The sequence below is a fragment of the Limimaricola sp. genome (assembly GCF_016125575.1).
Lineage (GTDB): Bacteria > Pseudomonadota > Alphaproteobacteria > Rhodobacterales > Rhodobacteraceae > WGLM01.
On record NZ_WGLM01000002.1, the window covers coordinates 1 to 57151 of the forward strand.

Annotated in this window: 51 protein-coding genes, 2 tRNA genes and 1 pseudogene (1 of these 54 cut by a window edge); 27 read left to right on the forward strand and 27 right to left on the reverse strand. The window is 66.0% G+C overall.

What is annotated here, in order from left to right; translation table 11 throughout:
• From tuf to rpoC, 12 genes and pseudogenes are all read left to right on the forward strand, one after another.
• Nucleotides 1-140: pseudogene (gene tuf, locus GC146_RS01565) on the forward strand (elongation factor Tu); the annotation flags it as partial.
• An 83-nt stretch (nucleotides 141-223) separates the two neighbouring features.
• Nucleotides 224-1471 carry an MFS transporter gene (locus GC146_RS01570; protein WP_291833434.1) on the forward strand — a complete coding sequence of 416 codons (1248 nt, stop codon included), beginning with the start codon at nucleotides 224-226 and terminating at the stop codon, nucleotides 1469-1471.
• Nucleotides 1472-1486: 15 nt separating this feature from the next.
• Nucleotides 1487-1562, forward strand: a tRNA-Trp gene (locus GC146_RS01575).
• A 116-nt stretch (nucleotides 1563-1678) separates the two neighbouring features.
• Nucleotides 1679-2599 (forward strand): hypothetical protein, encoded by a 921-nt coding sequence (locus tag GC146_RS01580; RefSeq protein WP_291833436.1) that lies wholly within the window; start codon nucleotides 1679-1681, stop codon nucleotides 2597-2599.
• An 82-nt stretch (nucleotides 2600-2681) separates the two neighbouring features.
• The gene (gene secE / locus GC146_RS01585) at nucleotides 2682-2882 is read left to right on the forward strand and encodes a preprotein translocase subunit SecE (RefSeq protein WP_291833439.1); all 201 of its coding nucleotides are present in this window, start codon (nucleotides 2682-2684) and stop codon (nucleotides 2880-2882) included.
• 224 nt (nucleotides 2883-3106) lie between these two features.
• Nucleotides 3107-3640, forward strand: coding sequence for a transcription termination/antitermination protein NusG (gene nusG, locus GC146_RS01590; RefSeq protein WP_291833442.1), 534 nt, complete (start codon nucleotides 3107-3109; stop codon nucleotides 3638-3640).
• A gap of 156 nt (nucleotides 3641-3796) precedes the next feature.
• The gene (rplK, locus tag GC146_RS01595; protein WP_291833444.1) at nucleotides 3797-4222 is read left to right on the forward strand and encodes a 50S ribosomal protein L11; all 426 of its coding nucleotides are present in this window, start codon (nucleotides 3797-3799) and stop codon (nucleotides 4220-4222) included.
• Nucleotides 4222-4920 (forward strand): 50S ribosomal protein L1, encoded by a 699-nt coding sequence (gene rplA / locus GC146_RS01600; RefSeq protein ID WP_291833447.1) that lies wholly within the window; start codon nucleotides 4222-4224, stop codon nucleotides 4918-4920. Before rplK ends, rplA begins: the two co-directional genes overlap by 1 nt.
• A gap of 284 nt (nucleotides 4921-5204) precedes the next feature.
• Nucleotides 5205-5717 carry a 50S ribosomal protein L10 gene (rplJ, locus tag GC146_RS01605; RefSeq protein ID WP_291833449.1) on the forward strand — a complete coding sequence of 171 codons (513 nt, stop codon included), beginning with the start codon at nucleotides 5205-5207 and terminating at the stop codon, nucleotides 5715-5717.
• Between the two features lie 70 nt (nucleotides 5718-5787).
• Entirely contained in the window at nucleotides 5788-6165 is a 378-nt protein-coding gene (gene rplL / locus GC146_RS01610; RefSeq protein ID WP_291833452.1) for a 50S ribosomal protein L7/L12, read from the forward strand.
• Between the two features lie 247 nt (nucleotides 6166-6412).
• Nucleotides 6413-10549 (forward strand): DNA-directed RNA polymerase subunit beta, encoded by a 4137-nt coding sequence (gene rpoB, locus GC146_RS01615; protein WP_291833454.1) that lies wholly within the window; start codon nucleotides 6413-6415, stop codon nucleotides 10547-10549.
• Between the two features lie 48 nt (nucleotides 10550-10597).
• Entirely contained in the window at nucleotides 10598-14839 is a 4242-nt protein-coding gene (gene rpoC / locus GC146_RS01620; RefSeq protein ID WP_291833457.1) for a DNA-directed RNA polymerase subunit beta', read from the forward strand.
• A gap of 63 nt (nucleotides 14840-14902) precedes the next feature.
• Here rpoC and GC146_RS01625 read toward each other — a convergent pair whose 3' ends face one another.
• From GC146_RS01625 to GC146_RS01670, 10 genes are all read right to left on the reverse strand, one after another.
• Entirely contained in the window at nucleotides 14903-15844 is a 942-nt protein-coding gene (locus GC146_RS01625) for a phosphatidate cytidylyltransferase (protein ID WP_291833459.1), read from the reverse strand.
• On the reverse strand, nucleotides 15841-16497 hold the full coding sequence (locus GC146_RS01630) for a lysophospholipid acyltransferase family protein (RefSeq protein ID WP_291833462.1): 657 nt from the start codon (nucleotides 16495-16497) through the stop codon (nucleotides 15841-15843). Before GC146_RS01630 ends, GC146_RS01625 begins: the two co-directional genes overlap by 4 nt.
• Nucleotides 16498-16543: 46 nt before the next feature.
• Nucleotides 16544-17773 (reverse strand): mandelate racemase/muconate lactonizing enzyme family protein, encoded by a 1230-nt coding sequence (locus GC146_RS01635; protein ID WP_291833464.1) that lies wholly within the window; start codon nucleotides 17771-17773, stop codon nucleotides 16544-16546.
• 80 nt (nucleotides 17774-17853) lie between these two features.
• Nucleotides 17854-18939, reverse strand: a complete 1086-nt coding sequence (locus GC146_RS01640; RefSeq protein ID WP_291833467.1) for a Zn-dependent alcohol dehydrogenase — start codon at nucleotides 18937-18939, stop codon at nucleotides 17854-17856.
• 87 nt (nucleotides 18940-19026) lie between these two features.
• Entirely contained in the window at nucleotides 19027-20229 is a 1203-nt protein-coding gene (locus tag GC146_RS01645) for a TCR/Tet family MFS transporter (protein WP_291833469.1), read from the reverse strand.
• A gap of 56 nt (nucleotides 20230-20285) precedes the next feature.
• Nucleotides 20286-20987, reverse strand: a complete 702-nt coding sequence (locus GC146_RS01650; RefSeq protein ID WP_291833472.1) for an alpha/beta fold hydrolase — start codon at nucleotides 20985-20987, stop codon at nucleotides 20286-20288.
• Entirely contained in the window at nucleotides 20980-21780 is an 801-nt protein-coding gene (pcaD, locus tag GC146_RS01655) for a 3-oxoadipate enol-lactonase (RefSeq protein WP_291833475.1), read from the reverse strand. The genes GC146_RS01650 and pcaD overlap by 8 nt, the downstream gene beginning before the upstream one ends.
• Before the next feature lie 6 nt (nucleotides 21781-21786).
• Complete coding sequence (locus GC146_RS01660) at nucleotides 21787-22752, reverse strand: threonine/serine dehydratase (RefSeq protein ID WP_291833477.1); 966 nt, start codon at nucleotides 22750-22752, stop codon at nucleotides 21787-21789.
• Nucleotides 22749-23570 (reverse strand): alpha/beta hydrolase, encoded by an 822-nt coding sequence (locus GC146_RS01665; RefSeq protein WP_291833480.1) that lies wholly within the window; start codon nucleotides 23568-23570, stop codon nucleotides 22749-22751. Before GC146_RS01665 ends, GC146_RS01660 begins: the two co-directional genes overlap by 4 nt.
• Nucleotides 23570-24247 (reverse strand): haloacid dehalogenase type II, encoded by a 678-nt coding sequence (locus GC146_RS01670; protein ID WP_291833482.1) that lies wholly within the window; start codon nucleotides 24245-24247, stop codon nucleotides 23570-23572. The genes GC146_RS01665 and GC146_RS01670 overlap by 1 nt, the downstream gene beginning before the upstream one ends.
• A 172-nt stretch (nucleotides 24248-24419) precedes the next feature.
• On the opposite strand from GC146_RS01670, the gene GC146_RS01675 reads away from it, so the two are divergent.
• Nucleotides 24420-24854 carry a peptidylprolyl isomerase gene (locus GC146_RS01675; RefSeq protein WP_291833485.1) on the forward strand — a complete coding sequence of 145 codons (435 nt, stop codon included), beginning with the start codon at nucleotides 24420-24422 and terminating at the stop codon, nucleotides 24852-24854.
• Here GC146_RS01675 and GC146_RS01680 read toward each other — a convergent pair.
• The 5 genes from GC146_RS01680 to fabA form a co-directional block, all read right to left on the reverse strand.
• Nucleotides 24851-25267 (reverse strand): VOC family protein, encoded by a 417-nt coding sequence (locus tag GC146_RS01680; RefSeq protein ID WP_291835691.1) that lies wholly within the window; start codon nucleotides 25265-25267, stop codon nucleotides 24851-24853. The genes GC146_RS01675 and GC146_RS01680 overlap by 4 nt on opposite strands.
• A gap of 89 nt (nucleotides 25268-25356) precedes the next feature.
• Nucleotides 25357-26268, reverse strand: coding sequence for a LysR substrate-binding domain-containing protein (locus GC146_RS01685; RefSeq protein WP_291833487.1), 912 nt, complete (start codon nucleotides 26266-26268; stop codon nucleotides 25357-25359).
• Nucleotides 26269-26495: 227 nt separating this feature from the next.
• A complete protein-coding gene (locus GC146_RS01690; protein WP_291833490.1) occupies nucleotides 26496-27287 on the reverse strand; it encodes an enoyl-ACP reductase in 792 nt (263 codons plus the stop codon).
• A gap of 4 nt (nucleotides 27288-27291) precedes the next feature.
• A complete protein-coding gene (gene fabB, locus GC146_RS01695) occupies nucleotides 27292-28521 on the reverse strand; it encodes a beta-ketoacyl-ACP synthase I (protein ID WP_291833492.1) in 1230 nt (409 codons plus the stop codon).
• Between the two features lie 20 nt (nucleotides 28522-28541).
• Nucleotides 28542-29051 (reverse strand): bifunctional 3-hydroxydecanoyl-ACP dehydratase/trans-2-decenoyl-ACP isomerase, encoded by a 510-nt coding sequence (fabA, locus tag GC146_RS01700; RefSeq protein WP_291833495.1) that lies wholly within the window; start codon nucleotides 29049-29051, stop codon nucleotides 28542-28544.
• A gap of 165 nt (nucleotides 29052-29216) precedes the next feature.
• Here fabA and irrA point away from each other — a divergent pair, with 165 nt between their 5' ends.
• Entirely contained in the window at nucleotides 29217-29654 is a 438-nt protein-coding gene (gene irrA / locus GC146_RS01705) for an iron response transcriptional regulator IrrA (protein ID WP_291833497.1), read from the forward strand.
• Here irrA and GC146_RS01710 read toward each other — a convergent pair.
• Nucleotides 29651-31336 (reverse strand): SulP family inorganic anion transporter, encoded by a 1686-nt coding sequence (locus GC146_RS01710; RefSeq protein ID WP_291833499.1) that lies wholly within the window; start codon nucleotides 31334-31336, stop codon nucleotides 29651-29653. The genes irrA and GC146_RS01710 overlap by 4 nt on opposite strands.
• Before the next feature lie 155 nt (nucleotides 31337-31491).
• Between GC146_RS01710 and GC146_RS01715 the strand changes: the two genes are divergently transcribed.
• Nucleotides 31492-32916, forward strand: coding sequence for an aldehyde dehydrogenase family protein (locus tag GC146_RS01715; protein WP_291833502.1), 1425 nt, complete (start codon nucleotides 31492-31494; stop codon nucleotides 32914-32916).
• Nucleotides 32917-33034: 118 nt separating this feature from the next.
• Nucleotides 33035-33688 (forward strand): GntR family transcriptional regulator, encoded by a 654-nt coding sequence (locus GC146_RS01720; RefSeq protein WP_291833505.1) that lies wholly within the window; start codon nucleotides 33035-33037, stop codon nucleotides 33686-33688.
• A gap of 38 nt (nucleotides 33689-33726) precedes the next feature.
• Here GC146_RS01720 and GC146_RS01725 read toward each other — a convergent pair whose 3' ends face one another.
• Both GC146_RS01725 and GC146_RS01730 read right to left on the reverse strand, forming a co-directional pair.
• Nucleotides 33727-35034 (reverse strand): FAD-binding oxidoreductase, encoded by a 1308-nt coding sequence (locus GC146_RS01725; protein WP_291833508.1) that lies wholly within the window; start codon nucleotides 35032-35034, stop codon nucleotides 33727-33729.
• A gap of 4 nt (nucleotides 35035-35038) precedes the next feature.
• Nucleotides 35039-36436 carry an aspartate aminotransferase family protein gene (locus GC146_RS01730; protein WP_291833512.1) on the reverse strand — a complete coding sequence of 466 codons (1398 nt, stop codon included), beginning with the start codon at nucleotides 36434-36436 and terminating at the stop codon, nucleotides 35039-35041.
• Between the two features lie 497 nt (nucleotides 36437-36933).
• Between GC146_RS01730 and GC146_RS01735 the strand changes: the two genes are divergently transcribed.
• The 7 genes from GC146_RS01735 to GC146_RS01765 all read left to right on the forward strand — a co-directional run bounded on the left by GC146_RS01735 (nucleotide 36934) and on the right by GC146_RS01765 (nucleotide 45059).
• Nucleotides 36934-38004 (forward strand): polyamine ABC transporter substrate-binding protein, encoded by a 1071-nt coding sequence (locus tag GC146_RS01735; RefSeq protein ID WP_291835695.1) that lies wholly within the window; start codon nucleotides 36934-36936, stop codon nucleotides 38002-38004.
• Nucleotides 38005-38070: 66 nt separating this feature from the next.
• Complete coding sequence (locus GC146_RS01740) at nucleotides 38071-39210, forward strand: ABC transporter ATP-binding protein (RefSeq protein WP_291833515.1); 1140 nt, start codon at nucleotides 38071-38073, stop codon at nucleotides 39208-39210.
• A 17-nt stretch (nucleotides 39211-39227) separates the two neighbouring features.
• Nucleotides 39228-40118, forward strand: a complete 891-nt coding sequence (locus GC146_RS01745; protein ID WP_291835697.1) for an ABC transporter permease subunit — start codon at nucleotides 39228-39230, stop codon at nucleotides 40116-40118.
• Nucleotides 40115-40930 (forward strand): ABC transporter permease subunit, encoded by an 816-nt coding sequence (locus tag GC146_RS01750; protein ID WP_291833518.1) that lies wholly within the window; start codon nucleotides 40115-40117, stop codon nucleotides 40928-40930. The genes GC146_RS01745 and GC146_RS01750 overlap by 4 nt, the downstream gene beginning before the upstream one ends.
• Complete coding sequence (locus tag GC146_RS01755) at nucleotides 40927-42267, forward strand: glutamine synthetase family protein (protein WP_291833522.1); 1341 nt, start codon at nucleotides 40927-40929, stop codon at nucleotides 42265-42267. The genes GC146_RS01750 and GC146_RS01755 overlap by 4 nt, the downstream gene beginning before the upstream one ends.
• 8 nt (nucleotides 42268-42275) lie before the next feature.
• Nucleotides 42276-43655 carry an aspartate aminotransferase family protein gene (locus tag GC146_RS01760; protein ID WP_291833525.1) on the forward strand — a complete coding sequence of 460 codons (1380 nt, stop codon included), beginning with the start codon at nucleotides 42276-42278 and terminating at the stop codon, nucleotides 43653-43655.
• 12 nt (nucleotides 43656-43667) lie between these two features.
• Nucleotides 43668-45059 carry a glutamine synthetase family protein gene (locus GC146_RS01765; RefSeq protein ID WP_291833528.1) on the forward strand — a complete coding sequence of 464 codons (1392 nt, stop codon included), beginning with the start codon at nucleotides 43668-43670 and terminating at the stop codon, nucleotides 45057-45059.
• A gap of 50 nt (nucleotides 45060-45109) precedes the next feature.
• On the opposite strand, the gene GC146_RS01770 is transcribed toward GC146_RS01765, so the two are convergent.
• From GC146_RS01770 to GC146_RS01780, 3 genes are read right to left on the reverse strand one after another with little or no spacing between them, the layout of a single operon-like run.
• The gene (locus tag GC146_RS01770) at nucleotides 45110-46318 is read right to left on the reverse strand and encodes an ABC transporter permease (protein ID WP_291833531.1); all 1209 of its coding nucleotides are present in this window, start codon (nucleotides 46316-46318) and stop codon (nucleotides 45110-45112) included.
• A 1-nt stretch (nucleotide 46319) separates the two neighbouring features.
• Complete coding sequence (locus GC146_RS01775) at nucleotides 46320-47027, reverse strand: ABC transporter ATP-binding protein (RefSeq protein WP_291833534.1); 708 nt, start codon at nucleotides 47025-47027, stop codon at nucleotides 46320-46322.
• Complete coding sequence (locus GC146_RS01780) at nucleotides 47024-48283, reverse strand: efflux RND transporter periplasmic adaptor subunit (protein WP_291833537.1); 1260 nt, start codon at nucleotides 48281-48283, stop codon at nucleotides 47024-47026. The genes GC146_RS01775 and GC146_RS01780 overlap by 4 nt, the downstream gene beginning before the upstream one ends.
• Nucleotides 48284-48522: 239 nt before the next feature.
• Between GC146_RS01780 and GC146_RS01785 the strand changes: the two genes are divergently transcribed.
• Entirely contained in the window at nucleotides 48523-49692 is a 1170-nt protein-coding gene (locus GC146_RS01785) for an alpha-D-ribose 1-methylphosphonate 5-triphosphate diphosphatase (protein WP_291833539.1), read from the forward strand.
• On the opposite strand, the gene GC146_RS01790 is transcribed toward GC146_RS01785, so the two are convergent.
• The 6 genes from GC146_RS01790 to GC146_RS01815 all read right to left on the reverse strand — a co-directional run bounded on the left by GC146_RS01790 (nucleotide 49693) and on the right by GC146_RS01815 (nucleotide 54641).
• Nucleotides 49693-50301, reverse strand: coding sequence for a chloramphenicol acetyltransferase (locus GC146_RS01790; RefSeq protein ID WP_291833542.1), 609 nt, complete (start codon nucleotides 50299-50301; stop codon nucleotides 49693-49695).
• Nucleotide 50302: 1 nt separating this feature from the next.
• Complete coding sequence (gene phnE, locus GC146_RS01795) at nucleotides 50303-51631, reverse strand: phosphonate ABC transporter, permease protein PhnE (RefSeq protein WP_291833544.1); 1329 nt, start codon at nucleotides 51629-51631, stop codon at nucleotides 50303-50305.
• Nucleotides 51628-52500, reverse strand: coding sequence for a phosphonate ABC transporter, permease protein PhnE (gene phnE / locus GC146_RS01800; protein ID WP_291833546.1), 873 nt, complete (start codon nucleotides 52498-52500; stop codon nucleotides 51628-51630). Before phnE (GC146_RS01800) ends, phnE (GC146_RS01795) begins: the two co-directional genes overlap by 4 nt.
• Before the next feature lie 63 nt (nucleotides 52501-52563).
• A complete protein-coding gene (gene phnD / locus GC146_RS01805; protein WP_291835700.1) occupies nucleotides 52564-53472 on the reverse strand; it encodes a phosphonate ABC transporter substrate-binding protein in 909 nt (302 codons plus the stop codon).
• Nucleotides 53473-53529: 57 nt separating this feature from the next.
• Entirely contained in the window at nucleotides 53530-54351 is an 822-nt protein-coding gene (gene phnC, locus GC146_RS01810) for a phosphonate ABC transporter ATP-binding protein (protein ID WP_291833549.1), read from the reverse strand.
• Nucleotides 54352-54567: 216 nt separating this feature from the next.
• Nucleotides 54568-54641, reverse strand: a tRNA-Cys gene (locus tag GC146_RS01815).
• 224 nt (nucleotides 54642-54865) lie between these two features.
• On the opposite strand from GC146_RS01815, the gene GC146_RS01820 reads away from it, so the two are divergent.
• From GC146_RS01820 to GC146_RS01830, 3 genes are all read left to right on the forward strand, one after another.
• Entirely contained in the window at nucleotides 54866-55519 is a 654-nt protein-coding gene (locus GC146_RS01820) for a protein-L-isoaspartate O-methyltransferase (RefSeq protein ID WP_291833552.1), read from the forward strand.
• Between the two features lie 51 nt (nucleotides 55520-55570).
• Entirely contained in the window at nucleotides 55571-56929 is a 1359-nt protein-coding gene (locus tag GC146_RS01825) for a TolC family outer membrane protein (protein WP_363240895.1), read from the forward strand.
• 111 nt (nucleotides 56930-57040) lie between these two features.
• On the forward strand, nucleotides 57041-57151 hold the 5' end (the start) of the coding sequence (locus GC146_RS01830) for a hypothetical protein (protein WP_291833557.1). 852 nt of this gene lie beyond the right edge of the window; 111 of the gene's 963 nt are visible here — the first part of the coding sequence; it begins with the start codon at nucleotides 57041-57043; its stop codon lies off the right edge, out of view.

The following is a 57151-nucleotide window of genomic DNA, read 5'->3' on the forward strand; positions in this document are numbered from 1 at the left end:
AGATGGTGATGCCGGGCGACAACCTGAAGTTCAACGTCGAGCTGATCGCCCCGATCGCGATGGAAGACGGCCTGCGCTTCGCCATCCGTGAAGGCGGCCGTACCGTCGGCGCCGGCGTCGTCTCGAAAATCATCGAGTGATTTTCGCGCGAAATTGACGAAGGATCGATGGGGCGGCTTGGGCCGCCCCTTTCTTTTGCCAGTTTGCCACGGAACGCCCGTCGATGACGACCGCACCCAGCCTTTGGCGCCACCGCGATTTCCTGCGGCTTTGGGCGGCGCAAGCCGGCAGTGCCGTCGGCGCGCGGATCAGCCGCACGGTGCTGCCGATGCTGGCCCTGCTGACGCTGGACGCCAGCGCGTCCGAAGTCTCGGCGCTGGCCGCGCTCAGTGTCGCGCCGGGGCTGGTGGTGGGGCTTTGGGCCGGGCGAATTGTTGATGCGCGGGCGCGGCGTCCGCTGATGATCGGGGCCGATCTTGCCCGCGCCGCGCTGATCCTGACCGTGCCCGTTGCCGCGCATCTGGGCGCGCTGGCCATGCCGCAGATCTATCTTGTCGCCGCCGCCGTTGGCGCGGCCAGCGCGCTCTTTTCCATTGCCGAGATGGCTTATGTTCCGGCGCTGGTCGGTCCCGCCCGGATCGTCGATGCGAATGCCCGTCTGGAGGCGACCGATTCGGTGGCCGAAGGCGTGGGGCCATGGCTGGGCGGCGTGCTGGTGCAGATCGTCGGCGGACCACTGGCACTGGCGGTGGACGCGGCAAGCTACCTGTGGTCGGCAGCCTTGCTTGGCCGGATCGCCATGCCCGAGGCTCGGCCCGTACCAACATCTGCCGCGCGCACCCACCCGCTCGCCGATCTGGCAACCGGTTTGAAGGTATGCCGCGACCATCCCCCGCTGATGCGTCTGCTGGCTGTCGAGGCCGTGACGACGTTGGCGGGTGGTGTCCTTTTCGCGCTTTACACCGTTGTCGCACTGGGCACGCTCGGCCTTTCGCCGGCCGTGCTGGGCCTGCTGATCGGTGCGGGCGGTATCGGCAGCCTTGCCGGCGCGCTGATGGTGGGCCCGCTGTTGAGGTCGGTTCGCGAAGACACGGCGCTGCGGTTGACGCTTGCGGCGGGCCTCGTGCTGAACCTCACCGTGCCGATGGCGCTGCTGCTGCCGGGGCTGGCGCTGCCGCTTCTGGCACTGGGGCAGGTGGCGGGCGATGCGTTTCTCACCGCCTTCGGCATCCTGGCGCTCAGCCTGCGCCAACGGGTCGTGGCCGACGCGGTGATGGGGCGGGTCGCGGCCACCTTCCGCGTGACAAGCGATGGCTGCCTTCTGGCGGGGGCCGCACTGGCCGGGCTGCTGACGCTGTTCCTGCCCTTGGCGGCGGTCATCTGGGCGGGAACACTGGCCGGGCTGACCGCCATTGCGGTGCTTGGGCGCGGGGGCATGTCGGCCCTTGATTCCCCCCCCGAGGTGCCGTAATCCCGCCTTGGCCATAGGGGTATAGCTCAGCCGGTAGAGCGACGGTCTCCAAAACCGTAGGTCGCGGGTTCGAACCCTGCTGCCCCTGCCACGCCCTCCCACCTTCGGACTCCGCGAAGATCAACGGCACGCCGCCCTTGGCAAGGCCGCGCCGCGCGGGCTACAACGCCCGTCAACGAATGCGGCAAGGGGCGGGACACGGGGCCGGTGAGCGATCTGATCCAGACCCATTTGCATCTGGGGGCGCACAAGACGGCCACCACGCATCTGCAAAAGCTGATGCACGCCAACCGCGCGGCGCTGGTCGAGGCGGGCGTGCGCTATTACGGGCCGGAATTCCTGCGTCGTCCCCGCCGTTCGATCGGGACAAGTTTCGGGATCAACCCGGACGCCGTACATCGCAATGGCAGATCGCCGCTGGAACAGCTTGATTTTCTGGCCAAGGGCGATCGGCTGGTGGTGCTGTCGGACGAGAATTTTGCAGGCCCTCTGCATGACGGCGCCGGCAATGTGATGGTCCCGCTTTATGAAGGCGCGGCGGCGCGGGTGGCGGCGTTGGCCGCGGCACTGGCGCCCAACCCGCTGCACCTTTTCCTTGCGATCCGGCAACCGACGACGTTTCTGACCTCGGCCTATTCGCAAAGCCTGTTTGGCGGCGTGGCGATTGGCGCGGGCGGGTTTCGCGACCTCAATCCGCCCGACCGGCTGGACTGGGCCGATCTGGTCGCGCGGCTGGCGGCGGTGCCCGGCCTCGCGGGGCTGACGGTCTGGCGATACGAGGATTACCGGGCGGGCCTGCCGTCCATCCTAGAGGCGCTGCTGGGTCCTGCGGCGGCGGTGTTGCCCGCCCCCGCGGCACAGCCGGCCAATCAGGGCCTGTCGGTGCGGGCGCAGAAGGCGGTGATGGAGTGGGCGGTGCACGGGGTGGAGGGGCCGCTGGCGCAACGCGCGCGCCGCCGCTTCCCGGTGACCGAGGACAATCCCGCCTTCGACCTCTTTGAGGCCGACGGCCACGAGGCCGCCGCACGCGCCTATGCCGACCAGGTGGACCGGATTCGCGCTCTTCCCGGGGTGCGTCTGCTGGAGCCGGCGACAGAGGACACGGCGATGGCGGCGCGGCAGGCTTGAAAACCGGTCCGTGCCCGCGTATGTGGCCCGACAACGGCGCGCTGCCCGGTGCGGTGCGCGATGTGACAAGGGAACGACGCAGATGGCCCGACCCAGCCCGATGCAATTCATACAGCAGACCCGGTCCGAGATCGGCAAGGTGGCCTGGCCCAGCCGGCGCGAGGTTTTGCTGACCACCGCGATGGTGGTGGCCCTGACGGCGCTCATCTCGACCTATTTCTCGGTCACGGACCTGTTGATCCGGCAGGGCCTGCACCTGGTTCTGGGCATGTTCGGCTCCTGAGCTGGCGTGTTTGCGGGCCGCGATGCGGTCCGGCGTCCACGGAAAATTGCGCGCCAGCCCTTGCACTTGGACGGCTCCGGAGGTAATAGCCACGGACTTCGGAACAAGGGCGTGCGGCGATTCGTGTTGCACGCCGATTTTGTTTTTCCGAAAGGCAGGTTAACTGCCTGAAGCGACATGAACTTTTCCGGTCCACGGGCCGGCGCGGCGAGGGTACGAAAAGAATGGCGAAGCGGTGGTACTCGGTCAGCGTGCTCTCGAACTTCGAGAAGAAGATTGCCGAACAGATCCGCACCAAGGTCGCCGAGCAGGGGATTGAGGAGCAGATCGACGAGGTTCTGGTGCCGACCGAAGAGGTCATCGAGGTGCGCCGGAACAAGAAGGTGACGACCGAGCGTCGTTTCATGCCCGGCTACGTGCTGGTGCACATGGAGATGTCGGACGAGGGTTATCACCTGATCAACTCGATCAACCGCGTCACCGGGTTTCTTGGGCCGCAGGGCCGCCCGATGCCGATGCGTGATGCCGAGGTGCAGGCGATCCTTGGCCGGGTGCAGGAGGTCGAGGAAAGCCCGCGCACCCTGATTCATTTCGAGATCGGCGAGAAGGTGAAGGTCACCGACGGGCCGTTCGAGGATTTCGACGGGATGGTTGAGGAAGTGGACGAGGATCACCAGCGCCTGAAGGTGTCGGTGTCGATCTTCGGTCGGGCCACCCCGGTAGAGCTGGAATTCACGCAGGTCTCCAAGCAGGGCTGACGTGACGGCCCTCGCCCCGGATTTTGAGGGGGGTGGGTCCGTGGGAGGCGAGGGCGCCGCGGCGCTCGGACCGGACCACGCAACGAGAGGCCAAGGGGCGCGCCCCGCGGCTGTTGGAATGGCGGGGCGACCCGCCGCAGAACAAGGAGAGGCCTCATGGCCAAGAAGGTAATGGGCAAGCTGAAGCTGCAGGTGAAAGCCGGGCAAGCGAACCCCTCCCCGCCGGTCGGTCCCGCACTGGGCCAGCGCGGCATCAACATCATGGAATTCTGCAAGGCGTTCAACGCCAAGACTGCAGACATGGAACCCGGCGCGCCGACCCCGGTCGTGATCACCTACTACCAGGACAAGTCCTTCACGATGGACATCAAGACGTCGCCGGCGTCCTACTTCATCAAGAAGGCTGCCAAGCTGCAATCCGGCTCGAAGACGCCGGGCAAGTCCACCGCCGGCTCGGTCAGCGTGGCGCAAGTCCGCGAAATCGCCGAGGCGAAGATGCGCGACCTCAACGCCACCAGCGTCGAGGCGGCGATGAAGATCATCGTGGGCTCGGCCCGCTCCATGGGCATCGAGGTGAAGTGATGGCAAAGCTGGGAAAACGTGCGAAGGCCGCCAATGCCGCCTTCGAAGGCAAGCAGAACCTGTCGGTCGCGGATGCGGTCGCGCTGGTCAAGGCCAATGCCGCAGCCAAATTCGATGAGACGATCGAGATCGCGATGAACCTTGGCGTTGATCCGCGTCACGCCGACCAGATGGTCCGCGGCACGGTCAACCTGCCCAACGGCACCGGCAAGTCGGTGCGCGTGGCGGTCTTCGCGCGCGGCGTGAAGGCGGACGAGGCAAAGGCCGCGGGTGCCGACATCGTCGGCGCCGAGGACCTGATGGAAACCATCCAGTCCGGCAAGATCGAGTTTGATCGCTGCATTGCCACCCCCGACCTGATGCCCGTCGTCGGTCGTCTGGGCAAGATCCTCGGCCCGCGCAACCTGATGCCCAACCCCAAGGTTGGCACGGTGACGATGGACGTGACCGAGGCCGTGACCGCCGCCAAAGGTGGCCAGGTGCAGTTCAAGGCCGAGAAGGCGGGCGTTGTCCATGCCGGCATCGGCAAGGCCAGCTTTGACGCGGCCAAGCTGGAAGAGAACCTGCGCGCCTTCGTCGAGGCTGTTGGCCGGGCGAAACCCGCCGGGGCCAAGGGCACCTATATGAAGAAGGTCGCCATCAGCTCCACCATGGGCCCCGGTGTCAGCATCGACATCGCGTCGGCCACCGGGAACTGAGCAAGAGATTCCCGCCCCCTCGGGGGTGGTGAATGGCGGGGCCAGACGATCGGCCCCGTCCTGTCCGAGACGGAGGGCAGGGGCCCGGATCTGATCCAGCCCCGCTAAGTCCTTCCCGAGATGGGAAACGAGACAAGATTTCCGTTCGAAGGCCGCTGGCCTTCCTTCGGGCGATCAAGGCCTCGGGACCCTGTCACTGGACCCGAACGGTCCCCGCGCCTGCGTGGGGATCAACTAGAGCCGGGGTGAGTCATGCGACAAGCCCCACCACTTGGAGTGAAACTGTGGATAGAGCCCAGAAAGAGAAAGTGGTCGAGGAACTCGGCCAGATCTTCGAAAGCTCTGGCGTCGTGGTGGTTGCCCACTACGAAGGCATGACGGTTGCACAAATGCAGGACCTGCGCGCGAAAATGCGTGATGCGGGCGGGTCCGTGCGCGTTGCCAAGAACAGGCTCGCCAAGATCGCCCTTGAGGGAAAGCCCTGCGAAAGCATCGCTGACTACCTCACTGGCATGACCGTGTTGTCCTACTCGGAAGACCCCGTCGCCGCGGCGAAGGTGGTTGATGCCTACGCGAAGACGAACGACAAGTTCGTCATTCTCGGCGGCGCCATGGGCAACGCGGCTCTGGACCCCGATGGCGTGAAGGCCGTCGCTCAGATGCCGTCGCGTGAAGAGCTTATTGCTTCGATCGTGTCGTGCATCGGCGCGCCTGCCAGCAACATCGCCGGGGCCATTGGCGCACCTGCTTCGAACATCGCGGGCATTCTTTCGACGATCGAAGAGAAGGCTGCATAAGCGATCTGAACTGTCTGCGGGGTTGATACCCCGTCGTTGGAACACACCTTAACCGAACGGAAAGCATAAAATGGCTGATCTGAACAAACTCGCCGAAGAGATCGTGGGTCTGACCCTTCTCCAGGCACAAGAGCTGAAAACCATCCTCAAAGACCAATACGGCATCGAGCCGGCCGCCGGTGGCGCCGTCATGATGGCCGGTCCGGCCGCTGGCGCCCCTGCCGAAGCCGCTGAGGAAAAGACCGAGTTCGACGTCGTCCTGAAAGACGCCGGCGCGCAGAAGATCAACGTGATCAAGGAAGTCCGCGCGATCACCGGTCTTGGCCTGAAAGAAGCCAAGGATCTGGTCGAAGCCGGTGGCAAGATCAAGGAAGGCGCTGCCAAGGCCGAAGCCGAAGAGATCAAGGCGAAGCTGGAAGCTGCCGGCGCCAAGGTCGAACTGGCCTGATTTCGGCAATGAGGGCGCCGCACGCGTCCTGAACTAAAGGCTGGGTCCGCGGATTCGCGGGTCCAGCCGAACCTGTCTTGGCGGAGGGCGATGCAAGCGCCCCCCTCTTGGGCAGGTTCCCAAGGTCGGGAGGCGCCCGGTGGGACGGGCGCCACGAATAGACCGGGAACCCCCGTTCTCGATTGGGCGACATGGCGCGGGCCCCGCGCGTCATGACCCCGCAGAGATTTGAAAGGTGACGACACCCATGGCTCAGTCCTTCCTCGGCCAGAAACGCCTGCGTAAGTATTACGGCAAAATCCGCGAAGTCCTCGAGATGCCGAACCTCATCGAGGTTCAGAAGGCATCCTACGACCTGTTCCTGAACTCTGGCGACGGCGAGATGCCGGCCGACGGTGAAGGCATCAAGGGCGTGTTCCAGTCGGTCTTTCCGATCAAGGACTTCAACGAGACCAGCGTGCTGGAATTCGTGAAATACGAGCTGGAAAAGCCGAAATACGACGTCGAGGAATGCCAGCAGCGCGACATGACCTACAGCGCGCCGCTGAAGGTGACGCTGCGCCTGATCGTATTTGATGTCGACGAGGATACCGGCGCCAAGTCGGTCAAGGACATCAAGGAACAGGACGTGTTCATGGGCGATATGCCCCTGATGACGCAGAACGGCACCTTCATCGTCAACGGCACCGAGCGGGTCATCGTATCCCAGATGCACCGCAGCCCCGGCGTGTTCTTCGACCATGACAAGGGCAAGACCCATTCCTCGGGCAAGCTGCTGTTCACCTGCCGCATCATTCCCTATCGCGGCTCGTGGCTGGACTTCGAGTTCGATGCCAAGGACCTCGTCTATGCGCGCATCGACCGTCGCCGCAAACTGCCGGTGACGACCCTGCTCTATGCCCTTGGCATGGATCAGGAAGGCATCATGAATGCCTATTACGACACCGTCGACTACGCGCTGGACAAGAAGGGCAAGAACTGGGTCACCAAGTTCTTCCCCGAGCGGGTGCGGGGCACCCGTCCGGCGCATGATCTGGTTGATGCCGATACTGGCGAGGTGATCTGCAAGGCCGGCGAGAAGATTACGCCGCGTACCGTCCAGACCCTGATCAAGGAAGGCAAGGTCAAGAACCTGCTGGTCCCGTTCAACTCGATCGTGGGCAAGTTCGCCGCGCGCGACATCATCAACGAGGAAAACGGCGCGATCTATGTCGAGGCCGGCGACGAACTGACGCTGGAGATGGACAAGAACGGCGAGGTGATCGGCGGCACGGTGAAAGAGCTTGTCGATGCCGGCATCACGTCGATCCCCGTGCTCGACATCGATAACATCAATGTCGGCCCCTACATTCGCAACACGATGCAGGCCGACAAGAACATGAACCGGGAAACCGCGCTCATGGACATTTACCGGGTCATGCGCCCGGGCGAGCCGCCGACGGTTGATGCCGCCAGTGCCCTGTTTGACACGCTGTTCTTCGATTCCGAGCGTTATGACCTGTCGGCCGTGGGCCGGGTCAAGATGAACATGCGCCTCAACCTCGATGCGGCCGATACCATGCGCACCCTCAGCCGCGAGGATATCGTGGCCTGTGTCAAGGCGCTGGTCGAGCTGCGTGACGGCAAGGGCGACATCGACGACATCGACCACCTCGGCAACCGCCGGGTCCGTTCGGTCGGCGAGTTGATGGAGAACCAGTACCGCGTCGGCCTTCTGCGGATGGAGCGCGCGATCAAGGAACGCATGTCGTCGGTCGAGATCGACACGGTGATGCCGCAGGACCTGATCAACGCCAAGCCGGCCGCGGCCGCGGTGCGCGAGTTCTTCGGCTCCAGCCAGCTGTCGCAGTTCATGGACCAGACCAACCCGCTGTCCGAAGTGACGCACAAGCGGCGTCTGTCGGCGCTTGGGCCGGGCGGTCTGACGCGCGAACGCGCGGGCTTCGAGGTGCGCGACGTGCACCCGACCCATTACGGCCGGATGTGCCCGATCGAAACGCCGGAAGGCCCGAACATCGGCCTGATCAACAGCCTCGCAACCTTCGCGCGGGTGAACAAGTACGGCTTCATCGAGACCCCGTATCGCAAGGTCGAGAACGGCAAGGTGACCGACGAGGTTCACTACATGTCGGCCACCGAAGAGATGCGTCATACGGTTGCGCAGGCGAACGCCACGCTCGACGAAGAGGGCAACTTCATCAACGAGCTGGTCTCGACCCGGCAGTCGGGTGAATACACCCTTGCGCCGCGCGAACAGGTGGACCTGATCGACGTCTCGCCGAAACAGCTGGTTTCGGTTGCCGCGTCGCTGATCCCGTTCCTTGAGAACGACGACGCCAACCGCGCGCTGATGGGCTCGAACATGCAACGGCAGGCCGTGCCGCTTCTGCAGGCCGAGGCGCCGCTGGTCGGCACCGGGATCGAGGGCGTCGTTGCCCGCGACTCGGGCGCGGCCATCATGGCGCGCCGTGCCGGCATCATCGACCAGGTCGATGCGGCCCGTATCGTTGTGCGCGCCACTTCCGACCTCGAACCGGGCGATCCGGGCGTCGACATCTACCGGATGCGCAAGTTCCAGCGGTCCAACCAGAACACCTGCATCAACCAGCGTCCGCTGGTGAAGGTGGGCGACACCGTGATGAAGGGCGAGGTCATTGCCGATGGCCCCTCGACCGACATGGGTGAACTGGCGCTGGGCAAGAACGTGATCGTCGCGTTCATGCCGTGGAACGGCTACAACTACGAGGACTCGATCCTGATCTCCGAACGGATCGTGAGCGATGACGTGTTCACCTCGATCCACATCGAGGAATTCGAAGTGGCCGCGCGCGACACCAAGCTGGGGCCGGAAGAGATCACTCGCGACATCCCCAACGTGGGCGAAGAGGCGCTGCGCAACCTCGACGAGGCCGGCATCGTCTATATCGGCGCCGAAGTGGGGCCGGGCGACATCCTTGTGGGCAAGATCACCCCCAAGGGCGAAAGCCCGATGACCCCGGAAGAGAAACTGCTGCGCGCGATCTTCGGCGAAAAGGCCAGCGACGTGCGCGACACCTCGCTGCGTCTGCCGCCGGGCGATTTCGGCACGGTCGTCGAGGTGCGGGTATTCAACCGGCACGGCGTCGAGAAAGACGAGCGTGCGCTGCAGATCGAGCGGGAAGAGGTCGAACGCCTTGCCCGTGACCGCGACGACGAGATGGCGATCCTCGATCGCAACATCTACGCGCGTCTGAAGTCGATGATCCTTGGCAAGGTCGCCGTGAAAGGTCCGCGTGGCTTCAAGGCCGGGTCGGAAATCACCGAAGAGGCGCTGTCGGAACTCAGCCGCGGCCAGTGGTGGCAGTTGGCCCTCAAGGACGAGGCCGACGCGCAGATCGTCGAGGCGCTCAACGAGCAGTACGAGGTGCAAAAGCGCTCGCTCGATGCCCGCTTCGAAGACAAGGTCGAGAAGGTCCGCCGTGGCGACGATCTGCCCCCGGGCGTGATGAAGATGGTCAAGGTCTTCGTCGCGGTGAAGCGCAAGCTGCAGCCGGGCGACAAGATGGCCGGCCGTCACGGCAACAAGGGCGTGATCTCGAAGGTGGTGCCGCAGGAAGACATGCCGTTCCTCGCCGACGGGACGCCGGTGGACTTCGTTCTGAACCCGCTGGGCGTGCCCAGCCGGATGAACGTGGGCCAGATCCTTGAAACCCACATGGGTTGGGCCGCGCGTGGCCTTGGGATCCAGATCGACGAGGCCGTCAAGGAATACCGCCGGTCGGGCGATCTGACCCCGGTGCGCGATGCCATGAAGATTGGCTATGGCGACGATGTCTATGACGAGGGCATCGCCGAGATGGACGAGGACCGGCTGGTCGAGGCGGCGTCCAACGTTCGCCGCGGTGTGCCGATCGCAACGCCCGTCTTCGACGGCGCCAAGGAGGCCGATGTCAACGACGCGCTGCGCCGTGCGGGCTTCGATACCTCGGGCCAGTCGGACCTGTTCGACGGGCGCACCGGCGAGAAGTTCAGCCGCAAGGTGACGGTGGGGATGAAGTACCTGCTGAAACTGCACCACCTTGTCGATGACAAGATCCACGCGCGTTCGACCGGGCCCTACAGCCTCGTCACCCAGCAGCCGCTGGGCGGCAAGGCCCAGTTCGGAGGCCAGCGTTTCGGCGAGATGGAGGTCTGGGCGCTGGAAGCCTACGGCGCCGCCTACACCCTGCAGGAAATGCTGACGGTGAAGTCGGACGACGTGGCGGGCCGGACCAAGGTCTACGAATCGATCGTCAAGGGCGAGGACAACTTCGAGGCCGGCGTGCCGGAATCGTTCAACGTGCTCGTCAAGGAGGTCCGCGGTCTGGGCCTCAACATGGAACTCCTGGATGCGGAGGAGGAATAGGGCGTTCGCGCCCCGTTCAACCCATCCCCTGTTATGTAAGGACGCAAGATGAACCAGGAACTGACGAATAACCCGTTCAACCCGCTGACGCCCGCCAAGGCATTCGACGAGATCAAGGTCTCGCTCGCCTCGCCCGAGCGCATCCTGTCGTGGTCGTTCGGGGAGATCAAGAAACCCGAGACGATCAACTACCGGACCTTCAAGCCCGAGCGCGACGGCCTGTTCTGCGCCCGCATCTTCGGGCCGATCAAGGACTACGAGTGCCTGTGCGGCAAGTACAAGCGGATGAAGTATCGCGGCGTCGTCTGCGAGAAATGCGGCGTGGAAGTCACGCTGCAGAAGGTCCGGCGGGAGCGGATGGGCCATATCGAGCTGGCCTCGCCCGTCGCCCATATCTGGTTCCTGAAATCGCTGCCCAGCCGCATCGGCCTGATGCTGGACATGACGCTGCGTGATCTGGAACGCATCCTCTACTTCGAGAACTACGTGGTGATCGAGCCCGGCCTGACGGACCTGTCCTATGGCCAGCTGATGACGGAAGAAGAGTTCCTCGACGCGCAGGACGCCTACGGCATCGACGCCTTCACCGCCAATATCGGCGCCGAGGCCATCCGCGAGATGCTGGCCGCCATCGACCTCGACGCCGAGGCCGAGAAACTGCGCGCCGACCTCAAGGAAGCGACCGGCGAACTCAAGCCCAAGAAGATCATCAAGCGGCTGAAGATCGTTGAAAGCTTCATCGAGTCGGGCAACCGGCCCGAATGGATGGTGATGACTGTGATCCCGGTCATCCCGCCGGAACTGCGTCCGCTGGTCCCGCTGGACGGGGGCCGTTTCGCGACCTCCGACCTGAACGATCTTTACCGTCGTGTCATCAACCGCAACAACCGCCTCAAGCGGCTGATCGAGCTGCGCGCGCCCGACATCATCGTGCGCAACGAAAAGCGGATGCTGCAGGAATCGGTCGATGCGCTGTTTGACAACGGTCGTCGTGGCCGCGTGATCACTGGCGCCAACAAGCGTCCGCTGAAATCGCTCAGCGACATGCTGAAAGGCAAGCAGGGCCGGTTCCGCCAGAACCTTCTGGGCAAGCGGGTGGACTTCTCGGGCCGTTCGGTCATCGTGACCGGCCCCGAACTGAAGCTGCACCAGTGCGGTCTGCCCAAGAAAATGGCGCTCGAACTCTTCAAGCCGTTCATCTACTCGCGGCTCGAGGCCAAGGGCCTCAGCAGCACGGTGAAACAGGCCAAGAAGCTGGTCGAAAAGGAACGCCCCGAGGTCTGGGACATCCTTGACGAGGTCATCCGTGAACACCCGGTTCTGCTGAACCGCGCGCCCACGCTGCACCGTCTTGGCATCCAGGCGTTCGAGCCGATCCTGATCGAGGGCAAGGCGATCCAGCTGCACCCGCTGGTCTGCTCGGCCTTCAACGCCGACTTCGACGGCGACCAGATGGCCGTGCACGTTCCGCTGAGCCTCGAGGCCCAGCTGGAAGCGCGCGTGCTGATGATGTCGACAAACAACGTGCTGTCGCCTGCCAACGGCGCGCCGATCATCGTGCCGTCTCAGGACATGATCCTGGGTCTCTACTACACCACGATCGAGCGTGAGGGCATGAAGGGCGAGGGCATGTCCTTCTCGACCATCGAGGAGGTCGAACATGCGCTGGCCGCGGGCGAGGTGCACCTGCACGCCCGCATCACCGCGCGCATCAAGCAGATCGACGAGGAAGGCAACGAGGTCATCAAGCGTTACGAGACTACGCCGGGCCGCCTGCGGCTGGGTGGCTTGCTGCCGCTCAATGCCAAGGCGCCGTTCGACCTCGTCAACCGCCTGCTGCGCAAGCGCGAAGTCCAGCAGATCATCGATACCGTCTACCGCTACTGCGGCCAGAAGGAATCGGTCATCTTCTGCGACCAGATCATGGGCCTCGGCTTCCGCGAGGCGTTCCGTGCCGGCATCAGCTTCGGCAAGGACGACATGGTCGTGCCCGACAAGAAATGGGCGCTGGTCGAGGATACCCGCGATCAGGTCAAGGACTTCGAACAGCAGTACATGGATGGCCAGATCACCCAGCTGGAGAAGTACAACAAGGTCGTCGATGCCTGGTCGAAGTGTAACGACAAGGTCACCGACGCTATGATGTCGACGATCTCGGCCAAGCAAAAGGACGACAACGGCGCCGAGAAAGAGCCGAACAGCGTCTACATGATGGCCCACTCCGGTGCCCGGGGTTCGGTCACGCAGATGAAGCAGCTGGGCGGGATGCGCGGCCTTATGGCTAAGCCAAGCGGCGAGATTATCGAGACGCCGATCATCTCGAACTTCAAGGAAGGTCTGACCGTTCTTGAATACTTCAACTCGACCCACGGCGCCCGGAAGGGTCTGTCGGACACCGCGTTGAAGACCGCCAACTCGGGCTACCTGACCCGTCGTCTTGTCGACGTGGCGCAGGATTGCATCGTGCGCGAAAAGGACTGCGGCACTGACCGCGCCATCACCGCCGAAGCGGCCGTGAACGCGGGCGAAGTCGTCTCGTCACTGGCCGAGCGTGTGCTTGGCCGGGTGTCGGCCGATGACGTGCTCAAGCCCGGCACCGACGAGGTGATCGTGCAGGCTGGCGAGCTTATCGACGAACGCCGCGCCGACCTGATAGAGGTGGCCGGTGTCACCAAGATGCGTATCCGCAGCCCGCTGACTTGCGAGGCCGAAGACGGCGTTTGCCAGGCCTGCTATGGCCGCGACCTTGCGCGCGGCACGATGGTCAACATCGGCGAGGCGGTGGGGATCATCGCCGCGCAGTCGATCGGCGAACCCGGCACCCAGCTGACGATGCGGACCTTCCACATCGGCGGCGTCGCGCAGGGCGGACAGGCCTCTTTCCTTGAGGCCTCGCAACCCGGCAAGGTCGAGTTCCGCAATGCAGTTCTGCTGGAAAACGCCGTGGGCGAGCAGATTGTCATGGGCCGTAACATGGTTCTGGCGATCGTCAGCGAGGACGGCGAGGAACGTGCGCAGCACAAGATCGGCTACGGCACCAAGATCCTTGTCAAGGAAGGCGCGGACGTGGCGCGGGGCACCAAGCTCTTCGAATGGGACCCCTACACCCTGCCGATCATCGCCGAGCGGGCCGGGACGGTGCGTTACCTCGACCTTGTCAGCGGTATCTCGGTCCGCGAGGAAACCGACGATGCCACCGGCATGACCCAGAAGGTCGTGGCCGACTGGCGTTCGGTGCCCAAGGGCGGCGATCTGAAGCCCGAGATCCTGATCGTCGGCGCTGATGGCGAACCGGTCCGCAACGATGCGGGCAACCCGGTCAGCTACCAGATGTCGGTCGACGCGGTTCTGTCGGTTGAGGACGGTCAAGAGATCCGGGCCGGTGACGTGGTTGCGCGGATCCCGCGCGAAGGTGCCAAGACCAAGGACATCACCGGGGGTCTTCCCCGCGTGGCCGAATTGTTCGAGGCCCGTCGTCCCAAGGACCACGCCATCATCGCCGAGATCGACGGCTACGTGCGCTTTGGCAAGGACTACAAGAACAAGCGCCGCATCGCGATCGAGGCCGCCGAAGGTGATGGCCGCGTCGAATACATGGTGCCCAAGGGCAAGCACATTCCGGTTCAGGAAGGCGACTATGTCCAGAAGGGTGACTACATCATGGACGGCAACCCCGCACCGCATGACATCCTTGCCATCATGGGTGTCGAAGCGCTGGCCGACTACATGATCGACGAGGTGCAGGACGTCTACCGTCTGCAGGGCGTGAAGATCAACGACAAGCACATCGAGGTCATCGTCCGGCAAATGCTGCAGAAGTGGGAGATTGCCGAAAGCGGTGACACGGTCCTGTTGAAAGGCGAGACGGTGGACAAGGCCGAGTTCGACGAGGCCAATGCCAAGGCGGTCGCTCGTGGCGGTCGTCCGGCGTCGGGCGAGCCGATCCTGCTGGGTATCACCAAGGCGTCGCTGCAAACCCGCAGCTTCATCTCGGCGGCGTCGTTCCAGGAAACCACGCGTCTGCTCACCGAAGCTTCGGTGCAGGGCAAGCGGGACAAACTGGTTGGCCTCAAAGAGAACGTCATTGTCGGCCGGCTGATCCCGGCGGGCACCGGCGGGGCCACCAGCCGCGTCCGGCGCATCGCCACCGAGCGGGACAACGTGGTGATCGAGGCGCGCCGGGAAGAGGCCGCCGCGGCTGCAGCGCTGGCCGCCCCCGTGGCCGAGGAGACCGCAAGCGACGACTTCGAGACGCTGATCGTCGAGACGCCCGAAAGCCGCGACGAATAAGCGTAACGCATTGTAAGACATGCAGAACCCCCGGAGAAATCCGGGGGGTTTCGCGTTTTTCGCCTAGCCCCAGAAGGTTCGGGCGAGGTGGTAAAAGACCGGCGCCGCAAAGACCACGCTGTCGAATTGGTCCAGCACGCCGCCCTGTCCGGGGATCATGTGCGACCAGTCCTTGATGCCCCGGTCCCGCTTGATCGCCGCCATCACGAGGCTGCCGAACTGCCCGGCGGCCGAAGCTGCGGCCGCCATCGCTGCGGCGCCCCACGGCCCGAAAGGCGTGATCCAGCTGAGCGCCGCGCCGATCGCCGCGGCACAGGCTACGCCGCTGGCCATCCCCTCCCACGTCTTGGGCGCCAGCCCCGGCGCGATCCGCCGCCGCCCGATGCGCCGCCCGATGAAATATTCCAGCAGGTCGCCCAGCTGCACCACGATGACGAGAAACGCGATCAGCAGGATCGCGCGGTCGCCGTGATCGGGCAGGTCCAGCATCATCAGCGCGGGCACGTAGCTGACGCAGAAAACGGCGATCATCAGCCCCCATTGCGTTTCCGCCACGCGGATCAGAAAGCGCTGCGGATTGCCGCGCAGCGCCGACAGGATCGGCAGGCCAAGGAAGGCATAGATCGGAATGAAAGTGGCACTGGCCCCCTCCCAGCGCAGCCCGACGAAGACGAACTGCAGCGGCAGGATCACGAAGAAGGCCAGCGCCAGCGCGATATGATCGGCCTGCGCCTTTGCCGTCAGCGTCAGGAACTCGCGCAGCGCCGCGAAAGAGGCAAAGCCGAACAGCACCACCACCCCGGCCCGCCCCAACAGCAGCGCCAGCGCCAGCAGGATCACCATCGCCCACCACGACTGCACCCGCATCAGGTAGCTTTCCAGCGCGGGTGAGGGGCGGTCGGGGTCGCCCCGCCGCCGCATCGCCTCGCCGAAAAGGCCAAGGGCGATCAGCAGCACGCAGATCCACAGCGTCAGCGTCAGAAGGTCTGCGGTGGTGGCACTCACGGCCGGGCCTCGGGTGCCAGCGTCCGCAATGCTTCGGATGCGCGGGCGAGGAAAGCTTCCTTGCTTTCTCCCGGTTTGACGTGGAGCGGCGTGCCGAACGTAACGGTACAAATCAGCGGCAGCGGAATGATCTCGCCCTTTGGCATGATCGAATTGAGGTTGGCGATCCACGTCGGCACAAGGTCCACCTGCGGCCGCTGCACCCCGATGTTGTAAAGCCCGGCCTTGAACGGCAGCAGGGGCTCCGGCCCCATATTGCGCCCACCCTCGGGGAAAAGGATCAACGACGACCCCTCGTCCAGTGCAGCCACCATCGCCGCGACCGGGTCGCTCGTGCGATGCTCGGGCCGCCGGTCGATCAGCACGGCGCGGAACACGTCACGCCCGGCGAAGGCCCGCAGCGGTGTCTTCAGCCAGTAATCGGCGGCCGCAACGGGGCGCGTCCGGCGCCGCAGCGCGGGCGGCAGCACGGACCAGACCATCGGCATGTCGCCGTTTGAGGTGTGGTTGGCGAAGTAGACGCGCAGGCCCGGCTCCGGCGCAATCCCGCGCCAGTCCGCCCTGACGGCAGTGATGAACCGCGCGAACAGTCGAATGCCGTTGCCGGCCATATCGGCCAGGAAGCGGCGAAAGATCTGGCGCAATCGGTCCATGGCCGCAGTCTGGCGAAGGCCCGCGCGCTTGGGAAGGCCCGCCGCTTCAGACCTTGACCGGCGCACCCCCGGCAAAGACGTTCACGCCGTGATAGCCGATCGGGCCTTCCTGCATTTGAAGGTGCAGCCCGTCGCCAGAATAGGGATGCGCGCGTGCCAGCGCCTCGTCCACCTCGATGCCAAGGCCGGGCGCATCCGGCACCGGGATATAGCCGCCCTCGACCCGGATCGTGCCCTTGATCAGCGCGTCATGAAACGGCGTCTCGATCGTTTCGGCCATCAGGATGTTGGGAATGCTCGCGGCCAGCTGGATGTTGGCGGCCCATTCCACCGGCCCTGCATAAAGGTGCGGCGCCATCTGCGCGTTGTAGACTTCGGCGATTGCGGCGATCTTCTTGGTCTCCCAGATGCCGCCTGACCGGCCCAGCGCCGGCTGCAGGATCGTCGCCGCCCCGGCCTTCAGCACGGCAGCGAACTCGGCCTTTGTCGTCAGCCGCTCGCCGGTCGCGACCGGAATGCGCACGGCTGCCGCGACCTTGGCCATTTCGTCGATGTTGTCGGGCGGGATCGGCTCCTCGTACCAGAGCGGATCAAAATCTTCGAGGGCGCGGCCCAGCCGGATCGCACCACCGGTGCTGAACTGCCCATGCGTGCCAAACAGCAGGTCCGCATCGTCGCCCACCGCCTCGCGGATCGCACGGCAAAAGGCGACCGAAAGAGAAATGTCATGGCGCGACGGCATGTGCCCGCCGCGGATCGTGTAGGGACCCGCCGGGTCGAACTTCACCGCCGTATAGCCCTTTGCCACCATTGCTTCAGCGGCCTCCGCGGCCTGTTCGGCCGAGGCCCAGAAATCGGGCAGGGTATGGCCCTTCTGCGGGTAAAGGTAGGTATAGGCGCGGATGCGGTCGTTCATCCGCCCGCCGATCAGCGCGTGAACCGGCCGGTCGCGATCCTTGCCCAGAATGTCCCAGCAGGCCATCTCCAGCCCCGCCCACGCGCCCATCACCGTCAGGTCCGGCCGCTGGGTGAAGCCCGCCGAATAGGCGCGGCGGAACATCAGCTCGATGTTCTCGGGGTTCTCCCCCGCCATGTGGCGGCCAAAGACATCGCGGATCACCGCCTCCATCGCGGTCGGGCCCACCGACGAGGCATAGCATTCGCCCCAGCCGGTGATCCCGCTGTCGCTCGTCACCTTCACAAGGATCCAGTAACGCCCGCCCCAGCCCGGCGCTGGCGGCGCGGTGACGATGATGTCCAGATCGGTCAGCTTCATCGGCTCTCTCCTTCTTCTGGCCCCAAATACTCCGGGGGGGAGGCCCGGCACGGGCCGGGGGGCAGCGCCCCCTTGCGCCGTCACCCGAAGACGATGACGTTCCTCTTTGCCGAACCCGAGCGCGTGTCCGCGATCGCCTCGTTCACCTGCTCCAGCGTCCATCGCCCGGAAATCAGCTCGTCCAGCTTCAGCCGCCCCTGGCCGTAAAGGTCCACCATCCAGGGGATGTCGCGCTTGATTACCGTGTTGCCCATCTTCGAGCCGACCATCCCCTGGCTCCAGGCCGCGAGGTTGCCCAGCTCATAGCTCGACGCCTGCCCGGAATGGGGCATGCCCACCAGCACGATGTTGCCACCCTTGCCGATGTAGTTGATCGCCTGGTCATAGGCGCGGGCCGAGCCCACGGTGACGAAGACCGCATCGGCCCCGCGCCCCAACAGCGCCTTGGCCTCTTTCCATGGTGCGTCCGCCGAGGCGAGTACACCGTCCGTCGCGCCGAACTCCTTGGCGATGGCCAGCTTGGCCTCGGACATGTCAACTGCCACGATCCGCCGCGCGCCCGCGATGCGCGCGCCCTGGATTGCGTTCAGGCCAACGCCGCCCGCGCCGATGACCACGCAGTCCTGCCCTGCGCGCAGCCCTGCTGCGTTCACCACCGCGCCGATGCCGGTGATCACCCCGCAGGCCAGTAGCGAGGCCGCCTCCATCGAGACACCCTCGGGCAGCACCACGATCTGGCTCTGGTCCACCACCACCTTCTCGGCGAAGGCGCCGCAGGCCATCGCCTGATGCAGCTTGCCACCGTCGGGCATGCTCAACGGCCCGTTATCGCCGTCATAGGGCGTGTCGCACATGTAGGGTTTTCCGGCGGCACAATGGGCGCAGGTGCCACAGGCGCGGATCAGTGTCACGACGACCGGGTCGCCCACCTTGAGCCCGCGCACACCAAGGCCCACGCCGCTGACATGGCCCGCGGCCTCGTGGCCATAGACCGCAGGCAGCGAGCCGCCCCAGCCGCCATCGGCATAGGTGATGTCGGAATGGCAGATCGCGCAGGCGGCGAGGGTCACCTCGACCTCGCCCATCTCGGGCGCGCGCAGCGCCACATCCTCGATCGTGAGGGGTTCGCCGAAAGCATGGCAGACGGCGGCTTTGATCAACGTCATGGGTCACCTTTGAGGGTCCGGTTTCGGGGCGAGACTGGCCCTCCCGCCGGCCCCCTGCAAGGCACAAACCGACCGTGCCTGTCGCGTTCAGGCCGGTACGCGCGGCCGCATCGCGAAAAGGCCGATACTGCCCACGGTCAGCAGCCCGGCCAGCAGGAACGGGGCCCCCGGAAGGTAGGGGCCGCCCCCGGTGGTGAAGTACCAGAAGGTCTGTGTCATCAAGAGCGGCGCGACGATGACGGCCACCGCATTTATCGCGCTCAGCGTGCCTTGCAACTCGCCCTGCTGGTCGTCGGCGGCGGCCTTGGACATGATTGCCTGCAGCGCCGGCCCGGCAATGGCGCCGAAGGCCGCGACCACGGTGAAGGCGAGGCAGGCCCAGCCGTTGGTGACAAAGCCGAGGAAAATGAAAGAGGCAACCTCGACCCAAAGTCCCACCACGACCGCGCGCGACTCGCCCAGTCGGCGCAGGATCGGGCGCATCAGTACGCCCTGCACTATCGCAATAGAAATGCCATAGACGCCCAGCGACAGCCCGATCATGCCGGGCCCCCAGCCGAACCGCTCTTCCCCGAAATAGGCCCAGACCGCGGGGTAGACGAAGAAGGCCAGCCCATAGACGAAGATCATCGCCAGAAGCGGGCGCAGCCCCGGCAGCGCGCCGATGGCGCGGAAGGCGCCCAGCGGGTTGGCCCGGCGCCAGTTAAACGGGCGGCGGATGCGGTCGGTCACCGTTTCGGGCATCACGAACCAGCCGAAGGTGAAATTGGCCAGCGCCAGCGCCATCGCCGCGTAGAACGGCGCGCGCGTGCCGTAGATCGCCAGCAGGCCGCCCATCAGGGGCCCCACCACGAAGCCCACGCCGAAGGCCGCACCGATCAGGCCAAAATTGGCGGCCTTCTCCTCGGGTTTCGAGATGTCGGCCATGTAGGCGCTGGCCGTCGATTGCGTGGCCGAGGTGATGCCGCCGATGATCCGGCCCACCAGCAGCAGCCAGATCGTGGGCGCGACGGCCATGATCAGGTAATCGACCGCCATCACCGCCAGCGAGATCAGCAGCACCGGCCGCCGACCGAACGCGTCCGAAAGGCTGCCCAGTGTCGGGCCGCACAGGAACTGCATCACCGCGAAGGCGGTGGCAAGGATCCCGCCCCAGACCGCGGCATTGCCCAGGTCGCCGCCATGCACATCGCGGATCAGATCGGGCATGACCGGCAGGATCAGCCCGATGCCGATGGCGTCGATTGCGATGGTGATGATGATGAAGGTCAGGGGCAGGCGGTTGGGCATCGAACGCTCCGGCAGACGGATGTCTCACCCTTAGCTCGCCCGGCGGCGCGCGCAAGTCACGCCGTGGCGAAACCGTCCAACGCCGTGGCCAACCCGTCCGGGTCGGCAAGGAACGGCGAATGCGAGGTGGGCAGTGTCACCACGCTGTGCGACGGCCAGCCCGCCGTCATCTCGCGCTGGGCCTCCGGGGGGATCGCGCGGTCGGCGCTGCAGATGACGTAGGCGCGCGGCACCTCCGGCAGGGGGCCAAAGGGGGTTTCCTGCGGGCCGATTGGTTCGGGCCCAAGCTGCCCCACCGCCCAGCGGGCAGTCGTTGGGACGACATCGTGATAAAACCGGTCGATCGCCAGGTCCGTGTCGAAGCTGTAGGTCACGCGGCGCGGGTCCACCACGATGGCATCCCGCAGCGGCTGGCGCTGCGCGGCCCGGCGGAGGTCGGCCACCGACAGGCCCGGTTGCGGGACGTAGGCGCAGACATAGACGATCAGCGCGATCTTTTCGGGCGCCAGCCGCGCGGCCAGCGTCGCGGGGTAGCCGGCCGCCGAATGGGCGACCAGCACCGCGCGCCCGTCGATGGCCGAGACGATGGCCGCGGCATAGCTGTCCAGCGTCACATCGCCGGGCGGCGTAGTGTCGGCGCCATGGGCGGGCAGGTCCAGCGGGCGCGCCACATGGCCGCGCCGTTCCAGCGCAGGCACCACGTCGCGCCAGGCCCAGGCGCCGTGGCACGACCCCGCGACCAGCACGAACTCAGCCATGCCCGATCTCGGTCAGGAACCCGGTGAGCGCGGCGGCATAGGCTTCGGGCGCATCGACGCAGGGCAGGTGGCCCGACCGGCGCATCAGGTGAAAGCGCGCGCCGGGGATCAGGTCCACCGTTTCGCGCACGAGGTCGGGCGGGGTCGAGCCGTCCTCGGACCCTGCAATGCCCAGCGTCGGCAGGCGCAGGCCGCTGGTGGGCGTGTAGAAGTCGGTGCCGGCAATCGCTGCGGCCCCGCCGCACCAGCCCTCGACCGGGCAGGCGCGTAGCCGCGCATCCCAGTCGCGCGCGGCGGGGCTTTCGCGAAAATCGCGGTGGAACCAGCGCGCCACGGTGGCGTCTGCCACGGCCTCGACCCCGCCCGCGCGCACGGCGGCTATCCGGTCTTCCCAGATCTGCGGCGTGGCGATGCGGGCGGCGGTGTTGGACAGGACCAGCCCGCGCACGAGGTCCAGCCGCTTGACGGCCAGCCCCTGCGCGATCATCCCGCCGATCGACAGGCCGACGAAGACCGCCTGCTTTACGTCCAGCGCGGCACAGACTGCCTCGACATCGGAAATCAGCGCGCCCATCGTGTAGGGCGCGGGCGGCACGTCGGACTTGCCATGTCCACGCATGTCGACCGCGATAAGCCGCAGCGTGTCAGGCAGAAGCGGCAGGACGTCGTCCCACAGGCGGTGATCGGTGCCCAGCGCGTGCAGGAACACGACCGGCGCGGCGATCCGGTGCGCGACACCGCTTTCGCGCACGAACAGGCGCACGCCGTCGCGGGTGATGAAGTGATCGGGCATCGGCGCCTAGTCCCGGATCGCACGCATGAACATCGCGGGGTCCACGTTGCCGCCCGTCGCCACCGCGATCACGGCATCCCCATCGACTGTCTCGGGATGAAACAGCGCCGCTGCCAGCGCCGCCGCCCCGCCCGGCTCCAGCACGATGCGCAGGTGGGCGAAGGCCGCCCGCATTGCGGCAAGGCATTCGGAATCGGTGACATCCAGCCCCGGCCCGCACAGCCGCAGCATAATCGGAAAGGTCAGCTGCCCCGGCGCGGGCGTGATGATCGCATCGCAGATCGAACCGGCAAGGCGCGGGTTGCGGTGGATCGACCCGCTGGCAAGAGAGCGCGCCACGTCGTCGAACCCCGCCGGTTCCACCGGCCGGGCGCGCAGGCCCGGCGCCTCGGCCTCGAGCGCCAGCGCGATGCCCGCGGTCAGGCCGCCGCCGCCGCAGCAGACCAGCACGTCGGCCTGCGCGATGCCCAGCGCGGCCGCGTCTTCGGCAATCTCCAGCCCGGTCGTGCCCTGCCCGGCGATCACCTGCGGATCGTCGAAGGGCTTGACCAGCGTCAGCCCGCGCTCGGCCGAGATGCGCGCGCCGATCTCGTCACGGTCCTCCGTCAGCCGGTCGTAGAACACGATCTCGGCCCCAAGGGCGCGGGTATTGGCCGCCTTCACCGCCGGCGCGTCCGAGGGCATGATGATGACGCAGGGCGCGCCGTGCGCCCGCGCCGCCAGCGCCACGCCCTGCGCATGGTTGCCCGAGGAAAACGCGATCACGCCCGCCGCGCGCTGGGCGTCGTCAAGGGCCGAAACCGCGGCCCAGCCCCCGCGCGCCTTGAACGATCCGGTCAGTTGCAGGCACTCGGCCTTGACGTAGACGCGCCGCCCCGCGATCGCGTCCAGCCCCGGCGACCATAGCATCGGCGTGCGCCGGACGTTGCCCTGCGCACGGGCCGCCGCGGCACGGATCATCTCGATGTTCATGTCAGCAGCCCCTTCCAGCGGTTCAGCGCCTCCAGCGCCTGAGGTTCGTCAAGAAACGGCACGTGGCCGCGCCCCGGCACCTCGGCCAATATCATGTCCGGGCGGCGCCGGGCCATTTCCGCGACCGTCGCCGCGCTCAGAAGGTTCGAGTTCATACCGTGGATCAAGGCCAGCGGCAGCCCGGCCAGCGCATCGAACAGCGGCCAGAGGTCGGGCTGGGGCTGCGCCAGCCCTGCCAGCATCGCCTCGCGCAGCGCCGGATCGTAGCGGTTGACCAGCCCGTCGGGGGTTTCCTCGAACAGCGCCTGTGCCTCGGCCAGCCAGCGTTCGGGCGGCACGCCGTCAAAGCCCGGCAGGCCGCGGGCCCGCGCGGCGGCGACCTCGGCCAGGGTCTTCTGCGGCGGGTTGCGGCCGATATAGCCCGCGATATAGGCCAGCCCCTCGGGCGCGATCTCGGGGCCGATGTCGTTGAGGGCGACGGCGCTCAGCCGGTCCCTGGCGGTGGCCGCCAGCGCCATCGCGATCAGCCCCCCGCGCGAGGTGCCAAGGATCGCCGCGCGCGCCAGCCCGAGGTGATCCATCAGCGCCAGCACGTCGGCGGCCTCCTGCGGCACGGTATAGGTGGCCGGATCGGCCCGGTCCGACCTGCCACGCCCCCGGTAATCCAGCCGGACCAGCCGCAGGTCGGCCAGGTGCGGCGCGGCGAAATCGAAATCGGCGCCGTTGCGGGTCAGGCCGGGCAGGCACAGCACCGCCGGGCCCTGCCCGTGATCGGCGTAGAAAAGCCGGGTGCCGTCTGTCGCGCGGAACGTCGGCATCAGACGAGGTCCGGGATGCGGGTGAGATCGGGCACGACATGGCTGGGCTGCGCCCAAACACGGTCAACCGGTGCGTCCGCGCGATTGACCCAAGCCGTGCAAAAGCCATAGCCCGCCGCGCCGCCAGCGTCCCAGCCGTTGGACGACACGAACAACACTTCGTCACGGGCGCAACCAAAGCGCGCCTCGACCATCGCATAGACCCGCGCGTCGGGCTTGAACACGCCCACGCTTTCGACCGAAAGCACATCGTCAAGATGCCCGCCGATTCCGGCCGAACGCACCGCGTCGGCCAGCATGCCGGGCGAGCCGTTAGACAAGATCGCGCAGGTCAGCCCGCGCGCCTTCAGCGCGGCAAGAACGGCGGGCACCTCGGGAAAGGCTGCCAGTTCGCGGTAAAGCGCCAAAAGCCGCGCGCGCAGGTCGTCATCGGCCAGTCCGGCCGCCTCCATCGCCCAGTCGAGGCCATCCTGCGTGACCTGCCAGAAATCCACATGCTGTGCCGCGATGGCGCGCAGCCAGCTGTATTCCAGCTGCTTGGCGCGCCAGTCGCGGGCCAGTTGCGGCCAGACCTCGGCCAGCCGTTCCCGGCCGGGTTCGGCAGCGGCCAGACGTGCCGCCGCGTTCACGTCAAGCAAGGTTCCATAGGCATCGAAGATGCAGGTCGTGATGGTCATGCCATGGGGCTCCGTCGGGTTCGGCGTCAGACTGTCATGCGTGCGCGCCGGGGAAAAGGGCCAAACCGGTTTGCATCGGCGGCCCGGGTTGCCTACCTTGGGGGCGGTATCATCGGAGCACCCGCACTAGCCGGCCTCCTTCATTCACCCCCCAGACATCGAGGAATATCACATGACCCAGGTCAAACCGGGCGACGTCGTCCGCATTCATTACACCGGCACGCTTGACAGCGGCGAGACTTTTGACAGCTCGCAGGGCCGCGATCCGCTGGAATTCACCGTGGGCTCGGGCCAGATCATCCCCGGCCTCGACAAGGCCATTCCGGGCATGGAAGTGGGCCAGCAGAAGACCGTCGAAGTGCCCTGCGAAGAAGGCTATGGCGCGGTTGACCCCAACGCGCGCCAGTCGGTGCCGCGCGCGCAAGTGCCCGACAATATCCCCGTCGATCCCGGGACCCAGTTGCAGATGAAGACGCCGTCGGGCCAGACGATGCCCGTGACCGTGGTCTCGTCGGACGAGAACGAGGTCGTGCTGGACGCCAATCACCCGCTGGCGGGCAAGACGCTGACCTTCGCGATCGAACTGGTCGAGATTAAGGCCGCCTAGGCACCGTGTTCAGGCGGCCCATTGGCCGCGGCGGCGGGGTCCATCCAAAGCGGGCCCCATGCATGTCCGTCGGGGTCGGTGAAGCCGATGCTGTACATAAAGCCGAGATCCTCGGCGCCATGCACCTCGGTGCCGCCGTGCGCAACCGCGCGGCGGCCCAATTCGTCCACCTCTTCGCGGCTTTCGCACGAGATCGCCAGAAGGTGCTGCGACTGTTCGCGCGGGTTGCCCACCGGCAGGTTGGCGAACCCGGCATAGCGGTCATGGGTCTGGATCATCACGAAGATCTGGTCCGAGACCACCACGCAGGCCGTGGTATCATCGGAAAAATTCTCGTTCACCGAAAAGCCGAGGCCCTCGTAGAACCGGCGCGAGACGGCGAGGTCCTGCACTGGCAGGCTGATGAAGATCATGCGGGACAAGGGGGTGCTCCTTCGGCAGTTGTCGAGGCACCTTAGGACCGGGCCCCGGCCGCTGGCAAGCGGCTGCGCACGGGGGCGGCTCAGCCGGCCGCCTCGTCCTCGATCTGCGCCAGCAGCCACTGGTGAAACCGGGCAAGCGGGCTGCCGGGGCGCAGTTTGCCAGCGGTGACCAAGTGATATTGCAGGTCTGACGTGGCCGTCTCGACAAAGCAGCGCACAAGGTCTCCGGCCGCAAGCGCATCGCTGACCAGAGATCGGCGGACCAGCGCAAACCCCTCGCCCCGCTGGCAGGCCGCGATCATCTCGGCAAAGCTGTCGAACTCCGGCCCTCCGTCAAAGTCGAAGAACTTCGCCGCGTCCTGCATCGGATAGAGTTGCGCCAGCCATCGTCTCCAGTCCAGCAACGTGTGGCGCGCGCCCGTGTAGCGCAGCAGGGGCGCCGTGGTCAGCGCCATCTGCGGCGGCAGCGTCCGGGCCAGTTCAGGCGCGCAGACGGCAAATTCCTCGTCCAGCCCCAGCGGCGTTGCCTGCAGATCGGGGCTGCCCGGGCCAAGCCAGATCGCGGCATCCACCTCGCCCCCCAGGACATCCGCCCGCCGGTATTCCATCACCAGGTTGACGCCGATGCCCGGGTGCGCCTCGAAGAAATCGGCCAGCCGGGGCGCCAGCCAGCGGCTGCCGAATTCGGGGATGGTCGAGACGGTGATCTTGCGCTCGGACCGGGTGCGCCGGGCGGCGTGAAGCGTGTCGTGCAGCTGGGCAAGGGCGGTCTGGATCGCTGGCCGGATCTGCGTGCCCAGCGGCGTCAGCGCCACGCCCGGCCGTTGCCGCACGAAGACCGGGGCGCCAAGGAAGGTTTCCAGCTGCGCAATCTGGTGGCTGACTGCCGTCTGGGTCAGGCCAAGTGTCTCGGCCGCCCGGGTAAAATTCTCATGCTCTGCGACCGCCAGAAAGGCCCGAAGGCAGGACAGCGGGGGAAGCGGGCCTGTCATCATGAAAATCCATCATGGTTGGCATGGCGAGGTTTCGTTTCCAGACTCCATGGATATTGAGCGAGATGGCGCATGTCTACGCGCATCTGGATTGGAAATGTCATGAAGATTATTGGTCGTCTATTCGCCCGCAGGGCCGCAGCGCCCCCGCCGCCGCACACAAACGCACTGCGCCGCGACCTTGGATTGGTCGAGGAACCCCGGCGCGCGCCGGACTGGTGGCAGCTTTAAACGAGGTTCTCGGGCTGCGGCATGCCGATGACGTGGAAGCCGCCATCGACGCGCACCACCTCGCCGGTGGTGAAGGCGCCGCCGTCCGAGGCCAGCCACACCGCCGTGCCGCCCACCGCCTCCAGCGTGGCATTGGCGCGCAGGGGCGCGTTCTGTTCGGTATGGCGGAAGGTGCGCCGGGCGCCGGCAATGGCCGAGCCTGCCAGCGTCTTCATCGGGCCGGGGCTGATCGCGTTGACGCGGATCTTCTGCGGGCCAAGATCGTTGGCAAGGTAGCGCACGGCCGATTCCAGCGCCGCCTTGGCCACGCCCATGACGTTGTAGAACGGCGTTACCCGGTTCGCGCCCTGATAGGTCAGTGTGATGATCGTGCCGCCGTCGGGCATCATCTCGGCCGCGCGGCGGGCGACGTCGATCAACGAATAGCAGCTTATCGTCAGCGAATTCTGGAAATTCGCCTTGGAGGTGTCGATGAAACGGCCTGACAGTTCGGCCTTGTCGGAATAGGCGATGGCGTGAACCACGAAATCCAGCGTGCTCCATTCCGCTTTCAGCGTGGCGAAGGCCCCATCCATCGACGCCTCATCGGTCACGTCACAGTCCAGCATGATCTTGCCGTCCACCTCGGCCGCAAGCGGGGCTAGGCGTTTGCCAAAGGCCTCGCCCTGGTAGGTAAAGGCCAGTTCGGCGCCCGCGGCATGCATTTCGCGCGCGATGCCCCATGCGATCGAGTGGTCGTTGGCGACCCCCATGATCAACCCGCGCTTGCCGGTCAGCGACAATGTCATGGTGTCAGTCCCTGAATTTGGACAAAAGCATCGAGCCGTTCGTTCCGCCAAAGCCGAAGCTGTTGGTCATCACCGTGTCGAGGCCCGCGGCATCGACCCGCGTTGTCGCAATCTCTGCCGGATGAAGCGCGGGGTCCAGCGTTTCAACGTTGATCGACGGGGCGATGTAGTCGCCCTTCAGCATCAGCAGGCAGTAGATGGCCTCTTGCGCGCCCGTCGCGCCCTGGCTGTGGCCGGTCATCGACTTGGTCGAGCTGATCGGCGGCGTCGTCCCCTCGCCGAAGACGCGGCGCACCGCCTTCACCTCGCCAACGTCACCCACGGGTGTCGAGGTGCCGTGCGCGTTGATGTAGCTGACCTTGCGGTCTTCGGGCAGCGTTTGCAGCGCCAGCCGCATCGCCCGCTCGCCGCCCTCGCCCGAGGGGGCGACCATGTCATGCCCGTCGCTGGTCGCGGCAAAGCCCGTGACCTCGGCATAGATCTTCGCACCGCGGGCCTGTGCATGTTCAAGCGATTCCAGCACGACGATCCCGCCGCCGCCCGCGATGACGAAACCGTCGCGCCCTGCGTCGAAGGCGCGCGAGGCCTTCTGGGGCGTGTCGTTGTATTTCGCCGACATCGCGCCCATCGCGTCGAAGAGGCACGACAGCGTCCAGTCGAGTTCCTCGCCGCCGCCCGCGAACATCACGTCCTGCTTGCCCATCATGATCTGTTCGGCCGCGGCCCCGATGCAATGCAGGCTGGTCGAGCAGGCCGATGTGATGGAATAGTTGATGCCCTTGATATGGAAGGCGGTCGACAGGTTCGCCGAAATGGTCGAGCCCATGCACTTGGGCACCGCGAAGGGGCCAATCCGCTTGGTGGCATTGGTCGCCAGCACCGACTGGTGCGCGGTGAACATGGCGCTGGTCGACGGCCCGCCAGAGCCCGCGATCAGCCCGGTGCGCGGGTTGACGATGTCGGCCTCTTCCAGCCCGGCATCGGCGATCGCCTGGGTCATCGCGATATGGGCATAGGCCGCACCCGGCCCCATGAACCGCAGCGCGCGCTTGTCCACATGCTCGGCCAGGTCAATTTTCAGCGTGCCGGCGATCTGGCTGCGAAAGTTGCGTTCGGCCATCTCGGGGCTTGCCTCGATACCCGAACGGCCAGCACGCAGGGCAGCATCCACCTCGGCGGCGGTATTGCCGATGGGCGAGACGATTCCCAGCCCGGTGACGACGACGCGGCGCATGGGCGCACTCCTTGCTTGGGTCAGTTGGCCGACAACGCGACCTTCATGTCCTTGACGATGTAGATGACCTCGCCGTCGGCTTCGACCACGCCATCGGCCACACCCATCGTCAGACGGCGGGTCTGGATCGCCTTGGTGAAATCGATCTTGTAGGTCAGCATCTTGCGGTCGGGGCGGACCATGCCGGTCAGCTTCACCTCGCCCACGCCCAGCGCATAGCCGCGCCCCTGCCAGCCGCGCCAGCCAAGGTTGAAGCCGGTCAGCTGCCACAGCCCGTCAAGGCCAAGGCAGCCGGGCATGATCGGGTTGCCGGGGAAGTGGCAGGCGAAGAACCACAGGTCGGGCGTGATGTCGAACTCGGCCAGCACGTGGCCCTTGCCATGCACCCCGCCATCCTCCGAGATCTCGGTGATCCGGTCCATCATCAGCATCGGCGGCTCGGGCAGCTGGGCGTTGCCGGGTCCGAACAACTCGCCGCGGGCACAGGCCAACAGGTCATCCTTGCCGAAACTGGTGGGGTAGATCGCCATGCAGTGCCCGTCCATTGCTGCCCTTGCCGTTCTCGCCCCTCTAGCATCCGGGGGTGAAGAAGGGCAAGTGTGCAGGGCCGGGCGCGCCCGCCCGGCGCGGCCTGCGCCCCTTGCCGGACGCTGTTTTGCATTGAAACTCGGCTGCGAAGGGCCATATTCGGCGGCATGGAAACGAAATTCGCATCCCCAGTGTCCGAGGCCGCGCGCCGCGGTGCCGAATGGCTGGCACAGGCGGCGCTGCGCCCGACGCGGCAGCGCGTTGCGCTGGCGGCGCTTCTGGTGGGCGATGGCCGGTCGCGTCACGTGACCGCAGAGGGCCTGTTCGACGCTGCTTCTGCCGCGGGTGAGGGTGTGTCGCTGGCCACCGTCTACAACACGCTGCGGGCCTTCTGCGCGGCTGGGCTGATGCGCGAGATCGTCGTCGACGGCTCGAAATGCTACTTCGACACCAACATGTCGGATCATCCGCATTTCTACTGGGAAGAGACCGGCCAGCTGACCGACGCGCCCGCCGACCAGCTGGATATCCGCCACCTGCCGCGCGCACCCGAAGGTGCCGAGGTGGCCGCGGTCGACGTGGTGATCCGCCTGCGCCGCCGCTAGGCCAGCGCGCCCGCCTTCCACGCCCTGACGGCATCTTCCACCGAATGATGCACCGCGCCCGGCCCGAAGGCCGCGATCAGCCCGGTGCGCCGCGCCGCGCCCGTAGCCGTCTGCGATTCCAGCCGCGCCAGCGCCACCGCGAACCCGCCCGCGCGCCATCCCGCGACCCGGTCGCGCAGCAGGTCCGCGCCGGTGAAGTCGATGCTGGCCACCGCCGCCGCCTCGATCACCAGCAGGCGGGCGGGCCGCGTGGCCAGCGCCGTGTCGATCTGCGCCAGCATCCCGCGGGTATTGATGAAGTTCACCGGCGCGCCCAGCGCCATCACCAGCACGCCGTCTTCGCGCTGGCCGGGCCGTTCGGGCGTGTCGGCCCACCAGATCGTGGTGCCGGGCAGGCGCAGCAACTCGCGGCATTGGGGCCGGGCGATGGTGTAAAGGCTGTGGACCAGCGACAGCACGATCGCGAGGCCCACGCCTACGCCGATCGGCAGGAATACGACCAGCGCCGCGCTTGCCACCAACAATAACGCTTCTTGCGGGCTTTGCCGGGCGATGCGCAGCGCCAGCCGCGCCCGCACGATCCGGGTTGCGATGAAGATCAGCGTACCAGCCAGCGCGGCCTGCGGCACCAGCGCCAGCAGCCCGCCCCCCGCCAGCACCACCACCGCACAGACGGCCACCGCCAGCACCCCCGCCAGTTGCGACCTCCCGCCCGAGTTGGCGACGATGGCGCTGCGCGGCGGGCTGGCGTTGACCGGAAAGGCACCCAATGCCGCTGCGGCGATGTTGGCCGCACCCAAGGCAGCGAAAGTCCGGCCGATTGCGTCCTCACTTTCGGGCAGGGCGCCGTCATCCAACGCCTGCAGAACCGCCGCGGTCTGGATCATCACGAGGACCGCCACGACAAGCGCCAGCGGCAACAGCGCGGCGATGGTTGGCCAGCCGGGCAGGGTCAGGTGCGGCACCTGAAGCTGCAGTGTCACATCGCCCAGCACCTCCAGCCCGCCTGTCCCCCGCCCAAGGGCAAGAACGAGGCCAAGACTGGCAGCGAGGCCCAGCAGCGGGCCGGGCAGACGCGGGTTCAGCCATTCGGCTGCCAAGGCTATGGCCAACATGCCCCCGCCCACCGCCAACGGCAGCGCATGCGTGCCTTGCAGTGTGGCCATCACGTCCCACAGACGTGCCGCCCCGGTGCCGGGCGGCGTGGGCAGGCCCAGCAGGACGGGCAGTTGCCCGATGACGATATGCACCGCGATCCCGATCAGGAACCCGGTCGTCACCGGCTGCGACATCAGGTCGGCCGCCCAGCCAAGCCGCATCACCCATGCGCCCAGCAACAACAGGCCCACCATCAGGGCCAGCACTACCGCCAGTCCGGCCACCTGCCCACCGCCTGCCAGCGCCAGCACGGCCAGCGTGCCGCCGATGACCGGGGCGATGGTGGAGTCGGCCCCGACCGACAGCGCCCGTGCCCGGCCGAAGACGGCGAAGGCCAGCGTGCCGGCCGCAAAGGCCAGCAGGCCCGTTACCGGCGGCAGGCCGATGAGCCGCGCGGTGGCCAGCTGTTCGGGAATGGCGATGGCCGCCAGCGTCAGCGCCGCGGCGGCATCGCCCGGCAGCCATGTCGCACGATAGCTGCGCAACGTGGGAAAAAGGCCGCCGCCGCTGGATGATGTGCCCATGCCGTCAGGGTTGCGGCTGGCCCAATCGCCTGTCAACGACAATCCCCAAGTGCCAGCCGGCCAGCCGCCGCCGGCCGCAGATTCGCGGGCTGGACAAGGTCACTGCGGGCTGGCCCAATGGCAGCCGCCGACATGGCGCGAGAAGGAGAGGCAAGATGATTACAAAGCGCGACTTCTACATTGATGGCCAATGGACCGGCCCGCTTTCCGGCCGCGATTGGCAAGTCATCAACCCCGCGACGGAGGAACCGGTTGCCGTGATTTCGCTGGGTGGCGCCGAGGACATCGACCGCGCCGTCGCCGCCGCCAAGGCCGCCTTCGACAGCTGGTCGCGCACCACGCCGGCCCACCGGCTGGCGTTGCTGGAAAAGCTGCTGGAGATTTACCGGCGCCGCTATGACGAGATGGTCCAGACGATCACGCTGGAACTGGGCGCGCCCGTCACGATGTGTCACGACCAGCAGGCCGACGTGGGCGTTGGCCACCTGCAGGGCTTCATCGACGCGATGAAGGCGCTGGAATGGGAAGAGACCCTGCCCAACGGCGACACGCTGGTGCGCGAGCCCATCGGAGTTTGCGGGCTGATCACGCCCTGGAACTGGCCGATTAACCAGATCGCGCTGAAGGTCATCCCGGCGCTCGCGGCGGGCTGCACCTGCGTGCTGAAGCCGTCCGAATTCACGCCCCTCAACGCGCTCCTCTACGCCGAGATGATCGACGAGGCGGGGTTTCCGCCGGGGGTCTTCAACCTTGTCAACGGTGACGGGGTGAACGCCGGTGCGGCGCTCTCCCGCCACCCCGACATCGCGATGATGTCCTTCACCGGCTCCACCCGCGCGGGCACGGCCGTCAGCATCGACGCGGCGCCGACCGTCAAGCGGGTGACGCTGGAACTGGGGGGCAAATCCCCCAACATCGTCTTTGCCGATGCCGACCTGGACGAGCGGGTGCCGGCGAGCGTCGCCGAATGCTTCAACAATTCCGGCCAAAGTTGCGACGCCCCCACCCGTTTGCTGGTCGAGGCCAGCGTCTATGACCGCGTGGTGGAGTTGGCCAAGGCTGCGGGCGAGGCGCAGGCGGTGGGCGACCCCACCAAACCCGGCGACCATATCGGCCCGCTGGTCAGCGACGTGCAGTTCGGCCGCGTTCAGGCCCTGATCGAGGCGGGTGTGGCCGAGGGCGCGCGCGTGCTGGTGGGCGGCCCCGGTCGGCCCGAGGGGATGAACCGGGGATACTACGTGCGCCCCACCATCTTTGCCGACGTCAACAACCAGATGCGCATCGCCCGCGAAGAGGTGTTCGGCCCGGTGCTCGCCCTGATCCCCTTCACCGACGAGGAGCAGGCGATCGCGATTGCCAACGATACGCCCTATGGCCTTGCGGCCTACGTGCAGACCGGCGACATGGCGCGCGCCCAGCGTGTGGCTCGGCGGCTGCGCGCCGGGATGGTGCATATCAACGGCGGTCCGCACCGTTACGGCAGCCCCTTCGGCGGCTACAAGATGTCTGGCAATGGGCGCGAGGGCGGGCGTTTCGGGATCGAGGATTACCTCGAGATCAAGACGGTCCATTTACCCTGAAACGCCAGAACGGGGCGTTTTTGGATTTGATCATTTTTGTGCCTTGCGCCAAACTCTACCCCGGCGCGGGACACATCCGGTCTGCGCGCCGTTGAACCGGCAAGGGGGTGCTGCCGTCTTGGACCAGAAAACACCCAATCCACCCGCGCACGAGGTTGCCTACCGCAGGCTGCGCGAGATGGTGCTGGATGGCGAGTTGGAGCCCGGACAGGCGGTAACGATCCAAGGGCTGGTCGCGCTGTTGCAGTCGGGGATGACCCCGGTGCGCGAGGCAATCCGCCGCCTGATCGCCGAGGGCGGACTGGAGTTTCAGGGCAATCGCCGCGTTTCGGTCCCGGTACTGGACCGGCCCCGTATCGAGGAACTGGCCTTCGCGCGGCTGGCGCTTGAACCCTGGCTGGCGGGGCAGGCGGCAGTGCGGATCCGGCCGGCCGAGATCGCCACGCTGGAACGGATCGACGATGCGCTAAACGCGGCCATCGCGCGGGGCGACGTGCGGGCCTACCTGCGGCGCAACTACGAGTTCCACGCGCGGCTTTACGCGGCCTCCGGTGCGACGGTGCTGACCGGGCTGGTCGATGCGCTGTGGCTGCGGATGGGCCCGTCGCTGCGGGTGGTCTGCGGGCGCTTCGGCACCTCGAACCTGCCTGACATGCATGAAAGCGCGCTGGCCGCCCTGCGCGCGGGCGATGCAGCCGCGACCGAGGCCGCGATTCATGCCGATATCAGCCAGGGCTTTGCCCAGATCCGCCTGTCGTTGGCGGCGGGTTAAGGCGCGGGAGCAGTCCGAAGACGGTCCGGCCCGCGCGCCTACAGCCTGTCGCGCAGGCTGAACCAGACCATGCCCAGCACCATCAGCGGCCAGCGCAGCGCCGTGCCGCCGGGAAAGCGCGGCACAGGGACCGAGGCCATCAGGTCGAACCGCTCGGCCTGCCCGGCAATCGCCTCGGCGGCAATCTGCCCTCCCAGCGTGGCCATCGCCACGCCGTGGCCGGAATAGCCGCTGGCGGTCAGGATGTTGCCGCGCAGCCGCTGGAAATGCGGCATCCGTTTCAGCGTGATGCCCAGCGTCCCGCCCCATGCGTAGTCGATCCGCGCGTCGGCCAGTTGTGGAAAGATCTGCGCCATCGGGCGGCGCACTGCGCGGCCGATATCGGCGGGAAAACGGTCGCCATAGCTTTCGGTGCCGCCGAACAGCATCCGGTTGTCGTCGCTCATGCGGAAGTAGTTGATGACGAACTTGCTGTCGGCGACGGCATGGCCGCCCTTGATCAGCGCGCGCGCCTCGGCCTCGGGCAGGGGGGCGGTGGCGACGATGAAGTTGTTGATCGGCATCACCCGCGCCGCGACCTCGGGCACCAGATGGCCCATGTAGCCGTTGCAGCCTAGCACCACGTAATCGGCCGTCACCCGCGCGCCATCGGTATGCACGATCGCGGGCGTGCTGCCGCCCAGCGAGGTGACGCGGCTACGCTCGAAGATGCGCACCCCCGCGGCGCGTGCCGCCCGCGCCAGCCCCAACGCATAGCGCAGTGGGTGCAAGTGGCCGCCGCCCATGTCCAGCGAGCCGCCGTGATAGGCGGGCGAGGCGACCATCTCGCGCATTTCCTCCAGCCCAAGGGGGCGGATCTTGTCGTAGCCGTATTGGGTGCGCAGCTTCTCGGCATAGGCGTGGCTGTGCGGCACCAGCCGCGCGCGGTGATCGGCGTGGATGATCCCGTCGGTGAACCCGCAACCCATCTGGTGCTTGGCAACAAGGTCGCGCACCAGTTGCACCGCGTCGAGCGACAGCGCCCAGAGCCGGCGCGCCTGCTCGGGACCGACCGTCGCCTCCAGTTCGTCCTGATCCTGGCGCTGGCCCGTGCCCACCTGACCGCCATTGCGGCCCGAGGCGCCGAAACCCACGCGCTGGGCCTCCAGCAGCACCACGTCATAGCCCTTTTCGGCAAGGTGCAGCGCCGCCGAAAGGCCGGTATAGCCGCCGCCCACCACGCAGACATCGCAGCGCAGGTCGCCCTTGGCGCGCGGCAGCTTGTCCAGCGGGGTTGCCGTGGCCGCGTACCACGACCCCGGATATTCACCCGGGCGGTCGTTGACGGTCAGGACATCGTGGGACACGTCGTCATCTGGCTTTCAGCAGGCCGTCGGCCTTGGCCCCGGCATAGGTTTCGTCGAGCGATTTCCTAGCACGTTCGATCAGCGTGTCCACGTCTTCGTGCGAGAAGGTCAGCGGCGGCGAGATGATCATCCGGTCGCCGACATGCCGCATCACCAGGTCGTTGGCAAAGCAGCGTTCGCGGCAGCGATAGCCGATGGTGCCTTCCTTGCCCGCAAAGGCCGCGCGGCGCGATTTGTCGGGGGTCAAGGGCAGGGTGCCCATCATCCCAACCGTCTTGGCATCGCCCACCAACGGGTGATCGGCCAATTCCGCCCACCGCTTGGCAAGATAGGGGCCGATATCATCGCGCACCCGCGCGATCAGCCCCTCTTCCTCGATGATCCGGATGTTTTCCAGTGCCACGGCGGCCGCCACCGGATGGCCGTTATAGGTGTAGCCGTGGTTGAAATCGCCCGCGGCATTGATTGCTTCGGCGACATGGTCGGCTACGATCGAGCCACCCATCGGGATGTAGCCCGAGGTCAGGCCTTTGGCGATTGTCATGATGTCGGGACGGATGCCCATCGTCTGGCTGCCGAACCAGTTGCCGGTCCGGCCGAAACCGCAGATGACCTCGTCGGCGATCAGCAGGATCTCGTGCGCGTCGCAGATCCGCTGGATTTCCGGCCAGTAGGTTTCGGGCGGGATGATCACGCCGCCCGCGCCCTGCACCGGTTCGGCGATGAAGGCGGCAATCTTGTTCTCGCCGAACAGCGCGATCGCCGCTTCCAGTTCGCGGGCGCGCATCAGCCCGAAGTCCTCGGGGCTCATGTCGCCCCCTTCGGCATACCAGTCGGGCTGGCCGATGTGGTAGATGTCGGGGATCGGAAGACCGCCCTGTTCGTGCATCGAGGTCATGCCGCCAAGGCTGGCGCCGCCCATGGTCGAGCCGTGGTAGGCGTTCTTGCGGCTGATGATGATCTTCTTAGAGGGCTTGCCCATCGCCGCCCAGTAATGCCGCACGAGGCGGATGTTGGTGTCGTTCGCCTCGGACCCAGACCCGGCATAGAAGACGTGGTTCATGTGCTCGGGCGTGATCTCGGCCAGCTTGGCCGACAGCGCGATGACCGGGACGTGGGTGGTCTGGAAGAAGGTGTTGTAATAGGGCAGTTCCATCATCTGCCGCGATGCTACCTGCGCAATCGACTCGCGCCCGTATCCGACGTTCATGCACCACAGTCCGGCCATGCCATCGAGGATCTGGTGTCCCTCGCTGTCGGTCAGGTAAACGCCATTGGCCCGTGTGATGATGCGGGCCCCCTTGGCGGCCAGTTCGTTGCCGTCGGTAAAGGGGTGCATGTGATGCGCGGCGTCGATCGCCTGAAGCTCGGCTGTGGGCAGGTGGTTGGAGATGACGTTCATCTGCGGCTCCTGTGAATCTGGGCAAAGGACGGACCCGCGGCTGGCCGGTTGCGGCCCCCGCGCCCGTATCCCGTCCGGTGGGTCTGTGATGTTTGACAGAATATGATCAAAAATAGCCAAGTCAATCCGGCTTCTCCGACAGGCGTGGTCGGGTCGCCCCTGCAGCGGGTGCGATGCCGCTCTTTCAGGCGGCCGATCGGCAGCGGACTTGATTGTCGGCAGGGTTGCGGTGCTGGCGGCGTGATCTGTCGAAAAACGGCAGGAATCAGGGGGGCTCGGGTGACTGCGATGTGCCATCTGCCGCATTTTGCGCCGAAGGCCTGCCGCGCCCTCGTTCTTATGCCTTGAAAAGAGGCAGGATTTCACGCTTTGATGTAGCGACACGGAATCCGGCGTTGCCAAACCGGGTCAGGTTTGATCAAATTGTGGCAGAAGAAGAAGTGGCCACCAAAGGCCAAACGCAACCAGACGGGAGTTACCCCATGTTGAAGAAATGGATGCCGCTTGCCGCGGCCCTGATGATCGGTGCCGGAGCCGCGACGGCCGAGACGGTGCGGGTCTACAACTGGTCCGACTATATTGACGAGTCACTGCTGCAGAAGTTCCAGGACGAGACCGGCATCACGCTGGTCTATGACGTGTTCGACAGCAACGAGGTGCTGGAGACCAAGCTGCTCGCCGGTGGCTCGGGCTATGACGTGGTGGTGCCCTCGGGCACGTTCCTGCAGCGCCAGATCGTGGCGGGTGTGTTCCAGAAGCTCGACTTCTCGCAACTGCCCAACGACCAGTACATGTGGAAGCTGATCAAGGATCGCGTGGCCAAGTACGACCCCGGCAACCAGTATGCCGAGAACTACATGTGGGGCACGACCGGCCTTGGCATCAACGTCGACAAGGTCAGGGAAATCCTCGGCCCCGACGCGCCGACGAATTCGCTCTCGCTGATCTTCGATCCGAAATATGTCTCCAAGCTGGCCGCCTGCGGCGTGCAGATGCTGGACGCGCCGTCCGAAATCATTCCGGCCGCGCTGAAGTATCTTGGTGAAGACCCCGACAGCCACGACCCCGCGGTCATCGCCAAGGTCGAGCCGGTGTTGATGGCGATCCGTCCGTATATCCAGAAGTTCAACTCGTCCGAGTACATCAACGCGCTGGCCAACGGCGAGATCTGCGCCGCGTTCGGCTGGTCGGGTGACGTTCTTCAGGCGCGTGACCGTGCCGCCGAAGCGGGCAATGGCGTGAACATCGCCTACGAAATCCCGAAAGAGGGCGCGCTGATGTGGTTCGACATGATGGCGGTGCCGGCCGACGCGCCCAACCCGTCTGGCGCGATGAAGTTCATCAACTTCATGATGGACCCCCACAACATCGCGGCGGCCTCGAACTATGTCTACTACGCCAACGGCAACCTCGAGAGCCAGAAGTACCTCAATCCCGACGTGATCGGCGATACCGCGATCTATCCGGATGCGGCGACGATGGATAACCTCTACACCACCACGCCTTACGAGCAGTCGGTGCAGCGGGTAGTCACGCGGCTCTGGACCAAGATCAAGTCCGGCGTCTAAAGCCAAGCCGACCAGCCCCGCACCCTTTCCCGGTGCGGGGCTTCTGCGTTTGACAACGAGGACATGATGGCGAACCCAGCGAAGAAGACCGTTTTCGCCCCTTGGGACGACACGAACGAAAAGCCGCTGATCACCTTCGAGGGGGTCACCAAGAAATTCGGCAGCTTCGTCGCCATCGACGACCTCAACCTTCAGATATACACCCGCGAATTCTTTGCGCTGCTGGGGCCCTCGGGCTGCGGCAAGACCACGTTGATGCGGATGCTCGCGGGCTTTGAAACCCCGACGCAGGGCCGCATCACGCTGGCCGGGCAGGATATCGGCCCGGTGCCGCCCAACAAGCGCCCCGTCAACATGATGTTCCAGTCCTACGCGCTGTTCCCGCACCTGACGGTCTGGGACAACATCGCCTTCGGCCTGCGCCGGTCCGACATGCCGCGCGACCAGATCCCCGCGCGGGTCGAGGAGATGCTGCGGCTGACGCGGATGGAGAAGTTCGCACAACGCAAGCCGCACCAGATTTCCGGCGGCCAGCGGCAGCGCGTGGCGCTGGCCCGCAGCCTTGCCAAGGCGCCAAAGCTGCTGCTGCTCGATGAGCCGCTGGGCGCTCTCGACAAGAAGCTGCGCCACGACACCCAGTTCGAGCTGATGGATATCCAGGAAAAGACCGGCACGACCTTCGTGATCGTCACCCATGACCAGGAAGAGGCGATGACGGTCGCCAGCCGCGTCGCGGTCATGAACCAAGGCAAGGTCGTACAGGTCTCGACGCCCGACCGTATCTATGAGACCCCCGCCACCGCCTATGTCGCCGACTTCATCGGCGAGGTGAACCTTGTCGAGGGCGTGGCCAGCCCAAACCCCGCCGGCGGCTATGCCATCGCCTGGGCCGAAGGGCAGGCGCCGATCGTTTCGGCCTGCGACAAGTCCATCGCCCAAGGCGCCCGCGTGAGCTTTGCCATCCGCCCCGAAAAGGTCCGCATCACGCCCGACCGGCCCGAGGGCGCCCAAAACGCGATGCAGGGCAAGGTCCATGACATTGCCTATCTCGGCAACATCTCGACCTATCACGTGCTGCTGCCAACAGGGCAGATCATCAAGGCGCAGACCGCCAATAGTCGTCGTGTCGAGAACCGCGAATTCACATGGGAGGACGATGTCTGGTTGTCCTTCACCGACACCGCCGGTGTCGTCCTGACGGAATAGGAGGCGGGTTCATGCAGCTGCGCCGCACCTTCTTGATCCTCGTCCCCTACCTGTGGATGCTGCTGTTCTTCCTGGTGCCGTTCTTCATCGTGATGAAGATCTCGCTCAGCCAGGTGGCGCTGGCGATCCCGCCCTACACGCCAACGCTGGATATCACCCAAGGCTGGGATGGACTGGTGAAGTTCTTCAGCCAGCTCAGCTTTTCCAACTTCCAGTTCCTGACGACGGATGACCTTTACTGGCGCGCCTATGTCTCCAGCCTGGAGATTGCGACGGTCGCCACGGCCATCACGCTGCTGGTGGGCTACCCCATCGCCTACGGCATGGCCAGCGCGCCGGACGAATGGCGGCCGACGCTGATGATGCTGGTGATCTTGCCGTTCTGGACCAGTTTCCTGATCCGGATCTATGCGTGGATGGGCATCCTCGGGCGCGAGGGCTTCGTCAACAGCACGCTGGAATGGCTGGGCATCATTCACGAGCCACTGACGATCCTGAACACCAACTGGGCGGTCTTTATCGGTATCGTCTACGGGTACCTGCCATTTATGATCCTGCCGATCTATGCCGCGCTGGACAAGCTTGACGTCTCGCTGACCGAATCTGCGCAAGACCTCGGCTGCACGCAGATCAAGGCGTTCTGGCTGATCACGGTGCCGCTGTCGCGGCCCGGCGTGGTGGCCGGGTGTTTCCTTGTCTTCATTCCGGCACTGGGCGAATACGTCATCCCCTCGTTGCTGGGCGGCTCTGGCACGCTGATGATCGGCAAGGTGTTGTGGGAAGAGTTTTCGTCGAACCGTGACTGGCCGGTGGCCAGCGCCGTCGCAGTCGTCCTGCTGCTGATCCTTGTCGTCCCGATCATCCTGTTCCAGCGCAACCAGCAGCGCCAGCAGGAGGCAGAGCAATGAGGCGGTTTTCGTGGTTCAACGCAACCTCTCTGACGCTGGGCTTTCTCTTTCTCTACTTTCCGATGGTGATCCTCGTCATCTACAGCTTCAACGCATCCAAGCTGGTGACGGTCTGGGGCGGCTTCTCGGTCAAGTGGTACGGCGAGCTGTTTCATGATCAGGCGTTTCTCGACGCAGCCTGGGTGACGTTGCGTGTCGCCCTTGCGGCGTCGACTTTGGCGACGATCCTGGGAACCATGGCGGCCTATGTGATGGTGCGCGCGGGCCGGTTCACCGGGCGAACGCTGTTTTCGGGCATGATCTATGCGCCGCTGGTGATGCCGGACGTCATCACCGGCCTGTCGCTGCTGTTGCTCTTCATCGCGGTTGGGCTGGACCGGGGCATCACGACCGTGGTGCTGGCCCATACCACCTTTGCGATGTGTTACGTGTCGGTCGTGGTTTCTGCGCGCCTCGTCAGTTTTGACCGCTCTCTGGAAGAGGCGGCACTGGACCTTGGATGTTCACCCTGGGACGCCTTTCGAAGCGTGACCTTGCCAATTATCGCGCCCGCCGTGATCTCTGGCTGGCTTCTCGCCTTCACCCTGTCTCTTGACGATCTCGTGATTGCGTCGTTTACAACAGGACCGTCGTCGACCACCCTGCCGATCAAGATCTGGAGTGCCGTCCGCCTGGGCGTGAACCCCGAGATCAACGCGCTTTCGACCATCATGATCTCGATCGTGACCGTGGGCGTGATCACGACATCGATCCTGTCCAAGCGGAACGCCGTCCAACGGATGCGTGACGAGCAGAAGGCCCAACAAGCATGACGACGACCAAGGCCGAGTACGACGCGTTCTGCGCCGAATTCGGTGTGCCCGACCGTATCGAGATGATGCTGTGCGACCTCAACGCGGTGCTGCGCGGCAAGTGGCTTCCGGGCGACGAGATCGACAAGTTGCTGAAGGGCGACATGCGCCTGCCCGAGTCGACCTACGCGCCCAACATTCTGGGGTCCGAGGTTGAGGCGAGCGGGCTGGGCTCGCCTAAGGGCGACCCGGACGGTTTTCTCGTGCCAATTCCGGGCACGTTCAAGCCGGCGCCATGGAACAACGGCATCGTGGCGCAGGTGCTGGTCGAGATGGTGGATGCCGAGGACGAGGTGAGTTTCCTGTCCCCGCGTCAGCACCTGAGCAACATCCTTGACCGGTTCGCCGCCGAGGGCCTCAAACCCGTGGTGGCGACAGAGCTGGAATTCTACCTGCTGAAAAAGCGCGAGGCCGATACCGACCCGCCAGAGCCGCCCGATGGCCTGCCTGACACCCAGAATTACGACCTCGACGCGCTGGCGCAGTCGGAAAACATTCTTGTCGAGATCATCGAGACGGCCAAGGCGCAGGGCCTGCCCACCGATGCGCTGATCGCCGAATATGGCCCCGGCCAGTTCGAGATCAACTTTCACCATACCGACGACGTGCTGGCCGCCGCCGATACCGCGATGCTGTTCCGCCGCCTGGTGATCGGGGTGGTCAATGGCCACGGGCTTGAGGCCACGTTCATGGCCAAACCCTATGCCGACCAGCCGGGCAACGGCATGCATGTGCATGTCTCGCTGCTCGATTCCGAAGGGCGCAACATCTTCGCCTCGGAAGATGGCGTGCACCCGCTGCTGAAAAAGGCTGTGGCGGGCGTGCTGGATTCCATGCGCGAGTTCCAGTTGCTCTTCGCGCCGCATCTCAATTCCTATCGCCGCTTTCAGCCGGGCAGCTTTGCCCCCTGTTATCCCGACTGGGGCACAGATCATCGCGGCGCCTCGATCCGCATCCCCGAGACGACGGGGATGGGCGCGCGGCTGGAACACCGTATCGCGGGCGCTGATGCCAACCCTTACCTGGTTCTGGCGGGCATCCTTGGTGGGGTCTGGCATGGCTTGCACAATGACCTGCCGCTGCCGCCGCCCTTGGAAGAGGTCGAGGATGGCGGCGTCGCGCCGCTGACGCATGACTGGATCACCGCCGTCGATTTTTTCGAGAAGTCGAAGCTTGCCGTCGATCTTTTCGGCAAGGAATATCACGACGTTCTGGTTGCGGTGAAACGCGACGAGATCGCGCAGCTGACCACCGTGATCTCATCGACAGAATACCGTTATTACCTCAGCAGGCTCTGAGGCGGCAGATGGCGCAGGACATGCCCACGTCGCTGGTCGCCGGGGTTGCGCCCGGGCGGATCGCCGCGATGGCGTCAGACGCCGCGATGGCCTATGCCGCGCGCCGTCCGCGCACAAACGCTGCTTTGACCGCCGGCGCGGCCGCTTGGCTGGACGGCGTGCCGCTGCACTGGATGAAGGACTGGCCGCAGCCATTTCCGATGCTGGTCGCCCGCGCCGAGGGCAGCATGCTGGAAGATATCGACGGCAACACGCTCGATGATTTCTGCCTTGGCGATACCGGCTCGATGTTCGGGCATTCGCCCGCGCCGGTCGCCCGTGCGATTGCCGCGCAGGCGGGGCAGGGGCTGACCTACATGTTGCCGACGCCCGCTGCGCTGGAGGCGGGCCGACTGCTGAACGAACGGTTCGGCGATTTCCGCTGGCAGGTCGCCACGACCGCGACAGATGCCAATCGTTTTGCCTTGCGCGTGGCCCGCGCCGTCACCGGGCGGCCCAAGGTGCTGGTCTTCAACGGCTGCTATCATGGCACCGTGGACGAGGCGATGGTGACGCTGCAGGACGGCCGGACCGTGGCGCGCCCCGGCCTTCTGGGACAGGTCGCCGACCTTGACCTGACCGCCACCTGCTGCGAGTTCAACGATCTTGCCGCGGTCGAGGCGGCGCTGAAAACGGGTGAGATCGCGGCGATCCTGACCGAGCCGGTGATGACCAATTCCTGCATGGTCCTGCCCGATCCCGGCTTTCACGACGGGCTGCGTGCGCTGGCCACGCGCTACGGCGCGCTCTTGATGATCGACGAGACGCATACCATTTCCAGCGGCCTTGGCGGCTATAGCGCCGTGCACGGGCTGAACCCGGATATCTTCGTCGTCGGCAAATGCGTGGCCGGCGGCCTGCCCACAGCCGTCTGGGGCCTGCGGCCCGCCGTGGCCGCAAGGCTGGCCGAGGTGAACGCCCGGCGGCCCGCCGGACATTCCGGCATGGGCACCACGCTGTCGGCCAATCCGCTGCAATTCGCCTGCCTTGTCGCCACGCTGTCCGAGGTGATGACGCCAGAAAACTATGCCCACATGGAGGCCGGCGCCGCGCGGCTGGAGGCTGGGCTGGCCGCCGCCATCGCCCGCCACGGCGCGCCCTGGCACGTCGTGCGCGTCGGCGCGCGGGTAGAGTTCATCTGCGCCCCCGGCCCGCTGAAGAACGGTGCCGAGGCGGCCCATGCCCACCAGCCCGCGCTGGAGGCCGCGATCCATGCCGACCTTTTGAACCAGGGCTGCCTGATCGCGCCCTTCCACAACATGATGCTGGTCTCGCCCGTCACCTCTGAGGCGCAGATCGACCGCCTGATCGCCGCTTTCGATGCTACACTGACCCGCCTTTTCGCCTGAAAGACCATTGCCATGACCGCCCCCAGCCCCTCGGGTTCCGATCCTGCCGAGGCCCGTGATTTCCTCGACGCCCACCCCGAGATCGAGGCGATCGACATCGTCCTGCACGATTGCAACGGCATCGGGCGCGGCAAGATCATCCGCCGGCACGAGTTGATGGGCTTCTACACCGGCGGGCGGCACCTGCCGATTTCCATCCTTGGCCTCGACATCTGCGGCGAGGATGTGCACGAGACAGGGCTGATCTGGGATCAGGGCGACGGCGATTTGCGTGCCTGGCCCATCCCCGGCACGCTGGTGCCGCTGCAAGGCACCCATCCGCCGCGGGCCGAGGTGCTGATGGCGATGTACACGCTGGACGGCGCGCCCTTCGGATCGGACCCGCGCCACGCGCTGCAACGGCAGGTCGATGCGCTGGCGGCCGATGGCCTGATCCCCGCGGGCGCGTTCGAGCTGGAGTTCTACCTGCTGGCGAATGACCGCGGCCCCGACGGCAAGGTGCAGCCCGCCGCCGACGTGCTTGACGGGCGCCAAAGCCTCAAGACCGAGGTCTATTCGGTCGACCAGCTGCACGGCATGCTGCCACTGTTCTCCGACATCTATGCCGGGGCCGAGCAGGCCGGGATCACCGCCGAGACGATGATTTCCGAATATGCACCGGGGCAGTACGAGCTGACGCTGCATTACCGCCGGGACGTGATGCAGGCCGCCGACGACCTCGCGCGGCTGAAACGCATCGTCCGCGCGCAGGCCCGCGCGCATGGGGTGACGGCGTGCTTCATGGCCAAACCGATGGCCGATCAGACCGGATCGGGCATGCATTTCCATGTCTCGATGCAGAACCGCGACGGGCGCAACGTTTTCGTGGAAGAGACGGAAGGCACGTGGAACCCGACCCTGCTGCACGCGGTGGGCGGACTGAAGGCCACGATGGGCGAATCCATGCTGGTCTTTGCGCCCCATGCCAACAGCTGGCGGCGCTTTGCCAGCCAAAGCTACGCGCCGGTCTCGCCATCATGGGGCGTCAACAACCGGTCCGTCGCGCTGCGCATCCCGGCGGGGGACAGGGCCGCGCGGCGGATCGAACATCGCCCGGCGGGAGTGGATGCCAGCCCCTATCTTGTCGGCGCGACGGTGCTGGCGGGTATCCGCCACGGCCTGTCTCGGCGGATCGACCCCGGCCCCGAGACCACCGGCAACGCCTATGCCGAGGCGCAGGACGGCCCGGCGATTCCGCCCGACTGGCGCAGCGCCATCGTTGCCGCCACGCAATCGGCCTTTCTCAAGGACGCGCTGGGGGCGGACATGCACCGAACCTTCACTGCTGTGAAAGCTGCTGAGTATGCCCGCGTGGCGCGGACGGTCGCCGATGTCGATTTTGACCTCTACCTGCATACGGTCTGATTGTCAGTTTTCATGACAGTCAGATGATCCATGCGGCTCTTCGGGCAGAATTACTGATGCCTCAGGGCCTCGATCGGGTCGAGCCGCGCAGCCCGGCGCGCGGGAAAATATCCGAAGACAACGCCCACCGCGGCGGAAAAGCCGAAGGCAAGCAGGATCACCAACGGGTTGGGTGAAAACGGGATCTTCATCAACGCGGCGGCGATGGCGGCAAGGCCAAGGCCCAGCAGGATGCCCAGCAGCCCGCCCAGCAGCGACAGCACGATCGCCTCGACAAGAAACTGGAGCAGCACCTGGCCCTCCTGCGCGCCAATGGCGAGGCGAATGCCGATCTCGCGCGTGCGCTCGGTGACGCTGACCAGCATGATGTTCATGATGCCGATGCCCCCCACCAGCAGGCTGACCGCCGCCACGGCCGACAGGAGGCCGGTCAGCACCGCGGTGATGCCGGTCAGAATGGTTGCCACCTGTTTCATGTCGAAGACGTTGAAATCGTCCTCTTCGCCCGGACCGATGTGGCGGCGTTCGCGCAGCAGGCTTTCGATCTGCGATTTCGCCACGCCGGTATCCACCCCGTCGCGCACGGAGACGTAGATCATCGTCACGTCAGCATTGCCGGCGATGCGGCGCTGGAAGGTGCGGATGGGGATCAGCACGAAATCGTCCTGGTCGGTGCCGAAGGTCGAGACACCCTGTTCGGCCATCACCCCGATGACCCGGCACGAGATTGACTTGATCCGAAAGCTCTGGCCCAGCGGATCGCCGCTGCCGAACAGCTCCTTGCGCACCGTCTGGCCCAGCAGGCAGACCGCCGCGCCCGACCGCAGCTCGCTTTCGTAAAAGGACCGGCCCAGCACCACCGGGATGTCGCGCGCCGTCAGGTAGGCGCTGTCGGTGCCGACGACCTGCGTGGCATGGTTCTGGTCTCCAAGGATCACCGTCATCGTGCGGGTATCGGCCGGGGCCGCGGCACGGACAGAGGCCAGTTGCGTGGCAATCGCCTCGACATCGCGCAGGTTGAAGGCCGAGGCGGGGTTGCCGGGCTGCGGGCCCTGCTGAGCCTGTCCGGGCCGCACCATCAGCAGGTTGGTGCCCAGTTTCGCCACGTCCGATGTCACCTGCTCGGTCGAGCCTTGCCCGACCGTCACCATCGCGATCACGGCCGCCACGCCGATAACCACGCCCAGCACCGTCAGGATGGACCGCAGCGCGTTGCGGAAGATCGCCTGAACCGCCAGCCTGACCGTCTGCCACAGCATGTCACACCGCCTCGACCGTCGCGCCGTCGCGGGCGATGCGGCCATCAAGGAAATGGATTTGACGATGGGCAAAAACGGCCACGTCGGGTTCGTGCGTGACCATGACGATGGTGATGCCGTCCTCGGTGTTGAACCGGGTCAGAAGCTCCATGATCTCGTGGCTGCGCGCGGTATCGAGGTTGCCGGTGGGCTCGTCGGCCATGATGACGGCCGGCCGCCCGACGATGGCGCGCGCGATCGCCACGCGCTGCTGCTGGCCGCCCGACAGTTCCGACGGGTCGTGGCCCGCGCGGTCGGCCAGACCGACCTTGTCAAGCGCATCCAGCGCCAGCGCCCGTCGTTCGTCATGGGCCATGCCCTTGTAAAGCAGGGGCATTTCGACGTTTTCCAGCGCGCTGGTGCGCGGCAGCAGGTTGTAGCCCTGGAACACGAAGCCGATGTAGTGACGCCGCAGCAGGGCCCGCTGGTCGCGGTTGAGGCCGCTGACATCCACCCCCTTGAACCGGTAGTGGCCGCTGGTCGGCGTATCGAGGCAGCCAAGGATGTTCATCGTGGTCGACTTGCCGCTGCCGCTGGGGCCCATGATCGCCACGAAATCGCCCGCGGCGATGGTCAGGTCGACACCGTCGAGCGCCCGCACCATCGCGTCGCCCATGCCGTAGGTCTTGGTGATCCGCTCCAGCGCGATCAGCGGCGCGTCGGCACTCATGGGCTGGCCATGTCGGTGATCACCGCGTCCCCCGGCGCAAGGCCCTCGCCGGTGACGGCGGTCCGTGTGCCGTCGGTCGCGCCGGGGATCACCTTGACCGGCGCGGGCTTACCGTCTTTCAGAAGCCAGATCGTGACGCTGCCATCGGCGGCGGCCGGCGTGGGGATGCCGGGCGTCTGCGCGGGCCGGCGCGGCACCAGCAGCCCCAAGAGCCCGCCACCCGATCCGCTGCCCGTTTCGGTTACCGGCGGGGCAAAGCGCAGCGCGGCATTGGGCACCAAGAGCGCGTCCTTGACGTGGTCTACCGTGATCTCGGCCGTCGCGGTCATGCCGGGGCGCAGCGACAGGTCGGTGTTGTCGATGCTCAGCGTCGCCTCGTAGGTCACCACCCCGTCCACCGTCTGGGGCGAGAACAGCACCTTGGCGATCTTGGCGGGAAAGCTGCGGCCGGGATAGGCCTCGACCCGGAACGCGGCGGGCTGACCCACCTTGACCTGTCCCACGTCGGCCTCGTCGATATCGACGTTCAGCTCCATCTTCGACAGGTCCTCGGCGATGGTGAACAGCACCGGCGCCTGCAACGAAGAGGCCACGATCTGCCCCACCTCGGCGGTGTGGGTCAGCACCGTGCCCGCGATGGGCGAAGTGATGGTTGCCTTGCTCAGGTTGGTCTGGTCGATGGCAAGGTTGGCGCGGGCGACGTTGACCTGCGCACGCGCCACCTGCGCCGCGGCCAGCGCCTTGGCCTGTGCGGCCTGCGCGGCCTGGAACGCCTCGACAGTGCTGATGTTGCGCTCCAGCAGCTGCTTGGCGCGCTCGAACTGCGCGGTGACCTGGGCGACGTTGGCATCGGCCTCGGCCACGTTGGCGACGGCGGCGTCAAGATTGGCCTGGCTGCTGGCCAGCGTCGCCTGCAGCTTGTCGGTATCCAGCCGCGCCAGCACCTGCCCCACCGTCACCACGGCATTGTCGGTCACCTCGACCGAGCGCACCGTGCCCGACAGTTCGGACGAGATATCGACAAGGTTGGTCGGCTGCACCGTGCCGGTGGCGGTGACAGTGACGGTCAGATCGCCCGTCTCGACAGGTTGCGAGACATAGGCCGAGGCGGCATCGCCGCTGCCCCGCTGCAACCACAGCCACGCACCCCCCGCGGCCAGCACCAGAACCAGTGCCAGCCAGATCAGCCGGCGCCGCCGGCCATGGCCCCGCGCAGAGGCGAGAACGCTTTCAATTTCGGTTCTGGCCGGTTCCACCCAGTCCACCTTTCGCTTGCTTTTGGCCTTGCTAGCCCTGCCGCGCCCACCGCTGAATGATCCATGTCAACCGGCGTGGTCCCGGGTTGCCTGTGATAGATGGGGCCCTTGGGCGCCCCACACCAGTCGGCGCGCCCGGCATTTTGCGCAACCATGTGGATAACTGTCATATCCTTGCTACACCGGCACGATACGAGCCCATTTGCACCCAGTTGGACCGCCCGAAAATGCCTGCGCACATGCCCGCCCTGACCCTCACCGGCGCCCGCGTCCTGAACGAAAACGGGCTTGTCGAAGCACCCGTTTCGCTGGCGGAGGGCCACATTGTCGAGGGCAGTTTCCCGGCCATCGACCTTGACGGATACGACGTGCTGCCGGGCATAGTCGACTTGCACGGCGATGCGTTTGAACGGCACATCGCGCCACGCCCCAGCGCGCCGTTTCCGATCATCTCGGGGCTTGCCGCAACCGACCGTGACGCGGCCGTCAATGGTGTTACTACCGCGTGGATCGCGCAAAGCTGGTCTTGGGAGGGGGGGATGCGCGGGCCCGATTTTGCCGAGGCGCTGCTGGAGGCGCATGCCGCCTGCCGAGGGCGGCTGGCAACCGACCTGCGTGTGCAAATCCGGTTCGAGACTCATGCGCATGACAGCGCTGACCGGCTTCTGGCCGCGGTGCGCCGTTTCGGCATCGACTATGTCATTTTCAACAACCACCTCGACGAAGCCATCGAGATGTCCGAGACGGACCCCGCGGCGATGGCCGGCTGGGCGGGCAAGAGCGGCAAGTCGGCGGCCGAACTGTTGGCCATCGTGACAGAGGCCAAGGCGCGCGCCCGCGAGGTGCCGCGCACGCTGTGCCGGCTGGCAGATGGGTTCGACGTGCTGGGCGTGCGCTATGGCAGCCATGACGATCCCGATGGTGAGACGCGCGAGACCTTCGCGATGCTGGGCGCGCGGATCTGCGAATTTCCCACCGCGCATCAGGCCGCCTCGGTCGCCTGCGCCAGCGGCGACCCGGTGCTGATGGGCGCGCCCAACGTTGTGCGCGGCGGGTCACAGGCGGGCAAGATTGCCGCCGTGGGTCTGATCCGCGCGGGCAAGTGCGATGCGCTGGTTTCGGACTATCACTACCCTGCGCTGGCGCTGGCGGCCTTTCGCCTTGCCGACATGGGCGTGATGGACCTGGCGGCGGCCTGGCGGCTGATCTCGGCTGCACCGGCGCAGATCATGGGGCTGGCCGACCGGGGCCGCATCGCACCCGGCCTGCGGGCCGACCTCGTGGTGATCGACCGCGCGACCCGCGCGATCGAGGCCACCATCGCGGGCGGCCGTGTCAGCCACCTGTCGGGCGAAGCTGCGGCACGGTTCATGGGGGCGGGTGCGGGTCTGCGGTTGGCGGCGGAGTGATCAGGCGTAGCGGCTCAGGAATGCCGCGGCGTCCAGTGCCCTGAAATCCGGCAGAGCCGCGCGCAGCCGGTCATGGTCCCAGTCCCACCATGCCAACGCCACCAAGCGGGCAGCAATCTCGGGCGGCTGGCGATCGCGCAGCTTGTGCGCGGGGTTGCCCGCGACGATTGTGTAGGGCGCGACATCGCGCGTCACCACCGCGCCCGCGCCGACGATGGCGCCGTCGCCCACGCTGACCTCGGGCTTGATCATCGCGCCGTGACCGATCCAGGTATCATGCCCGATCCGGGCCAGCCGCGACCGGCGATGCGCGAACCAGTCGGCATCGTCGGCGGCATCGGCCCAATAGCTGGCCGAGCGATACATGAAATGGTGCAGGCTGGCGCGGTCCATCGGGTGATCGGTCGCGCCGATCCGTACGAAACTGGCGATATTGGCGAACTTGCCAATCTCGGCATTGGCGATGTCGACGTAGCGGTCGCAATAGGAATAGTCGCCAAGGCTGGCATGGGCGATGCGGCTGCCGCGCCCGACCTCCGTGAAGCGGCCCAGCGTCACATCCGTCAGCTCGCAATCGGGATGCACCCGCGGCGCGTGCGCGTCCAGCATGTCAGTGGCCCCCGGCCCCGCCGCGGATCAGCCGGTCGCGCAACTTGCCCGAGATCCAGTCCATCAGCATGACCATCAGGATGATCAGCACGATGTAAAAGGTGACCTGTTCCCAATCCTTCTGCGTCTGCATCGCCTGCGTCAGCAACAGGCCGATGCCGCCGCCGGTGATCGCGCCGATGATGGTGGCGCTGCGGGTGTTGGATTCGAGGAAGTAGAGAAGCTGGCTGAGCAGCACCGGGGTGATCTGCGGGATCACGCCGAAGCGGTAACGCTGCACCGGTTTCGCGCCGGTCGCCCGGATCCCCTCGATCTGTTTGTCATCGACGTTTTCCAGCGCCTCGGAGAAGATCTTGCCGAAAGTGCCGGTGTCGGTCACGAGGATCGCCAGCGCGCCGGTCATCGGCCCGGGGCCAAAGGCGCGGGCCAAAACGATGGTCCAGATCAACGCATCCACCCCGCGCAGGAAATCCAGCACACGGCGGACGCCGAAACGGGCGGTCATCGACGGCGTGAAGTTGCGCGCGGCGATAAAGGCGACCGGCAGCGCCACCAAGGCCGCGCCGCAGGTGCCGAGGAAGGCCATCATCAACGTCTCGGACAGTGCCCATGCCGTATCGGCGTGGCGCCAGATCGGGTTGTGCCAGAAATCCTGCCACATGCCCTGCAGATTGCTGCGCGCCGGGTCCACCTGCGGGCCGGTCAGCAGGCTGATCAGCGAATGTCCGAAATAGGGGCTGTCGACGGTGAACCAGAACATCTCCCAGCCGAAGAAGTAGCGGAACACCTCTGTCTTGGACCTTGTCAGCGTCAGCCGCCCGGTATCGGTGGTGATCGCCAGCCGCGTGGACGAGGCGCTGATCCAGTCTGGCAACGGCTCTTTGAGGTCGCTTGTCACATGGCCGCCGACCAGTTGCGCGGTAATCGTGCCATAGGACGGGATCTCGAAGGTCACCTTGTTGTCGGGCAAGAGGGTGATGACCTCACCCTTGCCCATGTCGATGACGGTGCTGTCCGCACCGGGTTTGACCCAGTCGGGCGGCGCGTCGGCCGGATAGGTGCCCCGGCGGCTGCCCTCGATGGCGACATCCGTGGCGCCCGAGCGGTTGTTGCGCGTCACCACGGTCTTGTAGCTGTAGCTGTCGCGGATCAGCGTCAGGGCATTGTCCATCCGCAGCCGCTGGCCCAGTCCCGCGATGTCGAAGGCGAAGAAGATGTAGACGAAATAGGCGAGGATCACCAACGGCACCGCGATGGCGACCATCCGCTTGCGGCGGAACATGCCCTCGACGCGCCGCGTCAGGTCCGGTCCGGCGATCATCGTGGTCATGTGCGCGCTCCTGCGGTCAGGCGGTTGCGGTAGTGGCTGGAAAGCTGGTCGAAGACGACGATCGCGCCGAAGAGCAGGATGAAGATGGCCGCGGCCTCGTCGAACTTGCCCATGCCCCAGGACATGGTGTTCTTCAGCTCGTAGCCGATGCCGCCCGCACCCACGAAGCCCAGGATGGCCGAGGCGCGGATGTTGATCTCGAAGCGCAGCAGCGCGTAGCTGAGATAGTTGGGCGCGACCTGCGGGATCACCCCCAGCCACATCCGCTGGAACCACGACGCACCGACCGATTCCAGCCCTTCGACGGGTTTCAGGCTGGCATTCTCGTTGACCTCGGAGAACAGCTTGCCCAGCGCCCCGCCGGTGTGAAAGGCGATGGCCACCACCGCCGGGACCGGTCCGCCGCCCATCATGTAAATCAGCACCAGCGCGATCACGATCTCGGGCACCGCGCGCATGATGTCCATGGTGCGACGGAAGACCGGCATCAGGCGGGGCCAGCGCGCCAGCCCCCGTGTTGCCAGCAGCGACAGCACCAGCGCGATCAGCCCGCCGACAAGGGTCGAGACGGCGGCGATGTTGATCGTCTCGATCAGCGAGGGAAAGTAGTGAACGATGTGGCCCGGCAGCTGGTCGCGCTTGGCCCAGGCCTCGGAAATGACGGCCGAGGGAAAATCGAAGATGTTGTGCAGTCCGGACCAGAAGCTGCCGGCGTTGCGGTCGTCGGTGATGACAAAGCCCGAGGCCATCAACGCCACGAACAGCAGAAGTGCCAGCCCGGAATAAAGCCGCTTGCGCCTGACCTGCGCCAGATAGCTGTCACGGATCGCGTCTGGCCCGGAAAGGGGCGGCGCCGGCATGTCTGTCATGGTGGGTCCGATGCAATGGAAAGCGGGCCCCGGGACTCTCCGGGGCCCGCAAGGCAGGAAGGATCAGTTCGACTTCGCGCGACGCACGGCGATGATCGAGTCGTAGTAGGACGGGTCGATCTTGACGAAGCCGCCATTGTCGCCGCCGGCCACGCCGTAGGCGCAGTCGGGGTCGTTGGCCTTGAGGTTTTCCATGACCGCGATGACCTTGGCCTTCACGTCATCGGGCAGCGCGTTGCGCACCACGAAGGGGCCGTTCGGGATTGGCTTGGACCGCCAGATCTCCACGAGATCGTTCATGTCGATCAGGCCCGCGTCCACGGCCTTGCGCAGCGCGCCGTTGTTGAAGCCGTCTTCCCAGTTGCCCTGCCCGTCGGCCCAGGTCACGCCGCCGTCAATGTCACCATTGTTGACCGCGACGATGGTCTGCTCGTGGCCGCCGGTGAAGACGACATCCTTGAAGTATTCACCCGGCGTCACCGAATAGCCTTGCGACGGCAGTTCCACCGACGGGATCAGGTAGCCCGAGGTCGAGTTCGGGTCGCCGAAGCCCAGCACCTTGCCCTGCATGTCGGCCATCGAGGTGATGTTGTGGTCCTTGCGGGCGAAACCGATGGAATAATAGACGTACGAGCCGTCGGGGTTGGCGGTGGTCAGAACCGGGGTCACCGCGGTCGGGTCCTGCACGTAGACACCGGCATAGGACGACGCGCCGAGGCCGGCAAAGTCGATCGTGCCGCCCATCAGGCCCTGCATCACGCCGTTATAGTCGGCGGGCGCGAAGATCTTGGTGGGCACGCCCAGTGCGTCCTCGATGTACTTGCGCAGGCATTCGTTGTTGTTCATGCGGTCGCTGGCATTCTCGCCGCCGAGGATGCCGATGCGGAATTCGGTGATGGGGGCGGCGTTCTGCGCCAGGGCGCCGGTGGCCAGGGCGGTCGTGGCCAGCGCGGCCGCGATCAGGGATTTCATCATCGTCAGGTCTCCGGTTGGGTTGGTCCGGCGGAATGCCGGGGTGGGGTAAAGGGGTCAGGCGGGGGCGCGGACCGCGCGCGAGGCCGCGCGGGCACGGTCGAGCGTGTCGATCTGGGTCGATGTCGCGTCTTCCGAGAAATCCGCCCCCGCGCCGTAGATCTCGCGCGCCATCGCGGTGGTCAGTTGTGCGGGCGTGCCGTCGAAGACGATCTTGCCGGCGCGCATGCCGATCACCCGGTCGCAATAGCGCCGCGCGGTGTCGAGCGTGTGAAGGTTGCAGATCACCATCCGCCCGTCCTCGTCATGGATGCGGCGCAGCGCGTCCATCACGATCTGGGCGTTCATCGGGTCGAGGCTGGCGATGGGTTCGTCGGCCAGGATCACCTTGGGGTCCTGCATCAGCGCCCGCGCGATCGCCACCCGCTGCTGCTGGCCGCCCGACAGCGCCTCGGCCCGCTTGGGCGCATGTTCGGCGATGCCCAGCCGGTCGAGGATTTCGATGGCACGGTGGATGTCGGCGTCGGGATAGATGTTGAACAGCGTCGTCAGGGCCGAACGGCGGTTGAGGGTGCCGTGCAGTACGTTCGACACCACGTCCATCCGCGGAACCAGGTTGAACTGCTGGAAGATCATCGCGCATTGCGATTGCCACTGGCGCATAGCGGCGCCGGTGAGCTGGGTGATCTCGGTGCCCTCGAAGGTGATACTGCCCGAACTGGCATTGGTCAGGCGGTTGATCATCCGCAACAGCGTGGACTTGCCCGCGCCCGAGCGCCCGATGACGCCGATCATCGTCGGTTTGTCGACGCTTAGCGTGGCCTTTTCGACGGCGGTATTGCCGCCGAAGGTCTTGGTCAGCGCGGTGATCTGCAGCATGTAGTGTCCCCTCGTCTTGGCCGACGCCTAGGGCGCGCCGGAGTCGAAGAGGTGACGGTTTTGCGAAGTTAATGTAACGGCGGCCGGCTTGCGGCCCAAGGCAGAAGTCCCCCCTGCCTGCTGCCCGTCAACTGCCTGTGAAACGGGCGCACATGCTTCCGGCGTGGGCGCCGGGAAAGGCGGCCGGACAGGGCTGGAACATTCCGAAAGGGGCCTTGGAGGCGAGTACCGGAATCGAACCGGTCTACACGGATTTGCAATCCGCTGCGTAACCTCTCCGCCAACTCGCCAAGGCCGGTGTCTCATTAGGTTCTGCGGTAGGGCGGGTCAAGCGGATTAGGCGGACTGCCTCAGGCAGAGCACGGTGGCGGGACTGGGCCGATCACTCAAGAAGTTGGCGAAGCAGGGCCACACCCGGCTGCAAAAAAGCCGTTGGGGCGTTGCCTGCCTTCGGACGATATGCAATCACTCGGCGCGACCCATTACCGTCCCCTACCAGAGAAGAGTGCTGCCCGTGGTCGATTTCACAACTCGCCGGATGCAGATGGTGGATGCCCAGGTGCGGCCCTCCGATGTGACCAAGTTTCCGATCATCGATGCCATGCTTGAGGTCCCCCGCGAGGTCTACGTGCCAGAGAACCTGCGCGAGGCCGCATATGTGGGCGAGAACCTGCCACTTGACGGCAACCGCGTGCTGCTAGAGCCGCGGACATTTGCCAAGATGCTCGACGCGCTCGACATCCAGCCCGACGAGGTGGTCCTCGATCTGGGCTGCGGGCTTGGATATTCGACCGCGGTGATTGCGCGTCTGGCCGAATTCGTCGTCGCGCTGGAAGACGACGCGGCCCGCGCGGACGAGGCGCAGGGCCTTCTGTCGGAACAAGGCGTGGACAATGCCGCCGTGATGACCGGGCCGCTGGCCGAGGGCGTGGCGAAATCGGCCCCCTATGACGTGATCGTGCTGGAAGGCGCGGCCGAGACCATTCCGCCGGCACTTGTCGAACAGCTCAAGGAAGGCGGACGGATCTGCTGCCTTTTCGCCGAAGGGGCCCTGGGCGCGGCGCGGGTCGGCTACAAGATCGACGGGGTGCTGACGTGGCGCCATGTTTTCAATGCCGCGGCCCCGGTGGTTGCCGGGTTCGAGCGGCACATTACATTCGCCTTGTGAGGCCCGGCGTCGCCGCGGCACCACGATGAACGAGGGAAAAAGAAGATGAAGATGAACGCAGCCCTGGCCATCGCGGCCTTGACCGCGGGCCTCGTGTCAGGTGCCGCCGCGCGGGCCGAGACCTTGGCCGACGCCCTGACCTATGCTTATGATCACAGCGGCCTGCTGGACCAGAACCGTGCGCTGCTGCGTGCCGCAGACGAAGGCGTGGCGCAGGCCAATGCAGCGTTGATGCCGATCATCAACTGGTCGCTTTCGGCCACCAAGAGCTATGTCGACCGCTTGGGCGGCGATCAGGCGCTGACAGGCGTTCTGGGCGTGTCGGCACAGCTGACGCTTTATGACAACGGTGCCAACAACTTCGCCATCGAAGCGCAGAAGGAATCTGTTCTGTCCACGCGGCAGGGTCTGCTGAATGTCGAGCAGCAGGTGTTGCTGGCGGCGGTGCAGGCCTATGTCAACGTCACCCAGAGCCGCGAATCGGTTGCGCTGCAACAGAACAACGTGCGCGTTCTGACGCAGGAATTGCGCGCCACGCAGGACCAGTTCGACGTGGGTGAGGTGACCCGCACCGACGTTGCCCAGGCCCAGGCCGGTCTTGCCGCTTCGCGCAGCCAGCTGGCCGCCGCGCAGGGCCAGTTGCAGATGGCGATCGAGGCGTTTACCGCCGCCGTGGGCCGGGCACCGGGCAACCTTCAGCCAGCACCGATGGCGCCCGTCACCTCCAGCGTTGATCAGGCAAAGGCCTTTGCCGCGCAGAACCATCCGCAGATTCTGGCCGCGCAACATTCGATCCGCGCGGCCGAACTGTCGATCAGCCGGGCGCAGGCTGCGATGAAGCCCAGCCTTGGCCTTTCGGCCAGCGTTCAACGCAACGATCTGGGCCAGAATACCGACAGTCTCAGCCTGACGCTGTCGGGCCCGATTTACCAAGGCGGTCTGTTGGACAGCAAGGTGCGCCAGCTGATGGCCAACCGTGATGCCGCGCGTGCCGGTCTGCATGTCACGACCAATGGCATCGTCCAGCAGGTGGGCAATGCCTATGCCAATCTCAGCGTCGCGTCCGCCAGCCTGCAGGCCAGCCAGCAGCGCGTCGATGCCGCTCAAACCGCGTTCGACGGCGTACGGGAAGAGGCGCGGCTGGGTTCGCGCACCACGCTTGATGTGCTGAATGCCGAACAGACCAAGTTGGACGCGCAGGCCAGCGTGATCACCTCGCGCGCCAATCAGGTGGCTGCAAGCTATTCGGTTCTGGCCTCGATGGGCCTCCTGACGGCCGAACACCTGCACCTGCCGGTTCAGTCCTATGACCCCGACGCCTACTACAACCTGGTGAAGGGGTCGCCGGTGCGAATCTCGCCGCAAGGGCAGGCGCTTGACCGGGTGCTCAAGGCGATCGGCCAGCAATAGTTCAAACCCTGCGTTTCGGTTGTCGGACGGTCCGTCTGCGGCTACACTTGTTCCGAGGCGTCGAAAGTAGAACCAATGGCCGAAACGGCAGGCAAGGTCGATATCGAGGACGTGCTGATCTCGGTGCGCAAGCTTTTGCGTCAGGGATTGTCCGACATCGTGGCTGAAACGGCACCGAAACCGGAGCCCGAACAGCCTCCGGCGCCTGAGCGCCTTGTTCTG

Excerpts from the sequence above, each read along its gene's own strand:
- GC146_RS01570 (WP_291833434.1), top strand. The coding sequence starts at position 224 with ATGACGACCGCACCCAGCCTTTGGCGCCACCGCGATTTCCTGCGGCTT.
- secE (WP_291833439.1), top strand. The coding sequence starts at position 2,682 with ATGGCCCGACCCAGCCCGATGCAATTCATACAGCAGACCCGGTCCGAG.
- nusG (WP_291833442.1), top strand. The coding sequence starts at position 3,107 with ATGGCGAAGCGGTGGTACTCGGTCAGCGTGCTCTCGAACTTCGAGAAG.
- rplK (WP_291833444.1), top strand. The coding sequence starts at position 3,797 with ATGGCCAAGAAGGTAATGGGCAAGCTGAAGCTGCAGGTGAAAGCCGGG.
- rplA (WP_291833447.1), top strand. The coding sequence starts at position 4,222 with ATGGCAAAGCTGGGAAAACGTGCGAAGGCCGCCAATGCCGCCTTCGAA.
- rplL (WP_291833452.1), top strand. The coding sequence starts at position 5,788 with ATGGCTGATCTGAACAAACTCGCCGAAGAGATCGTGGGTCTGACCCTT.
- rpoB (WP_291833454.1), top strand. The coding sequence starts at position 6,413 with ATGGCTCAGTCCTTCCTCGGCCAGAAACGCCTGCGTAAGTATTACGGC.
- rpoC (WP_291833457.1), top strand. The coding sequence starts at position 10,598 with ATGAACCAGGAACTGACGAATAACCCGTTCAACCCGCTGACGCCCGCC.
- GC146_RS01630 (WP_291833462.1), bottom strand. The coding sequence starts at position 16,497 with ATGGACCGATTGCGCCAGATCTTTCGCCGCTTCCTGGCCGATATGGCC.
- GC146_RS01635 (WP_291833464.1), bottom strand. The coding sequence starts at position 17,773 with ATGAAGCTGACCGATCTGGACATCATCGTCACCGCGCCGCCAGCGCCG.
- GC146_RS01640 (WP_291833467.1), bottom strand. The coding sequence starts at position 18,939 with ATGACGTTGATCAAAGCCGCCGTCTGCCATGCTTTCGGCGAACCCCTC.
- GC146_RS01645 (WP_291833469.1), bottom strand. The coding sequence starts at position 20,229 with ATGCCCAACCGCCTGCCCCTGACCTTCATCATCATCACCATCGCAATC.
- GC146_RS01650 (WP_291833472.1), bottom strand. The coding sequence starts at position 20,987 with ATGGCTGAGTTCGTGCTGGTCGCGGGGTCGTGCCACGGCGCCTGGGCC.
- pcaD (WP_291833475.1), bottom strand. The coding sequence starts at position 21,780 with ATGCCCGATCACTTCATCACCCGCGACGGCGTGCGCCTGTTCGTGCGC.
- GC146_RS01660 (WP_291833477.1), bottom strand. The coding sequence starts at position 22,752 with ATGAACATCGAGATGATCCGTGCCGCGGCGGCCCGTGCGCAGGGCAAC.
- GC146_RS01665 (WP_291833480.1), bottom strand. The coding sequence starts at position 23,570 with ATGCCGACGTTCCGCGCGACAGACGGCACCCGGCTTTTCTACGCCGAT.
- GC146_RS01670 (WP_291833482.1), bottom strand. The coding sequence starts at position 24,247 with ATGACCATCACGACCTGCATCTTCGATGCCTATGGAACCTTGCTTGAC.
- GC146_RS01675 (WP_291833485.1), top strand. The coding sequence starts at position 24,420 with ATGACCCAGGTCAAACCGGGCGACGTCGTCCGCATTCATTACACCGGC.
- GC146_RS01680 (WP_291835691.1), bottom strand. The coding sequence starts at position 25,267 with ATGATCTTCATCAGCCTGCCAGTGCAGGACCTCGCCGTCTCGCGCCGG.
- GC146_RS01685 (WP_291833487.1), bottom strand. The coding sequence starts at position 26,268 with ATGACAGGCCCGCTTCCCCCGCTGTCCTGCCTTCGGGCCTTTCTGGCG.
- GC146_RS01690 (WP_291833490.1), bottom strand. The coding sequence starts at position 27,287 with ATGACATTGTCGCTGACCGGCAAGCGCGGGTTGATCATGGGGGTCGCC.
- fabB (WP_291833492.1), bottom strand. The coding sequence starts at position 28,521 with ATGCGCCGCGTCGTCGTCACCGGGCTGGGAATCGTCTCGCCCATCGGC.
- fabA (WP_291833495.1), bottom strand. The coding sequence starts at position 29,051 with ATGGCGATCTACCCCACCAGTTTCGGCAAGGATGACCTGTTGGCCTGT.
- irrA (WP_291833497.1), top strand. The coding sequence starts at position 29,217 with ATGGAAACGAAATTCGCATCCCCAGTGTCCGAGGCCGCGCGCCGCGGT.
- GC146_RS01710 (WP_291833499.1), bottom strand. The coding sequence starts at position 31,336 with ATGGGCACATCATCCAGCGGCGGCGGCCTTTTTCCCACGTTGCGCAGC.
- GC146_RS01715 (WP_291833502.1), top strand. The coding sequence starts at position 31,492 with ATGATTACAAAGCGCGACTTCTACATTGATGGCCAATGGACCGGCCCG.
- GC146_RS01730 (WP_291833512.1), bottom strand. The coding sequence starts at position 36,436 with ATGAACGTCATCTCCAACCACCTGCCCACAGCCGAGCTTCAGGCGATC.
- GC146_RS01735 (WP_291835695.1), top strand. The coding sequence starts at position 36,934 with ATGCCGCTTGCCGCGGCCCTGATGATCGGTGCCGGAGCCGCGACGGCC.
- GC146_RS01740 (WP_291833515.1), top strand. The coding sequence starts at position 38,071 with ATGGCGAACCCAGCGAAGAAGACCGTTTTCGCCCCTTGGGACGACACG.
- GC146_RS01750 (WP_291833518.1), top strand. The coding sequence starts at position 40,115 with ATGAGGCGGTTTTCGTGGTTCAACGCAACCTCTCTGACGCTGGGCTTT.
- GC146_RS01755 (WP_291833522.1), top strand. The coding sequence starts at position 40,927 with ATGACGACGACCAAGGCCGAGTACGACGCGTTCTGCGCCGAATTCGGT.
- GC146_RS01760 (WP_291833525.1), top strand. The coding sequence starts at position 42,276 with ATGGCGCAGGACATGCCCACGTCGCTGGTCGCCGGGGTTGCGCCCGGG.
- GC146_RS01765 (WP_291833528.1), top strand. The coding sequence starts at position 43,668 with ATGACCGCCCCCAGCCCCTCGGGTTCCGATCCTGCCGAGGCCCGTGAT.
- GC146_RS01770 (WP_291833531.1), bottom strand. The coding sequence starts at position 46,318 with ATGCTGTGGCAGACGGTCAGGCTGGCGGTTCAGGCGATCTTCCGCAAC.
- GC146_RS01775 (WP_291833534.1), bottom strand. The coding sequence starts at position 47,027 with ATGAGTGCCGACGCGCCGCTGATCGCGCTGGAGCGGATCACCAAGACC.
- GC146_RS01785 (WP_291833539.1), top strand. The coding sequence starts at position 48,523 with ATGCCCGCCCTGACCCTCACCGGCGCCCGCGTCCTGAACGAAAACGGG.
- GC146_RS01790 (WP_291833542.1), bottom strand. The coding sequence starts at position 50,301 with ATGCTGGACGCGCACGCGCCGCGGGTGCATCCCGATTGCGAGCTGACG.
- phnE (WP_291833544.1), bottom strand. The coding sequence starts at position 51,631 with ATGACCACGATGATCGCCGGACCGGACCTGACGCGGCGCGTCGAGGGC.
- phnE (WP_291833546.1), bottom strand. The coding sequence starts at position 52,500 with ATGACAGACATGCCGGCGCCGCCCCTTTCCGGGCCAGACGCGATCCGT.
- phnD (WP_291835700.1), bottom strand. The coding sequence starts at position 53,472 with ATGAAATCCCTGATCGCGGCCGCGCTGGCCACGACCGCCCTGGCCACC.
- phnC (WP_291833549.1), bottom strand. The coding sequence starts at position 54,351 with ATGCTGCAGATCACCGCGCTGACCAAGACCTTCGGCGGCAATACCGCC.
- GC146_RS01825 (WP_363240895.1), top strand. The coding sequence starts at position 55,571 with ATGAACGCAGCCCTGGCCATCGCGGCCTTGACCGCGGGCCTCGTGTCA.